The organism is Streptomyces sp. NPDC004609 (assembly GCF_042873655.1).
Lineage (GTDB): Bacteria > Actinomycetota > Actinomycetes > Streptomycetales > Streptomycetaceae > Streptomyces.
Genome location: NZ_JBIALS010000027.1, coordinates 1 through 57,671, shown reverse-complemented (window position 1 = coordinate 57,671; position 57,671 = coordinate 1). Strand labels below are relative to the sequence as shown.

Here is a 57,671-nt window from a genome sequence, read left to right as displayed (position 1 = left end):
ACAAGCGCTCTCCCGATGGACTCACGTACACCTTCGACCTCAGAAAGAATGTCAAGTTCCAGAACGGCGAGACGCTGACCAGCGCGGACGTCACCTACACCTTCGAACGGCTGAAGAGCAGCCCGGACGGGATCGCCAAGGAACTGTTCCCCACGTTCGAGAAGGCCGTCGCGTCCGGTGACTCGACCGTGGTGTTCCACCTCAGCCGCCCCGACGCCGGGTTCGTCAACAACATGGCGAACCCGCTGGTGTGGGGCTGCGCCGTGATGAACAAGAAGGCCGCGACCTCGGAGAAGATGGCGACCCGTATGGTCGGTACGGGTCCGTGGCAGCAGGACTCGTACCGCCCCAACAGCGAGCTGAAGCTCAAGCGGTTCGCCGACTACTGGGGCGAGAAGACCGCGTCGGAGCAGCTCACGGTGCTCTACGTCCCGGGCACCTCCACCCAGGTCAACGATCTCCGGGCCGGCAAGGTCGACCTCATCTTCACCGCCACGTCGAGCGCCAAGACCCTGTCCGGCTCCGACAAGCTGGAGGTCAAGAACGTCCCGACGGACTCCACGATCTTCCTCCAGGTCAACAACCTCACCAAGCCGTTCGACAATGTGAAGGTGCGTCAGGCACTCGCCCTCGCGCTCGACCGCACCGGCCTCGCCGAGCACGCCTACAGTGGCGACGGTGCCCGCCCCAGCGTCTACATCCCCGACAGCAACTCCTGGGCGCCCAAGCCCGCCGAGGTCCCGAACTCGACCCAGAACGCCGCCAAGGCCAAGCAGCTCCTCAAGGAGGCCGGCTTCCCCAACGGCATCTCCACCGAGCTGATGTACATCAGCGCCTACGACCCCGGCACCAACGACCTGGTGGCCACCCTCCAGGACCAGTTGGCGAAGGCCGGCATCAAGATCAAGCTCGACCCGCTGGAGGTCGGTGCGTGGGCCGACCGGCTCGGGGAGGCCAAGTACGCCCTCAGCTGGAACGCCCAGTCGTACTACTCGAACCCGTACCAGTACGTGGCACCGGCCGAAGGACGCCAGGGCCCCGTCCCGCCCCCGCTGAAGAAGCTCCTCGACGACGCCCTGAGCGCCGCCGACCCGGCCGCCTACGAGAAGGCACTCGTCGCCGTCCAGCAGTGGGAGGCCGAGAACGTGTATCCCACCATCACCCTGCTCGCGACCAACCTGCTGGTCGCCCACCAGAAGGAACTGACCGGGGTCGACATGCCCGCGAGCCAGAGCCGGGCGTTCCTGGCCCGGGTGAGCCGTGGCTAGCACTCCGGAATCGGGCCGCGCCACCGGTGGCGCGGCCCGTGCGGCGGGCGAACAGGACCCGCTGCTCGACATCGAGGGACTCACCGTGCGCTACGGCCGGGCCCAGCGGCCGGCCGTGAACGACGTCTCCTTCAGCCTCCGGCCCGGCGACCGTGTCGGACTGGTGGGCGAGTCCGGATCGGGGAAGTCGACGCTGGCGGCAGCCGTCCTGCGGCTGCTGCCGGCCTCGGCCTCGGTCACCGGCCGGGTCGATCTCGACGGCCGTGATCTGACGCACCTCAAGCCTTCCGAGCTGCGGGCCCTGCGCAGCACCCGGATGTCGCGCGTCCCCCAGGACCCCCTGGGAAACCTCAACCCGGTCTTCACCGTCGGGCGGCAGATGTCCGACGTGCTGTCCGCACACCGGTCGCTCGGCCGCAAGGAGCGCACGGCGACCGTGGAAGAGGCACTGCGGCGGGTCGGCATCGGTGACGCCGAGGTCAAGCGGCGCAGCTACCCGCACGAGTTGTCGGGAGGCATGCGGCAGCGCGTCATGATCGCCATGGCGCTGCTCAACCATCCCGACCTGCTGATCGCCGACGAACCCACCACGGCGCTGGACGTCACCGTGCAGGCGCAGGTCGTCGAACTGCTGCGGGAGCGCGTGGCCGAGGCCGGCATGACCCTCCTGCTGATCTCGCACGACATCGGTGTGGTCGCCGAGCTGTGCACCACGGTGATGGTGATGTACGAGGGGCAGATCGTCGAGAAGGGTGCGGCGTCCGAAGTCCTGACCCGGCCCACCCACCCCTACACCCGGTCCCTGATCGCCGCTGCGCGCGGCAGGGCCTCCGGCGTCGGGGACAGCCCGAGTGAGATGGTGACATGACCGGGAAGCAGACACCGACCGAGGCATCCGAGGACCGGCAGGATGTGGTGCTCGACGTCCGTGAGGCGTACAAGCACTTCCGGATGCGGCGCACCAGCCTGCGGGGCGAACGCGCCCAGGTGCACGCCGTGGACGGCATCAGCGTGCGGCTGCGGGCCGGACGCACGCTCGGCCTGGTCGGCGAGTCGGGATGCGGAAAGTCCACACTCGGGCGGCTGATCACCGGACTGGACACCCCGACGTCCGGTTCGGTGCTGGTCGGCACCGGCCTGCGCGATGTCACCGCCGGTGCGGACGGCAGGGTGCAGGCGGTCTTCCAGGACCCGGCGAGCGCCCTGGACCCCCGTATGACGGTACGGGCCAGTGTCGCCGAGGCCCTCGGCGGTGTCGAGAAGGCCGAGCGGGAGCAGCGCGTCGACGATGCCTTCGCCTCCGTCGGCCTGCCGCTCGAACTGGCCTCCCGCTACCCCCACCAGTTGTCCGGTGGCCAGCAGCAGCGCGTGTGCATCGCCCGTGCGCTGATCGCCCGCCCCGATCTCATCCTGCTCGACGAAGCGGTGAGTTCGCTGGACGCCTCCCTCCAGGCCCAGGTGCTGGACCTGCTGGAGAGACTGCAGCGCGAGACCGGCACCGCGTACGTGTTCATCTCGCACGACCTGCGCGCGGTGCGTCAGGTCAGCCACTCGATGGCGGTCATGTATCTCGGGCAGATCGTGGAGGAGGCACCGGCCGAGGCATTCGACCGGGGACTGCTCCATCCGTACGCCGTCGCCCTCCGTTCGACCGAACCCAGCATCTTCCAGGGAGAGGAGGGCATCGAACGTGTCGTGCTGCGAGGGGAGCCACCGAGCGCGGTCAACCCTCCCCCGGGCTGCCGGTTCGCGCCGCGCTGCCCGATCGCCGACGACAGGTGCGTCCAAGTCGCCCCCGAACTCACGGAAATGACCGCCGGTCACCGGGTGCGCTGCCACAAACCCGGCGAACTCACGCTGACCCGGTCCGCGCACACCGGCTCCGCCACGACGGGCGAAGCAGATCCCGGAGGAGTGCTGTGATCCTCTACCTGGCCAAAAAACTCACGGGTGCCGCCGGTGTCCTGCTGGCGCTCTCGGCGCTGGTGTTCTTCGCGGGCCGCGGACTCGTGCCGGGCAACGCGGCGTCGGTGATCGCCGGACCCAAGGCCTCTCCCGAGACCATCGCCGCGATCGAGCGGGACCTCGGGCTGGACCAGCCCCTCTACCGCCAGTACCTCGACTGGCTCTCGGGCACCCTGCGCGGCGACTTCGGAGTGTCCCCCATCTCCGGGCAGGACAACCTCGACGTGATCGCCCAGCAGGCACCGGTCTCCTTCGAACTGGCGCTCATGGGGCTGGTCATCGCGGTGGCGATCGGTCTCCCGGTCGGGGTCATCGCGGCGACCCGTTCGGGCAAGGGCATCGACTGGGGCATCCGCATCCCCCTGCTCATCGTGTTCGCCTTTCCCGGCTTCGTGTCGGGCTCCGCCGCCCTCTATCTGGCGGCGCAGTATCTGACCAACCTGTACTCGGCGAGCTACATCCCGTTCTCCGAGAGCGCCGTCGGCAACCTCCAGACCATGCTGCTGCCGGCGCTGGCGGTCGGTATCCCCACCGCGCCGCTGGTGGCACAGATGACCCGCTCGTCGATGATCGAGGTCCTCGCCCAGCCGCATGTCGTCACGGCACGCACCAACGGCATCGCGGAGTGGCGCATCCGCTACCTCTACGCCCTGCGCGCCGCCCTGCCGCCCGTGCTCACCCTGATCGGTTTCATCTTCGGATTCCTCGTCGGCGGCCTGTTCATCGTCGAGGAGATCTTCAGCCTGCCAGGACTGGGGCGCGGAGTGCTCGCCTCGATCTCGACCCGGGACTTCTCCCAGCTCACCGCGCAGGCCCTTGTCATCGCCGGCACGTTCATCCTCGGCAATCTGCTCGTCGACATCGCGCTGCCCTTCGTCGACCGACGCATCATCCACACCTAGGAAACGGGAGTCAGCGTGACCAGCACCGTCGCCCGCCCATCACCGCCCACCGCACCGTCTCCCGTACAAAAGCGCTCCTTCCGCTGGCCGCTGCGCGGCATCGTCGCCAACATCGCCGTGTTCCTCATCCTCGGCTACATCTTCCTGGCGACCTTCGGCACCTTCCTCGTGCCGTACGGCCCGAACGAGGTCAGCGCCGGCCCGCGGCTGTCGCCACCGTCGTCGGACTACTGGCTCGGGACGGACGCGCTGGGGCGCGACCAGCTCTCGCGCATCATCGCCGCCACCCGCCCCGCTCTGCTGTCCGCGACCTACGCCGTGCTGTTCGCCCTGGTGATCGGCACCGCCATCGGGGTGGCGGCCGGTTTCCTGGGCCGCTTCTGGGACGGCGTCCTGTCGCGCTTCGTGGATCTGCTGTTCGCGATCCCCGAGTACCTCCTCGCGATCCTGGTGATCGCGATGATGGGAAGCGGTCTGATCAACGCGTCACTGGCCATCGGCATCGTGACCATCCCGCGGTTCGCGCGCATCGCCCGCGGCTCGACGCTGGAGATCGCGCAGCGCGCCTTCGTCGACGCGGCGCGGTTGTGCGGCCGCGGCAGGCTGTGGATCGTGTTCCGCCACATCCTGCCCAACATCGCCTCCCCGCTCGTCATCATGACCGCCATCAACCTCTCCACCGCGGAGGGGGCCTACGCGGCACTGAGCTTCCTCGGGTTCGGCGTCCGCCCGCCCGACGCGGACTACGGCAGCATGATCTCGTCGTCCCAGCAGTACCTGCTCACCGATCCCTGGGTCGTGGCGTTCCCCTCGATCGCGTTCGTGGTCCTCGTCCTGGCGTTCAACCTCCTCGGCGACGTCCTGCGCGACCGGCTCGATCCCCACACCCGTACCGCGGCCGGCGCCTGAGCCCGGTTCGCACCCCGCACCCCGCACCCTCGCAGGAGAACATCACCGTGTCCGACTTCACCGCCCTGCTCGACGGCCATGTCCCCGAGATCCTCTCCCGGCACAACGTGCCGGGCACCGCGGTGGGCGTCCTGGCCGACGGCGAGACCACGCTGCTCGGCTACGGCGTCACCAACGTGGCGCACAGCCTGCCCGTGGATCCCGACACCGTCTTCCAGGTCGGCTCGATCTCCAAGACCCTGCTCGGATTCGTCATCGGGCGCCTGGCCGACGGGGGCCGGGTGGAGCTGGACGGTCCCGTGGCGCCGCTGTTCCCCGCCGGGACCGGCATCGACGAGCGGATCACCCTGCGGCATCTGATCACCCACACCTCGGGCATCGACGCCCAGAACATGATCGCCGACGCCCCGAATCTCCTCGCCGGCCACGCGGACGACTCCGTCCAGGCGTCGCTGGCCCACTTCGTGCGCCGCCCGCTGCTCTTCGCGCCGGGCACGGACTACTCGTACAGCGGTCCGGGGATCATGGTGGCCGCCGCGGTGGTGGAGCGCGTCACCGGCCGGCACTACACGGATGTCCTGCAGGACGAGGTGCTCAACCCCGCCGGGATGTCGGGCACGTTCACCACCGCCGACCAGGTCGTGACCCGCCGGGTCGCCGCACCGCACGGCCGCGACCGGGACGGCCGGCCCACCCTGCTCGTCGACCAGGGGTGGCAGCGGCACTGGCAGCTCCCGGGCTGGGACGTGCCCGGCGGCGGGGTCCTCAGCACGGCGCGCGACCTCATGCGGTACGCGGTCCACGTCACCTCGCCCGCCGCGCCCGGCGGCCTCTTCCGCGTCCAGGCCCATCGCGGGAGCGCGGGCCGTGACATCGGGCTCGCCTGGATGCTCGAAGACCGCGCGGGCCGCCCGTCGATGTCGCACGACGGGCTCACCATCGGCTACGCGTCACGCCTGGTGCTCGTCCCCTCCCGCGGCCTCGCCTACACCGTCCTGACGAACTCGCTGGAGGGAAGCGCCGTGGCCGAGGAGGTCGAGCGGCTGATTCTCACAGAGGCGTTCGGGGAAACGCCCGCACCCGCCCTGCTCCCGGTCCGCGACGAGCTGGCGGACGCCTTGCAGGGCACCTACGACTGCGGGTTCTACGGCACCATCACCCTCGTACCGGGGAAGGCGGAGGGCGAGATGAGGATCATCGCGAACCAGGCACCGGCCGAACCGGGCCAGTACGTCATCGCCCTCGACTCCCCCGACCGCCTGGTACTGGCTCCGCCGGACACCCTGGTCGCGCTGGCGGACGACGGAAGCCCCCTCGGGGACGCCGTCTCCTTCGTCCGCGAGCCCGACGGCACCGTGTCGGCCCTGCGCCATCACGATCGGATCGCGCGCCGGGTCTCCTGACCCGCGTGCGGGCGGAGGACCCCGGCGGGCCGGCCTCACCGGGGTCCTCCGTCCCACCGGTGTGAGCGGCCGCCGCCCGTGGCACGGGGCGACAGCCGTAGGTCGGTCAACTGAGGTGGGCGTACGGTTCGCTCCGGCCCCGCTCCTCGGCGGGCCGGGCGCTTCAGCAGGCGGCCCGGCGGTGCGACCACGAGGGCGATCCCGGCACCTGACGGACCGTACGCCGGGACGGTTCCCGTCGGCGGGCGGACCGGGGAGCGGCCGGACGACCACCGGCGAGGCTCAGCGGGCGCCGCCGAGCCGCAGCGAGATCTCCGCGGCGGCGGCCGACACCAGCGGTCCGAGCGCGGGAACCCGCTCGGCGGTGACGCGCGCGGCGGGCCCGGACACGCTGACCGCGCAGACCGCCGCGCCCGCGTGGTCGAACACCGGTGCCGCGACGCAGCGGATGTCCGGTTCGTTCTCGACGTCGTCCACCGCGTAGCCGCGCGAGCGGATCGCGGCCAGGTCGGCGCGCAGCGCCTCGGGGGTGGTGAGGGTCCGGGGGGTGCGCCGGGGAATGCCGTGCGCGATCGCCGCGTTCACCGCCTCGGTGCCGGCGTGTGCCAGCAGGGCCTTGCCCACGCCCGTGCAGTAGGCCGGACGACGGCTCCCGATGGGAGAGTGCATCCGCACCGATCGCGGACTGTCGACCTTGTCCACGTAGACCACCTCCGGCAGATCGGGGATCACCAGGTAGGAGGTCTCGCCCGTGTCGGAGGTCAACTGCTCCAGCACATCGTGGGCCGTGTCCCGCAGGTCCAGGTGGTCCAGGTAGACATGTCCCAGCTGCGCGGTGCGCGATCCGAGCCGGTAGCGGCCGGTGCGCGCGTCCTGCTCGACCAGCCGTACCTCGCACAACGGGGCCAGCAGACGCAACACCGTGCTCTTGTTCATGCTCAGGGCCGATGTCAGCTCCGTGAGTGTGGCGCCTCCCGCGCCGGCGCCCTCCCCGAGGTGGAGCAGGATGGCGAGCGCCCGCCTCAGCGAAGCGGAGTTGTTGCGCGCCGTGGCGGGCTTCCCCTCGACCTCGGTCACCGGTCCGCCCCCGGCCCCTTCCGGACCGACGGCGTGTCACACGACCAGGTCCGCCCGACGGACCCCGCACCGACCGCGCCCTGATCGCCCGGTCCCGACCGCTGTCCGGAACGGGCACCCGGCCGAGTTGCAGTCGGAACGTCCACCCCGTCGGCTGCGGGACCGGCCCCGGACGGGGGCGCTGCCACCCGGTAGGCCCCCCGGCCTCCATGCAGCACCACGTCGAACAAGGCTGGTACCTCCCCGTATTGCTTCACTTCGGTCATCATTCGGCTGTTCGCAGACCCTCTACCCTGCCAGCAACCAGCATCCGATTGCAACGTAGGACTTTGCATAACAATATTCCCAGACAAGGCACTGCCGGTAATTCCGCGCGATACCGAATCGACACCCCATCAGCACCGACAACGCCCGCAAACCCCATCACTCCACCCTCACCGCCCGAACCGCCCGCGCGGGCGGGAGAGCCGTCGCGCCGGGTGCCCCCGCTCGGCGCGAGGTCGACGGCCCTCCTCCGACAGGCCCATGCGGGCTGTTCCCTCTCCCCTTGCCGCCGTGTGCACGTGCCGTGGTCCGAGTGCCCCAAGGGCCATCGGCAACAGGCCGCACGCGCCGCGTCCGGAGAACTCTCGCAGCGGAGAGCATCACCCGGATGGGGCAGAAAGCTCCGCCACGGGCGACGCCGTCCGTGGGCCCCTCACCGAGCCCCGCGTCCACACCGATTGCTCTCGTGAACGGCGCCGCCCCTGCCGGTTCCGCGTGGGCAACAGTCCTTCGCACCACGTCTCCGGGCCTGAGGCGCGTGTCACTTCCCGGCGGCTTCGGGATGACCGGGCCGATCCGCTGCGGGCGCTGTTCCACTCCCGCGCGCGGGACAGCCCTTAGCCTCCTGGGACGATCAGCCCCGTCTCGTACGCCAGGACGACGGCCTGGACGCGGTCGCGCAGGTCCAGCTTCGACAGGATGCGGCCGATGTGCGTCTTCACCGTCGTCGGGCTGAGGAACAGCCGATCGGCGAGTTCGGCATTGCTCAGGCCCGTCGCGAGCAGGCGGAGCACTTCGAGTTCGCGCGGGGTCAGGCCGGACAGGTCCCGGTGCAGGGAGGCGGCCTTCACCTCGTCGCGCTCCGCGAAGCGTTCGATCAGCCGGCGGGTGATCGCCGGTGCGAGCAGTGCGTCGCCGGACTGCACCATGCGTACGGCGGCCACCAGATGCTCCGGGCTGACGTCCTTGAGCAGAAAGCCGCTGGCACCGGAGGTGATGGCGGCGTAGACGTAGTGGTCGAGGTCGTAGGTGGTCAGGATGATGACCCGGGTTCCGCCCGGGCCGCCGTCGGCGAGGATGCGTCTGGTCGCTTCGATGCCGTCCATCTGCGGCATCCGGATGTCCATGAGGACGACATCGGGCCGTGTGCGGCGGACCGCGGCGACCGCATCCGCCCCGTCGGCGGCCTCGGCCGTCACCTCGATGCCGTCGGCGGCGAGGATCATCCCGAAACCCGTACGCACCAGGGCCTGATCGTCGGCGATGACGGCCCGCAGGGGCGGCCTGTTCATACGGTCCGCCGGGGGACTCGCGCCGTGATCCGGTAACCTCCGGCAAGGGTCGGCCCGGACGTCAGTTCGCCGTGGTAGACCGCCAGCCGCTCGCGCAGTCCGATGAGGCCGCGGCCATTGCCGTCCGGGGGTACGGCGGCCCGCACACCGCCGGTGTCCGTGACCTCGATCTCCAGACAGTCCTCGGTGTAGCCGATCACGACGACGGCGCCGGCGCCGGGCGCGTGCTTCATGGTGTTGGTCAGCGCCTCCTGGACGACGCGGTACGCCGCGAGGTCCACCCCCGGCGGCAGCGGCTCCGGCGGCAGCGACAGCGCGACGCGCACCGGCGTCCCGGCGGAACGCACCCGCTCGATGAGCGCGCCGAGCCGTTCCAGTCCGGGCTGGGGTTCCAGGCCGTCGGGCCGTTCGTTGTCCGGCGCGGCCAACAGGCCCATCACATGGCGCAGTTCGGCCATGGCGGCCCGTCCTCCCGCCTCCACCACGAGCAGCGCTTCCTTCGACCGTTCGGGCGCCGTGTCCATCACCTTGCGGGCCGCGCCCGCCTGGATCACCATCACGCTCACATTGTGGGTCACGACGTCGTGCAGCTCGGCGGCGATCCGGGAGCGCTCCTCCTCGACGGCCCGGCGTGTGGCCTCGTCCTGGGCCTGCTGCAGCCGCGCGTACCGGTCCCGGCTCGCGGCCGACTGCCGCTGCCAGATCCGGACCAGGCCGGCGAGAACCCCGGCGCAAAGGAGCATGACGGCGGGGCTCAACCAGCCCGGCAGGATGGGTTCCGCTTCCCGGAACGCCAGGCCGGCCAGCACGGCGGCGACGCCCAGACCGGCCATCGCCCCTATCCGGTAGCGGCTGTGGACGACGGCGCTGCAGGCCCCGATGACACAGGTCACCACGTTCATCCAGGTGGCGTTCTCACCCGTGGCCAGCGTCGCGCCCATCACGACCGCGAACGCGGCCAGCGGATACCGGCGCCGGGCGAGGAGCGGCAGCGCCGACAGCACGACGAGCGGCCAGACCGCCGGGGCATGCTCGCTCTCCGGCACCCTGAAGCCCGGCGGTGGAATCGGGGGCGGATACGGAACGTCCGGCTTGATGCGGACCGGTCCGCTGTCGGGGTAACGCGCCGCCACGATCAGCGCGATGACGGTCAGTACGACGGCCAGCACCGTATCGGCGCGCACCGCCCTGCGCGGCAGCGGGGCGGCCCTCGCCTCGGGGCGCAGCGCCTCGCTCAGTAGTTCATGCCATCCGTGCCGGTCCTCCGTACCCACCGGCTCATTGTGCGGCCCCGCCCGTCCCGCCCGCATCCGCCTGTGCGACCAGGGGCCTGCCCGTGAGGAGTACGTCGCAGGGATGACCCCGCGGCCGGATCCGCCGCGGGAAGGGCCCCATGTCGGTGCCGCGGCCGACGCGCCCGCCGGACGGCCGCACCTACGTTCCCTGGAGCCAGCGAAGGCCCTCTCCGAGCGACAAGGACGGACACTCCCCATGACCCAGGTGATCGAACTGGAAGGCGTGGTCAAGCGGTACGACAGCGCCGGCACGCCGGCGCTCGGACAGCTCACGCTCACCGTCGACCGGGGCGAGGCGCTCGCCGTGACGGGCCCTTCCGGCAGTGGCAAGTCGACGCTGCTGAACCTCGTCGCCGGCCTGGACAAGCCGACCGAGGGGGCTGTGACCGTCGCCGGGCGGCGGATCGACCGGCTGAGCGAGCACGCGCTGGCCCGGTTCCGCCGCGAGCAGGTCGGCATGGTCTTCCAGTTCTTCAATCTGCTCGACGACCTCACCGTCGCCGACAACATCCAGCTGCCCGCCCAGCTGACCGGGGCCCCGCGGCGGAAGGCGGCGGCCCGTGCCGGTGAGCTGATGGAGGTGCTGGGCATCGCCCGGCACGCCCGCGCCTACCCGGGCCGGCTGTCCGGCGGCGAACGCCAGCGGGTCGCGGTGGCCCGCGCGCTGGTCAACCGGCCCGCGCTGCTGCTCGCCGACGAGCCGACCGGCGCGCTCGACACCGCCTCGGGCCACGACGTTCGGGAGCTGCTGGTGGATCTGCACCGCGGCGGGCAGACCGTTGTGCTGGTCACGCACGACCTGGCGCTGGCCGAGGCGTGCGCGAGCCGCACGATTCATCTGGTCGACGGTCACCTCGCCCGCGACACACGGGCGGAGGCCGTCCGTTGAGCCGCCGGGGCATGGGGGCGCTCGGCCGGGTCGTACGCTCAGGGGTGGGCCGGCGGCGGGTGCAGACGGTGATCGTCGCCATCGCCACGATGATGGCGGTGGCCTCGGCCGTGGTCGCCGGGTCGCTGATGATCGCCGCCGACGCGCCGTTCGACCACGCCTTCGCCAAGCAGCGCGGGGCGCACATCACCGCGCGGTTCGATCCGGCCAAGGCGAGTGCGGCGCAGCTCAAGGACACCGGGCGGCTGGCCGGCGTCACCGCGAGCGCGGGGCCGTTCCCGTCCACGATCATCCAGCCGGTGGATCCGCAGGGCCGGCAACTGCCGGGCCTGACCCTGGTCGGACGGTCCGGTTCGCGAGGTGACGTGGACAAGCTGGACCTGAAGTCCGGCCGGTGGCCGGCGAAGCCGGGCGAGATCGTGCTCTCCGCTTCGTTCACCGGCCCCTTCATCGAGATCGGCACCACCCTCACGTCCTCGGACGCCGCGGACGGCCAGGCCCTGACGGTCGTCGGCTTCGCCGTGTCGGCCGGCAGGACCGCCGACGCCTGGGCGACCCCCGCGCAGGTCGGCGCGCTGGCGTCGACGGACGGCCCGGTCACGAGCCAGATGCTCTACCGCTTCGACTCCGCGGGGACGAAGGGCGAGATCTCCGCCGGCCGGAAGAAGCTCGCCGCCGCCGTGCCCGCCGGGGCGCTGCTGGGGACCGAGTCCTGGCTGGAGGCCAAGCGTGCCGCCGACCAGGGCGCGGCGCCGACCGTCCCGTTCCTCATCGCGTTCGGTGTGCTCGGCATCGTGATGTCGGTGATCATCGTCGGGAGTGTGATCAGCGGCGCGGTCGGCACCGGCCTGCGCAGGATCGGCGTCCTCAAGGCCATCGGCTTCACCCCGCGCGAGATCGTACGGGCATATGTCGCCCAGGCGCTCATCCCGGCCGGCGCCGGCATCGCGCTGGGGGTCGTCCTGGGCAACCTCCTGGCGATGCCGCTGCTGCAGGACACCGAGTCGGTGTACGGCACGGCCGCGCTCTCGGTGGCCTGGTGGGTGAACCTGGTGGTGCCGGCCGCCGCGCTGTTCGTCGTCGGGATCACGGCACTGGTGCCCGCGCTGCGTGCCGGGAGGCTGCGTACGGTCGAGGCCATCGCGGTCGGCCGGGCGCCGCGCACGGGGCGCGGCCGGTGGGCGCACCGGGCGGCGGGGCGGCTGCCGCTGCCGCGGGCGGTGACCTATGGCCTCGCCAGTCCCTTCGCCCACCCGGTCCGTACGCTCGCGATGCTGCTCGCGGTGGCCTTCGGCACGGTCGCGGCGACCTTCGCGCTGGGGCTGACCGCGTCCCTGAACGCGGTCGGCGACGCTCAGGACCCCGAGGACCGCGCCGCCGTCACCGCCGTCACCGCCAGACCCGACACGGGGAGCGGACCGGCCCCCCACGCCGGACCGCGCCCCCAGGGCAACGGCACCACGCCCCCGTCCGCCGACCCGGCCAAGGTGCGCGCCGCCGTCGAGTCGCAGCCGGGCACCGCTTCGTACTACGGCAAGACCCAGGGGGATGCCACCGTGACCGGGATCTCCGGCACCGCGCGGCTCAGCCTTTACCAGGGCGATTCGCGTTCCGGCGGTTTTGCGATGATCTCCGGGCACTGGATCACCGGCGCCGGCCAGGTCGTGGTGCCGTGGGGCTTCCTGGAGAAGACCGGCACCAGGGTCGGTGACACGGTGCGGGTGACCTTCCAGAAGCACACGGCGACCCTGCGGATCGTCGGCGCGGCCTTCGACACGTCGGACGACAGGCCGGAGATCCACGCGGACCTCGCCGACTTCCCCTCGGCGAAGCCCAGCGTCTTCCTCATCGACCTGAGGCCGGGGGTCTCCCCCGCCGATTACGCCAGGAAGCTGGAGGCCGTGGTGCAGCCGCTCGGCGGCACCGCCATCGCCCACTCCTCGTCGGAGGGGGAGAACACGATCCTGATCCTGGAGGCGATGGCGGTACTGCTCACCCTCATGCTGGTCTCCGTGGCAGGTCTCGGTGTGCTGAACTCCGTCGTCCTGGACACCCGGGAACGTGTCCACGACCTGGGCGTCTGCAAGGCGCTCGGCATGTCACCGCGGCAGACCGTGAGCCTGGTGCTCGCCTCGGTGGCGGGGATCGGTGTGTTCGGCGGACTGATCGGCGTGCCGGCCGGGTTCGCGCTGCACGGCGTGGTGCTGCCGGTGATGGGGCATGCGGCGGGCACCGAGCTGCCGCCGTCGGTCATCGAGGTGTACGACGCTCCGCAGCTCGTGCTGCTGGGCCTGGCCGGGATCGCGATCGCCGTGCTGGGCGCGCTGCTCCCGGCGGGCTGGGCGGCCAGGGTCCGTACGGCCACGGCGCTGCGCACGGAGTGAGGACCGGCTGAACCGCCGGGTCACGTCCGCCGGAGCCGCGGGCGTCGGGCTGCCGTGCGGCCGCAGGCGGGCGATGCGTCCGTCCGGGGCAGGTGTCGAGGCGGACGTGACCCGGGCGGGGGGCCGCACACGCCGAGAAGTGGTGCGCACCCGGCGGACGCGGCGTGGACCGAGGCTCAGGGGATGTCGAGGGTGAGCCGGGCGCGTTCGCCCGCGGGACGTGCGAGAACGGGGTCGCGGTCCTCGGTGCGGGAGCCGCTCTCCGTGCTCGTGTCCCGGATGGCCCGGGAGACGCAGGCGCACACCTTCCGGGACTCCTTCTTCTCTTCGTCGCAGAAGAACACGTCGCGGTGGTCCACCCGCCCCCGGAGGCCGAGCACCTTCACCTGGCACAGGCCGCATTCGCCTTTGCGGCAGTCGGACATCATCTCGACACCCGCGCCCTCCAGGGCTTCGAGCATCGACTGGCCGGCTTCCACCGTGGTCTCGATGCCGAGCCGGGGTATGGAGACCACGAACTCCTCGGGTTCGAACCAGCCGCTGTTGCCGAAGGTCTCGTACCGCAGGTCGGTGGGAGGCAGCGCCCTGTCCTGCCAGCGGCGGCGGACGACGTCCATGAGTCTGATGGGACCGCACATGTACAGTTCCGCCGGACCCGCGGCGGCGACCTCGTCGACCAGTGCCGCCGCGTCGAGGCTCGTGCCCTCGTCGTCCACGTGGACCCGGAGCCTGTCCCCGTGGAGCTGCTCCAGCTCGGCGAGGTAGGCCATGTGTTCCCGGGTCCTGCCGACGTACACCAGGAGGTAGTCGGAAGTGAGCCGGCGGAGCACACGGGCCATCTCCGCGATCGCCGTGATGCCGACGCCGCCGGCCAGCAGGACGTACTTCTCCGCCCCTACGCGGAGGGGGAAGTTCTGTGTCGGCCGGCTCATCTCGACCGGGTCGCCGGGCCGCAGGGCGTGCATGAACACCGAGCCGCCCCGGGACCGGGGGGCGAGTTGCACGCTGAGGGTGAGAAAGCGCCCGTCGGCGCTGGAGGACACCACGGAGTACGAGCGGGTGTCCGCGCGGGCGCCGATGCCGACGACGACCTTCACATGGGACCCGGGCGCGGCCGGCCGCGGATCCCCGGTCTCCAGCACGATGCGCCGGATGCGGGTCGCCACGGACTCCGTCTCGACAACGCGTCCGGTCTGCCATCCGGCTCGGTCTTCAGCCGCCATTGTTCTTCCTCGCGTTTCGGTGAAGGGTCAGGAGCGGGCGGCGACGAGTTGTTCGGCCGTGAGCATGCGCTCGATGAGCCGGCGCACCCACATGCCGCCGGCGTCGATGTTGAGGCTGTAGAACTCGTGGTCCGGATGGGCGTCGATGGCTTCCTGCTGGGCCACGAGCATGCGCTCGTCCTCCGCGAAGACCCTCGACACGCCGTCCCTGGTCTGCGTGGTGATGAGCCGGCTGTCCAGGCGGTAGTTGCGCATGAAGGCCCAGAAGTAGTGGGAGGTCCGGTCCGTTTCCGGGGTGATGGTGTTCATCACGTAGCCGTTGACGCCCTGGCTTCGGTCACCCTCCGGTGCTCCGGTGCCCGCCTTCGCCACACCGACGTCGATACGGATGGTCGAGGGGGCCTCGAAGCGGATGATCTGCCAGCGGTCGACCCGGCCCTCGAATCCGGGGAACCTGTCGCGCAGGTTCTTCAGCCAGAACGGCGGGGCGTCGATGTCGAGCATCCACCGGGTGACCGTGACCGTGCGCTCGTCATGGGTGACGTCGAAGTCGGACTCGCTCAGCTCCTCCTGGCCGATGCTGGTCGAGTGGACGAACTCCTCATGTGTCAGGTCCATGAGGTTGTCGAGGATCAGCTGATAGTTGGCCTTCGCGTGGATGGTGAGACCGTCCCCGGCCCAGTCGGGTGAACTCATCTGGTGCAGGTCGGGCACGGTGTCCGGGTCCGCCAGCGTGGGGTCGCCGGGCCAGACCCAGATGAACCGGTGACGTTCCACGACCGGGAAGGACGGCACCATGGCGCTCGGGTTGATGGTCCTCTGAGCCGGCATGTAGGTGCAGCGCCCGGCGGAGTTGAACCGCAGTCCGTGGTAGGGGCACTGGACCTCGTCGGAACCCACCCGCTTGCCCATGGACAGCGGTGCCAGACGGTGCCAGCACGCGTCCGCGAGCGCGACCGGCCGGCCTTCCGCGGTGCGGTACAGGGCCAGGGGGCGATGCGCGACCGTCCTGGAGAAGATCTCGCTGCTCACGACCTCGTGATCCCACGCGGCCACGTACCAGGCGTTGAGCGGGTGTCCCAGGGTCTTGTTCGTCGTCGGCGTCTTCGTCTCCGGGTAACGCATCGGTCCTCCAAAGCGAGGGTTGGGCCGGTTCGCCCCGACCCAAGAGATACCTATGGAGATAGGTATCGGGGGGATGGCCTACACTATGCCTATGGCCATAGGTATTGGCAAGACCGCTGTCGGCACGGGGACCGCGACAGGTCACCACCGGGCCCGAAGGTAGGCGGCCGATGAGTCTGAGGTATGCGCTGCTCGCCCTGCTCACGGCGCGCCCGCTGACCGCCTACGACATCGCGAAGCAGTTCAGCAGTTCGGTCGGGTTCGTCTGGCACGCGCCGGACTCGCAGATCTACCCCGAGCTCCGGCGCATGGAGAAGGAGGGGTTGGTCGATGCGGAGGAGCTGCCGTCGGGTGGGCGTCGGACCAAGCGCGAGTACCGGATCACGCCCGAAGGGGTGCGGCGGTTCCGCGAGTGGGTCAACACTCCGCTGGGATACCAGCGGGAGCGGGACGTCCATCACCTCAAGGCCGCGTACCTGGAATGGTCGAGCCCCGAGGCGGCCCGGGAGCAGCTGAGGCTGCATATCGCGTTCCACACCGAACAGCTCGATCAGTGGCTGGAGTTGCGCGAGCGGCTGCTGGATCGTACCAATCCGACGCTCGCCGCACGGCTGGCCGCGTCGCCTCCGGAGCAGCACGACCGCATCGTCGCCTTCAAGGTCTTCGCCTACGACGGCCTGGTCGAGCGCGCCCGGACGGAGATCGCGTGGGCCCGCCGGGGGCTCGACCTCATCGATGAACAGTTCCCGGACGACCGATAGCCGGCCGGGGCCCGGGGGCAGGAGCTGCTGCGCGGGCCCGGACGGCGTGCGCCGGGAGGGGTGGGCGGAGTTCACATCCGGCGTCGGCGGGAGGCGGATCGAGTCGTCCTCCCGGTCGGGCCGCCGGTGAGGTGACCGCTGGTCGAGCCACTGGCTGAGGCGCCGGTCGGGATCGCGCACCGCGGGCCCGGTTCCTGGAGGATGCACGGGTGGCTCGGGGCCGTTCGGCGCGATGGGGCGGCTCGGAGCGGGACGGCCGCGAGAGCGCCACCGCGTCCGATCCGGCCCCACGGCATCAGCTGACGACCGCGGCCGGGCCCGGGACGGGGGCCCGGCGGAGGAACACCAGAGCCAGGGTGGCGAGAAGGACGACGCCGCCGACGGCGAAGTACAGCTGCGCGGGCGTCCATCCGGAGTCGAGCAGCATGCCGGCCGCCGTGGGAGCGAGGATGGCACCCGCCCGTCCGATGCCGATCGCCCACCCGACGCCGGTGGTGCGCAGCCGCGGCCCGTACAGGGAGGGGGCGAGGGTGTACAGCCCCGCGATGCATCCGTTGACGAGACCGCCGATCACGATGCCGAGGGCGTAGGCGACGCTCTGGACCGAGGTCGAGACGATGAACAGGGCCATGAACAGGGCGGAGAGCGTCGTGAACACGATGAGGAGCGTCCGTGTCGGCCTGCGGGTGGCCGCCATGCCGAAGACCACGGCGCCGACGGTGCCGCCGAGGGTGAGCATCATGCCCGCGGTCGCGCTCTGATCCGTCGTCAGTCCCGCGGTCTCCAGCAGCGCCGGCGTCCAGGAGTTGACGAAGTAGAAGCCGAACATCGTGGTGAAGAACGCGATCCACAGCAGGATCGTCGGGCGGGCGCCCGCTCCGGAGAACAGGTCCGCGATACGCCCGGCCCGGTCGGTCCCCGCGCGGGCGGACGTCTCCAGGGAGGTGACCTGTTCCTGGCCGATGCGGCGGGCGATCCGGTTGACGGCGGCCAGGTCGGTGGCGCGTCTTCGTGTGGCGAGGAACTCGATCGATTCCGGCAGCAGCAGCACGAGCAGCAGCACGAGCAGCAGCAGTGCCGCGCCGGTGAGGACCGCTCCGACGACGAACACCGCCCGCCAGCCGTGTTCGGTGCGCAGATACACCGCGGCGAGACCCCCGAGGGTGGCGCCGATGCCGTACCCGGCGGTGTAGAGGCTGATGGCGAGTCCGCGCCAGCGGGCGGAGGAGTACTCGCTGGCGATGACGGTGGTGCAGGCCAGGATGCCGCCGATACCGAGACCGGTGAGGACCCGCCAGGCGCCGAGCTGCCCTGCGGATCCCGCCGTGGCCGACAGGGCCATACCGACGGTGGCGAGTGCGACGGAGAGGAGGATGAGCGGCCGGCGGCCGACCCGGTCGGCGATGGGGGCCAGGGTGAGGGCGCCGACGGCCATGCCGATCAGTCCGGCGCTGAGCAGCACGCCGATGGCCGAGCCGCTCAGCCCGAAGTCGGCGCTGATGCTCTTGGCCGTGAAGGCCAGGGCCATGACGTCGAAGCCGTCGAGGATGTTGAGCACGATGCACAGCGCGACGATCAGCCATTGATAGGGGCTCATCGGCGCGGCGTCGATGCGGGCGCGGAGGTCCACTTCTGTTCCTTCCTGAGGGTGTGGTCCCGAAGGGCGGGCGGCGGGGATGGCGGCGGCGAGGACACCTGTGGAAGGTGTGTGGGGGTGTCGGCGGTACGGGCCGGTCTGCCGGGGGAGGTGTACTGGGGGAACCGGCGGCGGGGTGGTGTTCAGTGCCCTCGGTCGGTCCCCTGGTGGAGGTGCGGCGCCTCGCACCTGCTGGGGCACGGGTGGTTGCTTTCCTCGCGGCACCGGCAGTGCCGGTGGACGCGGACTCGGGCCGGCCGGGCGCACGCGTACGGGAGGCGGGGCCCGGGCACGTACGCGACGGGACGGTGCTCAGACCTCCACCGAGTCCAGCGGGATCGTCGGGTAGAGCCGCGGTTCCTGCTCGGGAGTCAGCGCGGTGGGGCCGTAGATCCAGTCGGTGAAGGTGTAGTCGTAGGTGTCGCGGGAGCGCAGCAGCGCGTTGCGCCGGAGCCGGTTGATCCCGTCGTGGTGCCACAGCTCGCCCCACCGGCGTGCGGTGGTGACCACCCGGCGGCAGTGCTCGGGACGGGCGGCCTCGTAGGCCGCGAGCGCCGCGTCCCAGTCGACGCCGGACGACTCCCGCGACCGCCGGCCGTGTTGGGCGCCGACGTGCTCGGCGAGGACCCAGCCGTCCTCGATGGCCATGACGGCGCCCTGGGCCATGTACTGGAGCGGTGGATGGGCGGCGTCCCCGAGGAGCGCGATCCGGCCGCTGACCCACTTCGCGATCGGGTCACGGTCGAACATCCGCCACCAGCGGTCGCGCCACATCAGCGGCAGCCCCTGCCGGATCGGTCCACAGGTGCCCTCGAAGGCCCGGTCGAGCTCGTCGGGTGTCCCCCAGTTCTCCTCGCCCGCCAGCGCCTTCGGCGACTCGAAGACGGCGACCTGGTTGAACATCTCACCGCCGCGCAGCGGGTACTGCACGAAGTGGCACCGCGGTCCGACGTACACCACGACGTCCTTCTGGTGCACACCGTTGCCCCGCACCTGCTCGTAGGGCACGGCGGCGCGGTAGGCGACGTAGGCGGAGTTGACCGGCTCGTCGTCGACGAGGAGCCTGCGCGCGACCGAGTGGAGACCGTCGGCGGCGATGACGACCTCGGCCTCGTCGGTCCGGCCGTCCGCGAAGGTGACGCGCGCACCGCCGGCGGTGTTCCCGTACGCCACGCAGCGCGCGTCGTTCACCAGCTCTACGCCCGCCCGCTCACAGGCGCGCAGGATGATGCCGTGCAGGTCGCTGCGGTGGATCACCATGTACGGGAAGCCGTAGCGGCGTTCCAGGTCCCCGAGGTCGAGGCGGGTGAGCTCGCTGCCGTCCACGGCGTCCTTCATGACCATGTGTCCGGGCGTGACGCCCAGCGAGACGGCCTCGTCGAGGAGCCCGTAGTCGTCGAGGATGCGGGTGCAGTTCGGTGCGATCTGGAGGCCCGCGCCGACTTCGCCGAACGTCGGCGCCTGCTCGTACAGGCGCACTCCGAGCCCCTTGCGGCTGAGGGCGAGCGCCGCGGAGAGGCCGCCGATCCCGCCGCCGATCACGAGGACGTCGGGGCGGGTGGTGTCTGTGGTTCTCATGTCCTTCTCCTCGGTGGTCACAGCCACGGCGTCAGGGGTTCGGCGGGGAGGCCGTCGGCGGTCGTGACTCCGGTGCAGGGGCGGCCCGCGAGGTGGGCCGTGATCTCCGCCGGGCTGCCGTGTGTGGCGGGAACGCCGTCGCTGCCGCGCTGGGCGAGGATGTCCTCGCGGAGTTCCGCGAGGAACGCCTCGGGCAGATCGGCGAACCGCACCCCGGTGCCCAGGTCGACCGCGTGGACCATGACCTCCCTGCTGCGCATCCACGGGGTCTCGCTCGCGGGCACGGTCCGTCCCTGGACGGTGACCACCTCGGCCCGCCACTGCTCCTCGGTGAGTGAGGCCATCGCGTCGGCCAGCTTCCGCGCGGATTCCCCGAACCACGCGGTGAGCTGTTCACCGGCCAGGGCGGCACCGGCCTCGATGGCCGCCGTGCGCTGCCCCGGGGAGGCGTACATCGGTGTCGGCACACCGGTGCGTGCCCAGCGCACGAGGTTCCCGACGGCCTCGGCGTTGCCGGCCAGGTGGGCCACGACGTGTCGGCGGGTCCAGCCGGGCAGAAGTGAGGGGGCCGCGTACGAGGTCTCGTCGAGCCCTTCGAGGGCCTTGCGGCAGAGTTCGGTTCCCTGCGCCACCCAGGCGAGCGTGGTGTTCAGCGCGCGCATCGGACCCCCTCGGGGAGGACGCGGTTCTCCAGTCGGCCCAGGCCCTCGATCTCCGTGACGACGGTGTCGCCGTCCTGGAGGTAGACGGCGGGCTTGCGCGCGTGGCCGACGCCGCCGGGGGTGCCGGTGGCGATGATGTCACCCGGGTTGAGCCGCACCACGGTGGAGATGTAGCGGACCAGGTCGACGGGGTCGAAGAGCAGGTCACCGGTGGTGTCCCGCTGCATCACCCGGCCGTTCACCTCGCACCGGATGTCCAGTGCGGGGCGCGGACCGCCGAGCTCGTCGGCGGTGACGAGGTACGGGCCCACGGGCGTGGTGGAGTCCCAGTTCTTGCCCTGGAGCCACTCGCGGGTGCGGAACTGCCAGTCCCGGCAGGTGATGTCGTTGAGGACGGTGAAGCCGGCGATGGCGTCCACGGCCGCTGCCTCGCCGGCGCGCCGTACCCGCCGGCCGACGACGACCGCGAGTTCGGCTTCCCAGTCGAACGACGCGGTCTCGGCCGGGCGCCGGATGGCGTCGTGGGCACCGATCAGGGTGTCGGCGAACTTGCTGAAGAGGGTGGGGTGCTCCGGCAGGTCCCGGCCCATCTCCTTGATGTGATTGCGGTAGTTCAGGCCGACGCAGACCACCTTGCCGGGGCGCGGCACGAGGGTGGCGAACACCGCGCCGGCGGCGGAGTGCCGCGGGCCGTCGGCGGTCGACGCGCCCGCGAGCCCGGCGGCCGACGCGAGGACCGCGCCCACGTCCGGCAGGCCGACCTCGACCAGGAAGTCCCCCTCGGCCCGGACCGCGGCGGTGCGGTCCCCGAGGCGGATGGTTGCCAGCTTCACGCGTTCTCCTCGACGTGGGTGCGGAACAGGTTGAGCTTGCTGAGGACGGGCGCGTCGCTGAACTGGAACAGGTCGAGCGCACCGGAGTCGGAGTCGGACCCGGAGGCCTCGGACCGGATCGACAGGGGTGCCCAGGAGGGGACGGCGAACAGGTCGCCGCGCTGGACCGACCAGGAGAAGTCGCCCACGGTCACCCGGCCCGTTCCGTCGAACACCTGGTAGACCGACGACCCGGTCTCACGGCGCGGAGCGGTCTCGTATCCGCTGCGGAGGCGGTGGAACTGGGCCCGGATGGTCGGCAGCACGTCCTGGGCGGTGGTGGGGTTGGTGAAGCGCACCAGGGCGTGACCGGGCTCGACGGTGCCGGGGTGGCCCGCGCGCTCCAGCTCCAGCTGGCCGGTCAGGGCGGCGTCGGTGTCCTCCCACCGGTAGCGCAGCAGGGGGGTGCCCTCCCTGGGCCCGAGGAGGGAGACCGGCGCCAGCCCCGGGTGGCCCCAGAGCCGCTCCGAGCGGGAGCGGCCGGGCGTCGAGCGCTCCTGCTCGGACAGCCGGTCACGGCCGTAGTCGAAGAACTGCGCTTCGATGCCGTACTGGAAGGGGATGTCGAGCCCGTCGATCCAGGCCATCGGGGCGTCGGCCGCGTTGTGGTGAGCGTGCCAGTTCATGCCCGCCTGCGGCAGGAAGTCACCACGGCGCATGGGCACCGGCTCGCGCTCCACGACGGTCCACACGCCCTCCCCCTCGACGACGAACCGGAAGGCGTTCTGGGTGTGGCGGTGCTCGGGCGCGTCCTCGCCCGGCATCAGGTACTGGATGGCGGCCCACAGCGTCGGGGTGGCGTACGGCCGGCCCGCCAGGCCGGGGTTGGCCAGCGCGATCGCGCGCCGCTCGCCGCCGCGGCCGACCGCGACGAGGCCGCCGGACCGGTCCGCCAGGTCGAGCAGCGTCTTCCACTCCCACCGGTGCGGCTGGGCCTTCGACCGGGGATGCGGGGGCATCAGGTCGCCGATCCGGGTCCACAGCGGTACCAGCAGGGCCTTCTCGAAGCCGCGGTAGAGGTCGTCGAGTTCGGGGGTCACCGGAGGCTGATCGGGCCGGTCCTCGGCCGTCAGCGTGACGGGCGAGACGACGTTCGTGTCGTGGTCGGTCATAGCGGCACAGTGCTGCGCCTGCCATCATTCGGAACAGAATATTCTGCCTGGCAGAACGACGTGCGGGAGGGTGATCGGTGGCCAAGTCGATGAAGAATCCGCCGGCGTACGGCGTGACGAGCGTTGACCACGCGCTGCAACTGGCGGTGATCCTGCAGGTCGAGGGGCCGCTCACGGTCTCCGGGGCCGCCCGGAGGCTGGGCGTGGCGCGCTCCACGGCCCACCGTCTGCTCTCCACGCTGGTGTACCGGGACTTCGCGGTCCAGGACGAGACGCGCGTCTACCGCGTGGGCCCCGTCCTGGAGATCGCCGCCACGGCGCAGTCGAACGTCGGGACCATCCGGACGGCCTCCCTCGGCCCGCTGAGGACCCTGGTCGACGCCCTCGACGAGACGGCGAACCTCTGCATCCGCACCGGCCGGACCGTGCGGTTCCTTGCCTCGGTGGAGTGCTCGCGGGCGCTGAAGGTCGGCAGCCGGGAGGGCATGGTCTTCCCCGCGCACCTCGTCAGCGGCGGTCTCGTCATGCTGGCGGCGCTCGGCGACGACGCGCTGACCGCGCTCTACGCGTCCTCCCCCACCGACCGGTCCGAGGAGTGGCCGGACCTCACGGAGCTGCGCTCCGAACTCCGCGCGGTCCGGCACAGCGGCGTGGCCCTCAATCTGGAGCGTTCCGAGCGGGGTCTCGTCGCCATGGGACGCGGGGTGACCGACGGCGACGGGCACACGGTCGCGGCGGTTTCGGTCGCCATGCCCAGCGTGCGCTACTCGCCGCGCCGGGTGCGGGAGATCGTCGCGGCCCTGACCACCGCGGCGGACACGATCGCCGCCGCGCTCGGCGACGGGGTTCAGGAACCGCGGCCGAGGTGATCCGTCGCGCGGGGGCTCCGCGCGACGGTACGGAAGGATCGCCCGTTTCGATTCCCTCCGGCACGACCCGTTCGGCTGCTTTCACGACGGCCGTCGTACGGGTCGAGTCCGGTCTCCGCACCGGCCGCGCGACGGATGGGGCCTCGAACCGATGCGGTCGTGGCGTGACGGCGGAGTCGTCCCTGTCCACGCGGCCCTCGGGAAATCACCCCCGAGTGCCGGCCGGGCGCGCGGATTCCCCTCCGCGAGCCAGTCCATGACAGCACGTGAGCGAGGGCTGCGGCCAAGGTCCCCTCGGGGCGGGGGCGGAAGGGACGACGCCGGCCGGGAGCCCGGCAGGATGTCAGGGGGATGCGCTCATCACAGGAGTTTCGACAGCTCCACCCCGAGCTTGTAGAGGGCGAGGACGATGGGCGCCAGGGAGAAGACGGGTTTGAGTTTTCCCCGTAGCGGATACCACCGCGGCGTCTCGTGGAGAAGCGTGCCCTGGCCCGAGAGGTAGTTCAGCCTGGCATAGCGTTCCGCCGGTCCGGACGGCCCACCGGATTCGTTGAGACGAACGATTTCCGCCGCCACTTCCGCCCTTCTCCGTTCGACGATCGACCGGTGGCTTTTGATCATCACCGTGAGCAGCGCCACGAGGATGCCGGCATTGGCCCATATCCCGATCAAGGCCACCAGGCCGACGACCGGGTTCTTCCAGTCGCCCGACTCACCGCGCAGGAGATACGCGGCGGCGGTGAGGGAGACGGTGAAGTTCAGGAATCCCAGATAGACCATGGTGATGATCCGGCCGACCGGCTTCCAGCCGAAATCGTCGTCGCGGTCCCGCCCGACGTACTGGAACGCCCATGCCTTGCGGGACGCCCAGGAGAATGCCAGGAGCCGCTGGTAGACATAGCCCTGTTTGGTGGCGAAATAGAGCCCGATGGAGCCGATGAGGATCCAGACGGCGGCCAGGAGCGGGCGCTCGGTGTAGTTCGCCCACCACGACGCTCTCACCGATTGCACGGAAGGGTCCGCGGCGGAGACGGCCGCCAGGTCGGCGAAGGCGCGGCCGCCGCGGTACGCCCAGAGGTAGAGGCCGACGCTTCCGGCGATGCTCGCGGCGGCGAGGGCCGTTTTCATCGCGCGGCCGAGCCGGATTCCCTCATCCAGCTTGGTGAGGCGTTCGGCGAGGTCACCCGTCCTGAAATCCGATTCCCTCACCAGGCCGGACGCGACGGTCTCATCCTTCAGCCGCGACAGCCTGGCGATCAGGACGAGGTAGATGGCCATCGCGAGCGTGGATGTGAAGCCCAGGGCCACGCTCGGCAGGTCGGCCGTGAGAGGAAGCGCTCGGCAGTCGGTGACGTCGTCGCGCGCTGCGGGAAAAGCCAGATGAAGAAGAGTGAGTGGACCGCATCCAGGGGCTGTTGCCATTTTCTCGATTTCGCAGGCGACCCGGACGAGAGCCATGATCACCAGTGGGACTCCGCATAAGAAGAGGATCTGCCCTGCCTTTCCGGAGGGAGTCACCTTTCCCGGATATTCGTCGAGAACTCTCTTGACGGGTGCCGCGCAACGGGATATTCGGGTTTTCAGTTTCTGCCACGCCTGGACCACTCGCTGCATGCCCGTTCCTCGGTTGTGCCGATGCGCACCTGCGAATGCGCGGTGTGTCCGCCTTGTTCGGAATCGACAGGGTACCGATCCCCCGCGTACGGCGGAAGCGGCGGAACACCGGTCCACCATGAACGGAATTCAGGCTTCCGAAAAATACCGGCGGAAGGCGCCGTTCAGCTTTTACGGCCCGGAAAGGGCCGCCCGGGGCGGCCTCTCGGCCACGGCCGGACAGCCCGCGATGCGGTGGGGCACGACCCCGCACAGCCGGAGGAGCACGGGCCGGTCCCTGGCGGGTCCGGGCGCCTCTCGTCGTCGGCCGACGGCGCGGGCGCCCCTGCGGAAGCCGCCCGACGCCGAGGCCCGGGCGGGCGATCCGGGGGCTCACCCGGTACGGGCACCGCTGTGCTCCGCCTTATCGTCGCGGAGGCTCAGAGGTCGTTTTATCCCGGTGTTTTATCCCGCTATCAGCTATTTGATCTATGCTGTCGGGTCGCGCCAGGAGATGGTGGCTTCGCCGGTGAGGCGGCGGGCCATGAGGTCGGTCATGGCGAGGTGGTTCATGGCTTCGGAGCGGGCGGGCGGGGTCTCGTAGCCGCGGGCCGGGCGGCGGTGGAGCATGCGGTCGCCGGACGTTGCCGGGGAGCCCCGGCCCCGGTGGGTCCGGGCCGCCGGGCGGCAGCGCGCCGGAGCACCGCCCAGGGCCGTCGGCCCCACCGCGTCGCTCGCCGGCCGGTCCGGCGCAATGGCACGTTCGGTCAGCGGTTGGCAGGCATGTCCTGCGGCTTTGCGTCAGATCCGGCGGGCGGCCGTGGGGGCGTCGTGGTCGCGGCGCCGTTGCTCAAGGGCGGTCGTGACGGGGCGTTCCCTCCTCGACCGGCCCCCGAAGGAGCGGGGCGCGCGCCGGATGCGGGCTCCCGGCGCGCCCGCGGCCGGGGTTCGGTTCCGGCCGCTCCCCCGCACGTCGTCTACCGCTGTGCCGATGTCCGGCCTACGCTGCGGGCCGACCGGAAACACAGGCCCCACGGGCGCCGTGTGGCCATACCGGAAGAGGAGTTTCCATGGCTGCGCGCTTGCGCCGTACCACCGTCGCGGTTGCACTGCTGGCCACCATCGGCTCCGCCCTCATCGGCAGCACCGCGCCCGCCCCGGCCGTGCCCCCCGTCGACGGCGGCGTCCCGCTGCCCATCGACTCGGTCGTCGACATGGTCGTCGACGGCGAACACCGGCACGTCTTCATCAGCGACCCGCAGAACGACAAGATCGTGGTCACCGATTACACGGGCCGGGTCGTCGGAACCATCCCCGGCCTCCGCCAGGTGTGGGGCCTGGAACTCTCCGAGGACTCCGAAACGGTCTACGCCGCCGTCAAGCACGAAAGTGCCATCGTCGCGATCGACACCGAGACCTTCGAGGAGACCGCACGACTCCCCACCGGTGCGGACACCTTCCCCCAGTACCTGACGCGGTCCGGCGACACCCTCTGGTTCGGCTACCGCCTCAACTGGAGGCCCGACATCGGATGGCGGTCCGGTGTCGGCTCGATCGACCTCTCCGACGAGGCCGACCCCGCTCTCCGGCTGAACCTGACGGGCCCGGAGGGGGGCTACGCCCCCCTCGTCGACGCCAAGGCCGGCACCCTGGTCACCGCGAGCACCGGCAAGAGTTCCACCCGTGTCGGGGTGTACCGCACGAAGGGCGGAACGCTGCGCCCCCAGGCGTCCCGGACGATCGACGCCGGGCCCACACACGACACCGCTCTCAGCCCCGACGGCGACCACGTCGTGTTCGCGAGCAGATTCCCGTTCCGTCACCAGGTGTTCCGGACCTCGGACCTCGCCCAGGAGAACTCCTACCCGACCGGCTACCGGCCCGTCGCGGTCGACATCGCCCCGGACGGCACCGTGGCCGCAGGCGCGGACACCCGGGGCGTCATGAACCCGAAACCGGAGCCGGACTTGTTCATCTTCCGGCCCGGGTCCACCACCCCGATCCGGACGTACGACTTCGGAAAGGCCGACACCTTCGGCTACAAGCAGCTGTTCTCGCCCGCCCTGGCCTGGACCCCCGACCGGCGCCGCCTGTTCACCGTCACGGGCGACGGGATCGACAAAGGTCTCGCGCTCCAGATCCTGACCGACCCCACCCGGCCCGAGCGGGCGGATCGCGCCGGGAGCGCCCCAGCCCCACACCGGCGGTGACACCCGTGACGCACTGAGCCCGAGCGGGCGGTCACGGCAGGCACTGGACGCCCGGGTCGACCGCGCACTTCGGTCGCCGGAGTCTGTCGGCAGCAGCAGCGTGTATCCGGGCCCGCAGGGCCTCCCGTTCGACACCGCGGGCCATCCGGCGAGGGCGGGCTCGGCCACGTACGTCGTGATCAGCCCACCCGGAGGACCGCGGCAGCGGAACCCCGGCTCCCGCGCGGGCGGGCCCCGCCCCCGTCCGCCTCCCGGCGGGGATCCCAGCGCCTCCGCGGGGAAGCGCGACACGGGGCCGGGAGCATCTGGGGTCCTGGGCGCCCCTGTTCCGCCTCGGTGCGTACGACAGCCCGTGCCCGCTCCTACCGGGGTATGACGGGCTGTCCGTGCGGGCCCGTGTCCGTGCTCTCGGCGAACGGGGTGGCGGCGCAGCGACCGGAGGTATCCCGGAGTTCGGGCCCGCGGCCCGCGGCCGGGCCGACGCGGCGCCACCACTCCACCCGCTATGCCGTGCGGGGCGGGCTCCCGGTCAGCGGGACTCCACGAGCAGATGCACGACACCGGCCGGGTTCTTGATCCAGTGGGTTCTGGATTCGGTGTTCTCCAGGGGCTCCACCTCGTCGCACGGGTGGATGCCGGTACCGGCCAGCTTGCCCGTCGCCGCGTCCAGGTCGTCGGTGTGGATCTGCAGCCACAGGTCGGACCGGCTGTAGTTGTCGACGCAGTCGAGCCACAACGTGTTGGGACCGAACCGCACCGAGTGAGTTCTCGACACGGTCGGCGCGTTGGACGCGTCGTCTTCTTCGACCTCGAAGCCCAGGGTGTCCCGGTAGAAGGCCACGGTGGACTCGTACTGCGCCTTGGGGATCTTCATGGCGATGTTCAGGCCGGCGGTGAATTCAGGCTCGTTCACTGGTGTGCTACTCCTTCGTATCGGTGGTGTCGAGTACGTGCTCCAGCGCGGTCAGCCGGTCGTCCCACTGGTGGGCGAGCGTGGCCAGCCACACCTGGGCCGCGCGGATGGGGGCGGGTTCCAATCGGTAGGGATGGCGGCGGCCGACCGGTTCGCCGGAGCTGATCAGGCCCGCTTCGGCGAGCTGGACCAGGTGTTTGGCCACCGCCTGACGGCTGATGGGCAACCGTCGCGCCAGTTCGGTCACGGTGGCGGGACCGGCGCGGGCGAGTTCGTCCAGCAGCGCCCGCCGTGTCGGATCCGTGAGCGCCGCGAACACCGCGACGGCCTGCCCCTCGGAATCAGGCCGCCGCATCGAGGTAGGCCCCCAGGTCGGCGAGCTCCGCGTCCCACCCCTGGCTGTTGGCCCGGTGGGCGGTCCGGGCCACGTCGGCGGCAGCCCGGGAGAACCCGCTCTCCACGAGGCGCAGCCTGGTGCCGTCCGGCACCTGCTCCAGGGTGAACTCCACAAGGGTCTGTGCCGCGCTGTTCGGCAGGGAGCCGATTCCCCACCGGAACGCAAAGCGGTGGGGCGGGTCGACGACCGCGACCGTGGCGACGGATTCGTCATCGAGGTCCTCCCAGCGGAAGTACGCCCGCCCGCCGGGCCGCAGATCGATCTCGGCCACCGAACCGAACCACTGCGAAAGCCCTTCGGCCGTGGTCAGCGCGGTCCACACCCGCTCGATGGGGTGCCGCAGCACCACCTCTCGTTCGATCGCATCCGAAACCATCCCATCCTCCTTCGCAACCTTTACGTTGCCATCTACATAGCAATGTAAAGGTTGCGATAGCTGTCCTGCAACCCCCTCGGGCCCGGCGTGATCAGGATCGGGCCGTGGAGGGACCGATCCGTCGAGCGCGTTCGCGGCCGATCTCCGTGCCCCTGACCGCCGTGAAGAGCCACGGCCCGGACTCCGCCGCCTTCATGCCCGGGGCCGGGGCTTCCGGGTCCGTCGGACCCCGTCCGCACGGGTTCGCGGTTCCTGATACGGGAACAAACACACACCACCGCCCGGCCGGTCCGGGCCGCTCTGCGATGCTCACTCCATGTCGAGCCCAGAGCGCCGCCCCGGCCCCGTCAGCCCGGACGCCCCCACCGTGATAGCAAGTCCTCTGCTCACCCAGTGGTGGCTGGACCTCACCTTCGTCCACTGGCCCGTGGACCCGGCCCTCGTGGCCGGGCTGCTGCCGCCCGGGACCGTTCCCGACACGCTCCACGGGACGACGTACGTGGGCCTGGTGGCCTTCCGGATGCACCGGGTCGGCTGGTTCCGACTGCCTGGGGTCCCCTATCTCGGCGCCTTCCCGGAGACCAACGTGCGCCTGTACTCGGTCGATGCCCACGGCCGGCGCGGCGTGGTGTTCCGCTCGATGGACGCGTCCCGGCTCCTGCCGGTGCTCATGGGGCGGGCCGGCTTCCGCCTGCCGTACGTCTGGTCCCGCATGTCCGTCCGCTCCGATGACGACACCCTCGTCTACACCAGCTCCCGGCGCTGGCCCGGGCCTCGCGGCGCGGGCAGCCGGATCACCGTACGCAAGGGTGAACGCGTGGAGGAGCCAACGGAACTGGAGCACTTCCTGACCGCCCGGTGGGGCATGCACAACGCCTTCCCCGGCGGTGTCGCCTATCTGCCGAACGACCACCCGCGCTGGCCGCTGTACCGGGCGGAGCTCGTCGAATGCCGGGAGGGACTGGTGGCGGCGGCAGGACTGCCCGAACCGCAAGGGGAGCCGGTCAGTGTGCTGTATTCACCGGGAGTCCCCGTCCGCCTCGGCGCGCCCGCGCGCCCACGCGGCATACCGGCCCCGTGAACGCCCGGTCCACGACGGACGGCGCCGAGCGCCGACCGGCCCCGGGTACCGGCGCCGGGGCATGAGGGCGGCCCCCAGGGAGTGTCGGCAGCCAGTTCGGCTCCGGCCGGCCAGCCGGGCGCTGTGTCGCGAACACCAGGGTGAGGGAGCCGTCCTCGTTGTACTCCAGCGGAGACCGGCCGTTCAGGACGTGCCGGTCGAGCGGGTTCGGGATGACCCGGAACTCCCGCGAGTCCACGGCGGTGACCGACCAGTAGTGCCCCGACCGAGCGTACTGCGGGCGCATGTCCCAGCCCAGACGGACGACGGCCCGAGTTCCGCGCCCCGGATCACCACCGGCGCCCGATGTCACACATGACCCCCCGCCGTCCGTCGACTCCTCAAGAGCGCCCGGGAGGGAGCACGGCCGTGTCCCGCTCAGGCGCCCTCGCGTGCCGCCACGCACGTGTGGCACCACTCGACGGGCCCTGGGCCGCCGCTCCTGCGGCGGGCGAGGGCGGAACCTGAGGAGAGACATGCTCCACTCACTGGCCCGGGCCGTACTGCGGCGGCGCAGGCGCCTTCTCCACGTCGCCCTGCTGCTGTTCGTGATCGCCGCCGCGGTGGGGGCCACCGCGTTCCCGAAACTCTCCGCCGGCGGCTACGACGACCCGGCCACCGAGTCGGCACGGGCGGCGGCGTTCCTGGAAGAGCGGTTCGACGCGGGTCAGCCCAACCTGGTGCTGCTCGTCGAGGACGACCGGGGCATCGACGACCAGGCGGTCGCCACCGCCGCCGCCGAGGTGACCGAGCGCCTGGCCGCGGAACCCGACGTCAGCGAGACGTACTCGTACTGGTCGACGGGCCGCCCCGAAGCCCTGCGGGCCGCCGATTCCCGCAGCGCCCTGATCCTGGCCTGGATCAAGGGGAACGACGACCACGTCCAGCAATGGATGGCCGACCACGCCGACGACTATCAGGGCACCGTCGAGGGGCTGGACATCCGGCAGGGCGGCACCGCGAAGGCGAGCGCCGAGATCACCGAACTGACGCTGAAGGACCTCGTCAAGGCCGAGGCCATCGCGATGCCGGTGCTCCTCGTCGTGCTGATCTTCGTCTTCCGGGGGGTGGTGGCCGCCGCGATGCCCCTGGTGATCGGCACGCTGACGATGGCGTGCGCCTTCTTCGTCCTGCGCGTGCTGACCCTGTTCACCGATGTGTCCGTGTTCGCGATGAACATCACCACCGGGCTGGGTCTGGGACTGGCGGTCGACTACAGCCTGTTCATCATCAGCCGGTACCGGGAGGAGCTGGCACGCGGCGCCGACACCGACACGGCCCTGGTCACCAGCATGCGCACGGCCGGCCGTACCGTGGCGTTCTCCGCGGTGACGGTCGCGCTCGCGCTCGGCGGCCTGCTGGTGTTCCCGTTCTCCTTCCTGCGCTCCTTCGCCTACGCGGGCATTCCCGTGGCGCTGATCGCCGCGCTGGCCTCGGTGACCGTACTGCCGGCGCTGCTGAAAGTCCTCGGCCCGCGCATCAACAGCCTGCAGATCCGCCGGCGGACCCGGCCGCAGAAGGAGGAGAACTTCTGGCACCGCACGGCCACCGTGGTGATGCGCTTCCCGCTGCCCATCGGTCTGGCCGCCGTCGCCCTTCTGCTGCTGCTCGGTGCGCCGTTCCTCAATCTCAAGCTGAGCCTGGCCGACGAACGCGTCCTGCCGTCGTCCGCCAGTTCCTTCCAGGTCGGCGAGATGCTGCGGGACGGATACTCCTCCCAGGAGAACTACTCCGAGATGGTGGTCCTGCGCGATGTCGGCGACCCCGCGCGGGCCGCGGGCCGGATCGGCGCGTACGCGGAGCGGCTGTCCCGGATGGACGGCGTGGCCCGGGTCGACACCTACACGGGCGTCTACGCGCGCGGCGAACGCGTCACCCCCGCGTCTGCTGCCTCCGCCGCCTTCGCCGCGGAACGCTCCGCCTATCTGAAGGTGGTCCCCGAGGAGCCGGAGACGAACGACGCGGGCCGTGCGCTGGTACGGGAGATCCGTACCGCCGACGCGCCCTTCCCCGTCCAGGTCGCCGGGCCGGGCGCGGTGCTGGAGGACTCGCTGCACTCGCTGACGTCGAAGATGCCGTGGGCCCTGGCCGTCATCGGCGGCAGCACCCTGGTCCTGCTGTTCCTGCTGACCGGGAGCGTACTGCTGCCCGTCAAGGCGCTCCTGCTGAACCTGCTCAGCCTGAGCGCCACCTTCGGAGTGCTGGTGTGGGGCTTCCAGGAGGGCCGTCTGGACGGTGTCATCGGCAGCTTCACAGTGACCGGCGCGATCACCTGGAGCGTGCCGATGCTGTTGTTCTGCGTCGCGTTCGGGCTCTCGATGGACTACGAGGTCTTCCTGCTCTCCCGTATCAAGGAGGAGTACGAGCGGACGGGTGACCCCGTCGGATCGGTGGCCCGGGGGCTGGGCCGGACCGGCAGTCTGGTCTCGGCGGCGGCGCTGCTGATCGCCATCGTCTTCGCCGGCTTCATGACGTCGGGCATCACCTATCTGAAGGCCATCGGTCTGGGACTGGCCCTCGCCGTGGTCATGGACGCCACGGTGGTGCGCGGGCTGCTGGTGCCGGCGTTCATGCGCCTGGCGGGCGGGGCCAACTGGTGGGCGCCGGGGCCGCTGCGGCGGTTGCACGACAGGATCGGGCTGCGGGAGTCGGATCCGCCCGCGCCGGAACCCGGGAACCGGGCCGACGCGGAAGCGGTGGGCCCGGCAGGCCGCGCCTGAGCCCAGGGGCGCCCCACCCCGGCGCGCCGGGGTGAGGCGGGCGGACACGCGACGACCGGTCGCGCGAGCGGGATGGCCTCCCGGCCCTCGGCGACGTCACGGCGGATCCTGCCGGCGGCGACGCGGTACGGGCCCGGGCGCTCCCGACATCAAGGCGGCCACCGCCGGGCTCGACGGCACCGTCGGCGCGGTCACCGGCCCCACGGTGCCGATGCCGTCCGGGGCCGACCGGGCACCCGTACGGCGTCCACCACGGCGGACGCGCTCCCCCGACCGCACCTTCCGCGATCCCGCGGGCGACCGCACCCGCAGCGACGGACTCCGCCGAGACGTCCGGGAATCACCCCGTGACCTGCGCGGACGGCGCCGTGAAGGAGCCCTCGCGCAACACCGGTGACGGTGGCCGCCCGGCGGCTGCCGGCGCCGGCCCCGATGGCACACCGGCCCCGGGCCGCGTGCGCCGCCCCACGCCGTAGCACCGGTTCCGGGCGCCCCGCGCCGCACCCTGGCCCGGCCCGAGGTGAACGAGACGCCGACCGGGAGCCGACGCGCCACGGACACCGGTCGGCCCGACGCCCGGCCGGATGTGCCACCCTGGCCGGACCGCCGATCGGGTGAACGACGGGCCGATGCGGCGACCCTGCCGACAATGGAGGACCGGACATCCGGCTCGACCGGGCAGATCGAGCCGGGCTACGCCGGCGGAGGCCGCGAGGGTGGCCCCGCGCAACAGATGGAGACACGATGAGCAAGGCCACGAGGACGGACACGCGGTCGCCCGCGCAGCACGTTGCCGACCGCCACGGTCTGATCCGCGTGCACGGCGCGCGCGAGAACAACCTCAAGGACGTCAGCATCGAGATCCCCAAGCGCCGGCTGACGGTGTTCACCGGTGTCTCCGGCTCGGGCAAGAGCTCGCTGGTGTTCGACACGATCGCCGCGGAGTCGCAGCGGCTGATCAACGAGACCTACAGCGCCTTCGTGCAGGGCTTCATGCCGACGCTGGCGCGGCCCGAGGTCGACGTCCTCGACGGGCTGACGACCGCGATCATCGTCGACCAGCAGCGGATGGGTACCGACCCCCGCTCCACCGTCGGCACCGCCACCGACGCCAATGCGATGCTGCGCATCCTCTTCAGCCGGCTCGGGCAGCCGCACATCGGCTCGCCCGGCGCGTTCGCCTTCAACGTCGCCTCGGTCCGGGCGAGCGGCGCGATCACGGTCGAACGCGGAGCCAAGAAGACTGTGAAGCAGACCTTCTCCCGCACCGGCGGCATGTGCCCGAACTGTGAGGGCCGAGGCACGGTCTCCGACATCGACCTCACCCAGCTCTACGACGACTCCAAGTCGATCGCCGAGGGAGCGTTCACCATCCCGGGCTGGAAGTCGGACAGCTGGTGGACCGTCCGGCTCTACGCCGAGTCGGGGTTCCTCGACCCGGACAAGCCGATCCGCAAGTACACCAAGAAGGAGATGCAGGACTTCCTCCACCGGGAGCCGACCAAGGTGAAGGTCGAGGGCGTGAACCTCACCTACGAAGGGCTGATCCCCAAGATCCAGAAGTCGTTCCTGTCCAAGGACAAGGAGGCGATGCAGCCGCACATCCGGGCGTTCGTGGAGCGGGCGGTCACCTTCACCGTCTGCCCCGACTGCGACGGCACCCGGCTCAGCGAGGCTGCCCGGTCGTCGAAGATCAAGGGGATCAGCATCGCCGACGCCTGCGCGATGCAGATCAGCGATCTGGCCGCGTGGGTGCGGGAGCTGGACGAGCCGTCGGTGGCGCCGCTGCTCAGCTCGCTGCGGCACACGCTCGACTCGTTCGTGGGGATCGGGCTGGGCTATCTCTCGCTCGAACGGCCGTCGGGCACGCTGTCCGGCGGCGAGGCGCAGCGCGTCAAGATGATCCGCCACCTCGGGTCCTCGCTCACGGACGTCACCTACGTGTTCGACGAGCCGACCACGGGCCTGCACCCCCATGACATCCAGCGGATGAACGACCTGCTGCTGCGACTGCGGGACAAGGGCAACACCGTGCTCGTCGTGGAGCACAAGCCGGAGACGATCGTGATCGCCGACCATGTCGTCGACCTCGGCCCCGGCGCCGGTACGGCGGGCGGTGCCGTCTGCTTCGAGGGCACCGTCGAGGGGCTGCGGGGCGCCGGCACCATCACCGGCCGCCATTTCGACGACCGGGCCGCCCTCAAGGAGACGGTGCGCAAGCCGACCGGCACGCTGGAGATCCGGGGCGCGACGACGCACAATCTGCGCGATGTCGATGTCGACATCCCACTCGGGGTCCTGACCGTCGTCACGGGCGTCGCCGGCTCCGGCAAGAGCTCGCTCGTGCACGGGTCGATCCCCGCCGGCGAGGGAGTGGTGACGGTCGACCAGGGCGCGATCCGCGGCTCGCGACGGAGCAATCCGGCCACGTACACCGGACTCCTCGACCCGATCCGCAAGGCGTTCGCGAAGGCCAACGGCGTGAAGCCGGCGCTGTTCAGCGCCAACTCCGAGGGCGCCTGCCCCACCTGCAACGGCGCGGGCGTCATCTACACCGATCTGGCGATGATGGCCGGGGTCGCCACCCCCTGCGAGGAGTGCGAGGGGAAGCGGTTCCAGGCGTCGGTCCTCGACCACCACCTCGGTGGCCGCGACATCAGCGAGGTGCTCGCGATGTCGGTGACCGAGGCCGAGGAGTTCTTCGGCGACGGCGAGGCGCGCACACCGGCAGCGCATCGCATTCTCGGCCGGCTCGCCGACGTCGGGCTCGGCTACCTCTGCCTCGGCCAGCCTCTGACCACGCTCTCCGGCGGCGAGCGGCAGCGGCTCAAACTGGCCACCCACATGGCCACGGACGGCGGCGTCTACATCCTCGACGAGCCGACCACCGGCCTTCACCTCGCCGACGTGGAACACCTTCTCGGCCTGCTCGACCGGCTCGTCGACTCCGGAAAGTCGGTCATCGTGATCGAGCATCACCAGGCGGTCATGGCACACGCCGACTGGATCGTCGACCTCGGCCCCGGTGCCGGACACGACGGCGGCCGGATCGTCTTCGAGGGCACACCCGCGGACCTCGCCGCCGCCCGCTCCACCCTCACCGGCGAGCACCTCGCGGACTACGTCGGCACCTGAGGCGAGGCCTCGCACGGGCACCGGCCCGACACCGCCCCGGCCACCACGGGCCGGGGCGGGGCGGCCGGCACATCCGCAACGCCCTAAAGCATGGCCTGGCGCGCCACGCGGTAGCGGAGGTAGACGACTCGTGAGCTGAAGGTGCGGGTCTCGACGAGTTCGAGATCCACCTGGCGCTCGCGCTGGGGAAAGAACGGAATGCCACCGCCGACCAGCACCGGGTAGACCATGGCCCGGTACTCGTCGATCAGACCCGACTCCGCCGCCTCGGCGGCGAGAGTCGCGCCGCCGATCGCGATGTCGCCCTCCCCCGGCTCGGCCCGCAACCGCTCGATCTCCTCCGCCAGACCGCCGGTGGCCAGGCGGGCACTGCCCTGCACCGCCGACAGCGTGGTGGAGAACACCACCTTGGGGAGCGGCTTCCAGAGCGCGGTCCACTCGCGCTGTGAGTCGTCGAGCGAGGAATCCTGGTCGGCGGTCTCCCAGTACAGCATCGTCTCGTACAGCCGCCGTCCCAACAGATGGACGCCGACCTCTCGAATCTCGTCGATCCAGAAGCGAAAGACATCCTCGTCGGGCGCCGTCCAGTCGAAGCCGCCGTCCGGCCCGACGATGTAGCCGTCAAGTGAGACGCTCATCGAATAGGTCACGCTGCGCATCAGAAGTCCTCCTCGGTGACGGGTTCGACAGTACGACCGCCGACCGCCGCAGGACTCATCGCGGCTCGCGGGAGCCCCTCAAATCTCCCCGCCCCACGCGAGGAACATAACGAAGGACGGCGCTCTTTCACCACACGGCTTGGTCCACGGGCACCGACGCCCGCACGTGTTTGAGAGGAACACGCCCTGCACCACGGGGGGGCGCCCGGAAGGGGGTCTCGTAGCCGAGGTGGGCGTTGTGGGCGGAGACGAGGATCCTGTCCCCGGTCTGGGCTTCCCGGTCGGCCCGGGTGTCGGTCCACCACTGCCGGTGTCCCGGCATGGGACGCTCGGCGGGCGCGGACAAGGCCCGCGCGGCACGCCGAACTCTGACAGCGGGAGGCCCCGTGGACGTCAGCACGTTTTACGCGCTCTTCTCGGCGACGTGTTTCACCCTGGTCGGTCTCTGGTGGAACGTGGTCCAGGGCCACGGGGAGTGGATGCGGGTGCCCAAGCTGCGCCGGATCGTGGGCGGTATCTATCTCTCGTTTCTGCTGCCCGCGCTGATAGGGCTCTTCGCCCAGGTGGGTGGTACCGAGACCCCGGAGATCTGGCGGGCGAGTTTTGTGGTGATCGCCGTGGTGGGGTGTGTGTCGACGCTGCGGCTGCTGGCGTACAGCGCCCGCGACCGCGCCTCCGTGCATCTGGCGCTGCCTCAGCTGGGCGCTGCGGTCGTCTATCTGCTGATCGCGGTGGTGGGGACCGCGCCCCACATCGCGGACGTGGCCGAGCTGCGGCCGATCCAGGCGGAGGCGATTCTGCTGTCCCTGCTGGTTCTCCTCGGCCATGGTCTGGTGTGGCGGTTCATGGCCGGTGAGGGGCGGCCCGAGACGGCGGCTTAGCTCCTCCTCCTCGGTGGTGAAAGCCCCTCGGGGACAGCCGGTGGCGCCGGAGGGGTGTTGTGCCGACGGCCCTCCCGTCGGCCCCGGACGAGGGTGCACGTGACGTAGAGCGGACCGGCACCAGCGCGCACGGCGGAAAGGGCCCCTCGGGCGGCCGGGGTCCGCGGAACGGTAGCCCTCGGGCTCTTCACCGGGGCGGGTGCGCCGAATTCCACCTGCGTACGCCGCACCAGGACGGGGGGCCCGCGGGCGACCCGGTCCGGGAAGAGCGCGCAGCCGTCGCCCCGGTGATGTCGATGGCGGTCGGGTCGATTCCCGTCGATTCCCTGAGTCGCGCCCGGGGAATCGCGCGGCGCGTCACTCGCCCGGTGCGCCGGAATCCGGGGCGCGAGACCGCGATTCCCCGCCGTGATCCGGATTCCTGGCCAGGCCGGAGATGAGTTGCACGATCACGGATCTGATGGCCTCGGGCGATTCGTAGCCCTTCGCGAGGTGTTGGGACGCCTCGTCCAGGGCGCCCACGAGAACGAGCGCCAGCGGCCGTGTGGCCTGGGGGTGGATACGGCCCGCCGCCATCGCGCCGGCGAGCCGTTCCTCCATCAGGCCGATGGTGTGCCGCGACTCGATCTCGCGCCAGCGTTCCCAGCCGAGGACGGCCGGGGCGTCGAGCAGCGCGATGCGCTGGACCTCGGGCTCCGCCGAGGCGTCCAGCCAGGCCAGACACCCCACAACAAGACCGTCGATGGGGTCGGGCAGTCCCGCCGCGAGAACCGCGGAGCCGATCCTTTGAACCAGGTCGCGCTCGACGTCCTCCAGCACGGCCTCGAAGAGTGAGCGCTTGTCGGCGAACTGGTGGTACATCGCGCCCCGGCTGACACCGGCCGCCTTGACGATCGCCACCGTGCTGACCTCGGCGTAGCCGACTCGTCCGAACAAGGTGCGGCCGGCTTCGAGCAGAGCTCGGCGTGTCGCTGCGGAACGCGCAGCTTGGGTTCGGCGGTCGGCGCTCATCAATCCAGTGGTCGCTCGAAAGGGCAGGCGGGGGCCAGTATAGGCCCCGGTACCCGGCCGTGCCTCACCCGGGCATCGGGGTCGCGTACATGGCGTCGATGACCTTCTGGTGGTTTGCGCAGACCACCGCTCGTCTCACCTTGAAGCTCACGGTGAGCTCACCGGCATCGACCGCGAGATCCCTCGGCAGGACGGCGAATCGCTTGATCTGCTCGACCCGGCCGACCTGCGCGTTCACCCTGTCGACCTCCTGCTGCACGATCGCGCGCATGTCCGGCGACTCCACTGCTTCTTCGGGTGACATGCCGTTCGCCGCGGCGAAGTGGTGCAGTTCCTCCGGGTCGAGCGTGATCAGCACGACGAGATAGGGCCGGCGGTCGCCGACGAGTACGGCCTGAGAGATCCAGCGGCTCTCCTTGAGCGCGTTCTCCGCCCGTGCCGGCGCCACGTTCTTACCGCCCGCCGTGATGATGATGTCCTTCTGGCGGCCGGTGATGAAGACGTATCCGTCGTCGTCCGTCGAGGCCAGATCGCCGGTGTGGAACCAGCCGCCGTCGAGGGCCCGGCCGGTCGACACGTCGTCCTTGTAGTAGCCCTGGAACACATTCCCGCCCCGGAGCAGCAGCTCACCGCTTTCGGCGATTTTCGTCTCGACGCCGGGAAGCGGCCTCCCGACCGAGCGGAACCGAAAGTCCCGCAGCGAGTTGACCGTTGCCACGGTGGCCGTCTCGGTCAGGCCGTAGGCTTCCAGCACCGGCACACCACAGGCGTGGAAGAATTCGAGGATTTCCTGGGCGATGGGGGCGGCGCCCGAGGTGCACTGGCGGATTTCGCCGCCGAACAGTTCTCGGACTCTGGAGTAGAGCGTCTCCTCGCAGCGCCGGAACACCTCCTGCAGCTCTTCGGGGACCTCCGCCCCGGCGGCGGTCAGTTCCCGCACCCGCAATCCGGTCTCGACGGCCGTCCGCAGCTGCCCGGGGTCTTCCACCAGAGCCGTCGCGCGTGCGTAGACCTTCTCGAAGATCCTCGGAACCGAGGGGAAGTAGGTGGGGCGCACCTCCATGAGATTGGGAAGGATCTTCTCAGGATCCCTCTCCCAGAAGGCGATCGAAGCCCCCAGATCGATCGACAGAAACTGGACCACGGCCGCAAACGCGTGGGCCAGGGGGAGAAACAGGTAGACGCGCTCCCCGGGCACGATGGTTTCCGTCGCGGCGATCATGTCGACCACCTCGCGGTAGTTGCCGTGGGAGAGTACGCAGCCCTTGGGCACCCCCGTCGTCCCGGACGTGTACATGATGATGCACGGTTGCCCCGGTTCGATCGCGGCGATGGCGGCGTCGAGCACCGCAGGATCGACCGCCCGGCCCCGGCGGCGGATCTCCTCCAGCGACAGCGCCTCGGAGGCACCGGGCGGCGGGTCGAAGACGACGACATGGCGCAACCCGGGCAGCCGCGCCCGGATGGCCTCGATCTTGTCCAGCTGCTGCGCGTCCTCGACGAAGACGACCTCGGCGCCCGAGTGCTCCAGCACGTAATGGCACTCTTCAGCCGAGTTGGTCTGATACACCGACACCGACACACCGCCGGCGGCCAGGATCCCGAAGTGCGCGTACGTCCACTCGGGCCTCGAATTGGCCAGGACGGCAGCCTTCACACCCGGACGCAGGCCCAGCGACAGCAGCCCCCGGCCGACCTCCGCCACAGCCTCCCAGAGCCGCTGATAGCTCACGGGCTTCCATACACCGCTCTCCTTGAAGCGGAGCGCCGTACTCGGGCCGTACACTTCCGCGGCGCGCGGGACCAGGTCCGCCATCGTGCGCGAGCCTGTCCCCGCCGCCACACGCGTCTGCGCGGGACCGCTGCCACTCATGGTGCCACCTACTTTCACGACAGGGCCCTTGGCGAGCCGCTTGAACGACGAGTAGACGGCGAAGATACATACAGTCTGAATGTTTGTATAGGCGAAGCCTCCAGGAGCCCCGGTCCCGCGCGGGCGATTCCTCGCATTCGGTCACCCCCAGCCGCTCACAGCGGTGCCACCCGATGAGCGGATCCCCTTCAGCGAACCCTTGACGAATGAGCTGGTGGGGAAGTTACATACAGGCTGACTGTTTTTCGATGTTGGGAGACGGGCATGACCGCCAGTACTCGTGAATTCTTCGACCGCTACCACGCCTGCTGGGAGGCGCGGGACCCCGATCGGATCGTCGCCCTGCACACCGAGGATTCGCTGTTCCACCTGCACCTGGGCCAGCCGCCCGTACAGGGGCGGGAGGCGATCCACAAGGCGGCGGCGGAGATGTTCTCCCTGGTTCCGGACCTCACGTTCACGCTGGTCTCGCTGCGAACCGGAGCGGACTTCTGGGTCACCCGGTTCACGCTCACGGGAACGGCGGCCACGGGCGCCCGAGTGGACGTCGACCTGGCGGACTTCGTCCTCGTCGAGGGCGGGGCGGTCAAGGAGAAACACTCCTACGTCGACGGAGTCGCGATGCAGGCGGTGCTGTCGACCGGCGAGGTCGCGCGGTGACCCGCGCCCCTGCGGCCGGCACCACGCGCGAAGAATCCGCGACCCTCGCACCGGTCGCACTCGACCCACGGCTCGTCGCCGATCTGGTCACCCTGGTGGCCGCGACCGGCGACGAGCGGACCACCGTCCGCAGCCCGCTCACCGGCGACGCGATCACCGATGTGCCCCACGCGACCTCCCAGGATGTCGAGCACGCGTTCGCGCGGGCGCGTACGGCCCGGCAGCGGTGGTCGCGTGTACCGATGCGGGCCCGCTCACGCGTGCTGCTCCGCTTCCACGACCTGGTGGTGGCGCAACAGAGCACGATCATGGACGTCATCGTGGCCGAGACGGGGAAGGCTCGTCGTCACGCGTTCGACGAAGTCATCCACCTCGGCCTCACCGCGCGCTACTACGCGCGATCCGCCGCGCAGCATCTGCGCGGCCACGGCGCGAGGGGCGCGATGCCGGGTCTGACCCGTGTACGCGTCCACCACACGCCGAAGGGCGTCGTCGGGGTCATCTCACCGTGGAACTATCCGTTCACGCTGGCGTCGTGCGACGGCCTGGCAGCGATCATGGCCGGGAACGCGGTGGTTCTGAAGCCCGACGAGCGCACCATGCTCTCGGCTCTGATCGGGAAGCGGCTGCTGGTCGAAGCGGGCATGCCCGAGGACCTCTGGCAGATCGTGGCCGGGCCGGGGCCCTCCGTCGGCCACGACGTGATCGCGGGCGCCGACTACGTGTGCTTCACCGGCTCGGTCGCCACCGGTCGCGTCGTGGCCCGGCAGTGCGCCGACCTGCTGGTCGGCTGCTCGCTGGAGCTCGGGGGGAAGAACGCCTTCGTGGTCCTGGGGGACGCCGATCCGGACAAGGCGGCCGAGGGAGCCGTCCGCGCTGCCTTCGCCAACGCGGGACAGCTGTGCGTCTCCAGCGAACGCTTCTACGTCGACCGCGCCGTCCACGACGCCTTCATGGACCGCTTCGTCGCCCGTACCCGGGCGATGGTGTTCACCGGGGACGCGTCCTGGGAGAACGCCATGGGATCGCTCATCTCCCAGGAGCAGTTGGACAAGGTGACCGCCCATGTGGAGGACGCGGTCGCCAAGGGCGCGACGGTACTCGCCGGAGGCGGTCCCCGGCCCGAGTACGGTCCGTACTTCTTCGAACCGACGATTCTGGCCGATGTCACCCCGGCCATGGACTGCCATCTGCAGGAGACGTTCGGCCCCGTCGTCTCCGTCTACCCGTTCGACGACGAGAACTCCGTGCTGGAGAAGGTCAACGACGGCGGTATGGGCCTCAACGCCTCCGTCTACGGCGGCCGTCGTACGCGGGCGTTCGCGCGGGGCATCGTGGCCGGAAGCGTCAACATCAACGACGGGTACTCCGCCTCGTTCGCCAGCATCGACGCCCCCATGGGCGGGATGCGGCAGTCCGGTCTGGGGCGGCGCCAGGGCAAGGAGGGAATCCTGCGCTTCACGGAACCGCAGTCGGTGGCCGGTCAGCACCTGGCCCGCTTCGGCCCCGCGGACGGTATGGCCATGGAGAGCTACGCCAGGCTCATGACCCTGTCGCTGCGGCTCATGCGGCGGTTCCCGCGCCGCTGAGGGGACGACGCCGGTGCGGGCGGCGAGACGCGCGCCGACGGAGGACGTCACGAGGCGCCGTATCAACCGACGCGCACTCGTTCCGCGCCACCGGCGACCCACCACACCGCGGCCACGGCGGTCCCCGACAGACGGCCGCCCGCCGCCGCACCGCCGTCGCGCCCGATACGGGCCCCGGGCGGCGATCCAACCCGTTCAAGGAGAGAAACGTGCGGATAGCCACCACGTTGTCGTACGCCGGAGACGTGCAGGCCACCGTCGCCCGGGCGGTCGCCCTCGAAGACGCCGGACTCGACATCGCGTTCGTCCCCGAGGTGTACGGCTTCGACGCCCCGACCATCCTGGGCTTCCTGGCCGCCCGCACCCGGCGCCTGCACATCGCGACCGGCATCCTGCCGATCTACTCGCGCACGCCCGCGCTCATCGCGCAGACCGCGGCGGGACTCGACGCGGTGTCCGGCGGCCGGGCGATCCTCGGACTCGGCGCGTCCGGACCGCAGGTCGTCGAGGGCTGGCACGGCGTCCCGTACGACAAGCCCCTCGCCCGCACCCGCGAGATCGTCGAGCTGTGCCGCCGCGTCTGGCGCCGCGAAGTCGTCACCAACACCGGGCTCTACCCGCTGCCGCTGCCCGCGGGCGAGGGCACCGGCCTCGGCAGACCGCTGAAACTCCTCGCCCACCCGGTACGCGAACGCATCCCCGTCCACCTCGCCGCGCTCGGCGAGCACAACGTCCGTCTCACCGCCGAGATCGCGGAGGGGTGGCTGCCGTTGTTCTTCCTGCCGGACCGTGCCCACCGGGTCTGGGGCACGTCGCTGGCCGAGGGAAAGGCCCGCCGCGACCCCGTACTCGGTGAACTGCAGACCGTCGCGGGCGGCCTCCTGGCCATCGGCGACGACGTCACCGGACTCCGCGATCTGGCCCGCCCCTCGACCGCGCTGTACGTCGGTGGCATGGGGGCCAAGGGCCGCAACTTCTACAACGACGTCGTCCGCAGATACGGCTTCGAAGCCGAGGCCGAGCGCGTGCAGGACCTCTACCTCGCCGGGCACAAGAAGGAGGCCATGGCCGCACTGCCCGACGAACTCATCGATCTCACCAACCTCATCGGCCCCGAAGGGTGGGTACGCGACCGGATCGCCGCCTACCGGGAAGCCGGCGTCACCGTGCTCAACGTCGACCCCGTAGGACCCGAGCCGCTGGCCGACGTACGCACGCTCAAGCACCTGGTGTCGTAACCCTCCTGTTGTGCCCGGGACGGGTTCCACCGGCCTGCGCGGCGGCCCCGCGGGCACGCACCCCGAACGCACGCGCTCCTGCACCCGGTCGGCGGCGGCCGGGAGGGCTCGGGCGCCCATGACACGATCACGAACTCACTTATGAACACGGTCCTGTTGACGCTAGGTTGTGCGAGAGCGACGGGACGTACGGCAGGAGGATGTTCTCAATGAGGGATGGCGAACCGGCACCGCAGGCATCGGACAGGATCGATACCTCAGTACCCCACTCGGCACGCATCTGGAACTACTGGGTGGGGGGCAAGGACAACTACGAAGTCGACCAGGCCGCCGGAGACCAGGTCAAGCAGGTGTTCCCGGGGATCGTCGACGACGCCCGGCACACCCGGGCGTTTCTGTCGCGCGCCGTCCGCTTTCTGGCGGCCGATGCGGGCATCCGGCAGTTCCTCGACATCGGCACGGGCCTGCCGACCGCCGACAACACCCACGAAGTCGCGCAGCGGGTCGCGCCCGAGGCGCGGATCGTCTACGTCGACAACGATCCCCTGGTTCTCACGCATGCCCAGGCCCTCCTGACGAGCACCTCCGCGGGTGCCTGCGACTACATCGACGCGGATGTGCGAAACCCCGCCCTGATCCTGGCGGAAGCCGCCCGGACACTGAACTTCGACCGCCCCGTCGGACTGATGATGCTGGGGATCCTCGGCAACGTCCCCGACTACGACGAGGCACGGGCGGCCCTGACGCACCTGCTCGGCGCGCTGCCCTCCGGCAGCTACCTGGTGGTCAACGACGGCACCACCACCAACGAGGCGCGGAACGAGGCCGTCCGTCAGTACAACGAGAACAGCGGCGGCGACCACCCCTACACCAACCGCACCCCGGAACAGATCGCCGCCTACTTCGACGGCCTGGAACTCGTCGACCCCGGCGTCGTCCCCACGTCCCAGTGGCGGCCCGTCCCCGGCGCGGACCAGGCGGCCGAGGTGGCGGTGCTCTGCGGCGTCGGACGCAAGAACTGACGCCGCTTCACCCGTGAGAGACCGGCACCGGGCCGGTCCGCCGCCGATGCGTCGTACGGTGGCGGCAGCGGAAGCCAGGCCCGGTGCCGATGGCGCCCGGGACGTCCTTCCGGACTCCTTGCCGGTCCCATCCGACCCAGACGGCGACTCCCCCGGCCTGCCGCCCCTCCCCCGGCCGTGAACACCGTCGGGGCCGGGAACAGCCGGTCGGCCTCCGCACGGGCGTGCCGCCCGGCCGATCCGGCCGACCGGAGCCAGGACACGACGAGCCTGCGCCGACGCCGCTTCCGGATCGTCTCCGTCCCCTGTTCCCCGTGGATCCGCCGTCCGACCGTGCAGGAATCGGCAAGTCCTCTGCACGCATCGTCAAGGCCCGTCCGGACGCGGTACGCCATCATGGTGACGCCTGGTCCGGCCGCGGGCAGCCGTCGGCCCCCGACCCGGGGAACGGGTCGGGACGTGCGGCTCCGCCGCCCTGCCGAAGGGGGCCCGTGCGCCGTCCGTGCTGTTCCGGCGCTTCCCCGGATCCCGTTCCGGGGCCGGAGCGCCTGAACACCTGCACGGAAGGCGGGCCGTGCACCGACCGTAAGGATTCCTGTGCTGTTACCACGATCGGTGCCCGTACGGGCGCTGACGCTCGCGCTCGTGGCGGGAGCCCTGGCGCCCTTGGGCCCCGCGCCCGCCGCTTCCGCGACTGCGGTTCCCGCCGCCGGTGCCGTCGCGCACTCCTCCGGACTCGCGGCTCCCGCACGGCGCTTGACCTGGGCGGGCTGCGGACCGGACGCTCCTGCGGCGCTGGAGTGCGCGACGCTGAAGGTGCCCCTGGACTACCGCAGTCCCGGCGGCCGGACGATCGACATCGCGGTCTCCCGCATGGCCACGAGCGTCCCCGGCAAACGCCGTGGGGTGCTGCTCCTCAACCCGGGCGGGCCGGCCACCCCGGGGATCGGCCTGCCGGCCGACATGGCCAAGGAGATGCCGAAGGCCGTGCTGGAACGGTACGACCTCATCGGGTTCGACCCCCGCGGCGCCGGTCGCAGCACCCCCGGAGGCTGCGGGCTGACGCTGGACGAGGCATTCAGGGACAAGAGCCCCTACCGGCCGGAGACCTTCGGGGAAGACGTCGCCTGGGCCCGCCGGGTGGCCGGCAAGTGCCGGACCTCGCCGACGGCGTACAGGCTCCCGCACATCACCACCCGTAACACCGCACGGGACATGGACGCCATCAGAACGGCGCTCGGCGAGCAGAAGATCTCGTATCTGGGCATCTCCTACGGCTCCTACCTCGGGGCCGTGTACACGCAGATGTTCCCCCGTCGCGCCGACCGATTCGTCCTCGACAGCGCGGTGGACCCGAAACTGGCCTGGCGCGGCCTCATGCGGGAATCCGCGCGGCAGGCGGAGCGCGCCTTCACGGCGTGGACCCGGTGGACGGCGGAGCACGCGGCCGTCTACGGCCTCGGAGACACTCCGCGAGAGGTCCGGCGCGCCTTCTGGGAACTGGTGGAGAAGGCCGGCCGCGAGCCCGTCGAGCTGGACGGTGTCCTGTACCGGGGCGACGACATCCGCAGGGAGATCGCCGGGCAGGCGCACGATCCGCGGGCGGCCTCCTCGCTCGTCAGGGCTCTGCGGCAGGCGTCGTCGAAAGCCTCCGTATCACGGTCAGGGCACACAGGACCGGCCGCGCACCCGGCCACCGGAGTTCCGCTCCGTGGTTCCCCGTTCCCCGCCACCGGGCTCCCGGACCGCGGGACCGGCGCTTCCTGGGCGGGCACCCCGGGGTGGGACGCGGGGGCAGCGGTCGTATGGTCGCTGTTCTGCGGCGACGCCACGACGAGCTGGCCGAGGGACCCGGAGCAGTACCGCCGTGACGCGATCCGCGACCGGGCGCGCCACCCCCTCTACGGCGACTTCGCCGTCGGCATCGAACCGTGCGCGTTCTGGGACAGCGGACGCGAGCCCGCCACGGTGGTGGACAACCGGGTCGGCGCGCTGATCCTGCAGCACGAGTGGGACCCCGCGACCACCGCGGCCTCCGGCTGGGGCCTGCACCGGGCGATGAAGGGCTCCCGCATGGTCTTCGTCGCGGGCGGCCGGGGACACGGCGTCTACAGCATGGACCGTGATCCGTGCGCCATCGCACAGGCCAACGCCTATCTGACGACCGGGAGGCTCCCCGGGAAGAACGTCGTCTGTCACGCACCCGACCCCGAGCCCTTCACCGAACCCCTGGCTCCGGGGCCGTGATGTCCTCTGTCCCCGCGGGTCCCGCGCGGCTCCGCCCGGGACCCATCACCGGGTGAATCGCCGGGATCTCCCGTCGGGGCCACGGGTGGTAGCCGTACCAGACCTCCGGACGGCCGGCACTCCGCCGGACCTCGGACCGCCGGTGACGGACGCGGTCCCCGTCGGCGTCCCGTGGCGCTCACCGGCGAAGGCCTGCACGGTACGGGGGCGGCGTCCCGGCGGACGCCGCCCCCGTGCGCGGGCCTCAGCCGGTGCGGCTCATCATGTGCTTGACACGGACATACGAGTCCAGCGCGTACGTGGACAGATCCTTGCCGTACCCGGACTGCTTGAATCCACCGTGCGGCATCTCGGTGGCGTACACCCCGTGGCAGTTGATCCACACCGTACCCGCGTCGATGCGGCGGGCCAGCCGGGGACCGGCCGCCGGGTCCCGGCTCCAGACCGATGCCGCCAGGCCGTAGGGCACATCGTTCGCCAGCCGGACCGCGTCGTCCTCGTCGGCGAAGGACTGGACGGTCAGGACCGGGCCGAAGACCTCCTCCTGCACGATCGCGTCGTCCTGGCGCACTCCGGTCACCACGGTCGGTGCGAAGTAGAAGCCGGGTCCGGGCAGGGCCGCGCCTCCGGTGGCGATGTGCGCGTGCTCGGGGAGACCTGTCAGGTAGGCGCTCACCCGGGACAGATGGGCGTGGCTGTTCAGCGGGGGGACCTCGGTCCCGGCGGCCCGTTCGGCCAGCAGCGCGACCAGTTCGTCGTGCGCCCCGGCGGCCACGAGAACCCGGCAGGCGGCGGTGCAGTCCTGGCCCGCGTTGTAGAAGGCGGCTTCCACGATGCCGTCCGCCGCCTCGGCCAGGTCGGCGTCCGCGAGGACGATCGCGGGTGCGTCGCCGCCCAGTTCCAGATGGAGCCGCTTGATCCCGGCGGTGGCCGTGATCTCCGCGCCCGCGCGGCTGCTCCCGGTGAGGGAGACGAGAGCGGGGAGCGGGTGGGAGGCGAGAGCGCGGCCGGTGTCCCGGTCGCCGCACACGACGGTGACGACGCCCGGGGGCAGCACCTCGGCGCAGATCTCGCCCAGGACGAGGGCGCTCATGGGGGTGGTCTCGGCGGGCTTGAGGACGACGGTGTTCCCGGCCGCGAGCGCGGGGGCGAGCTTGTCGACCGCGCAGGTCAGGGGGTGGTTCCACGGTGCGATCAGGGCGCAGACCCCCACCGGCTCACGTACGACCGCCGAGGTGTGGCCGGACACGTACTCCCCGCCCAGCGGACCGTGCGCGGTCCGCGCGGCCCCGGCCATGAAGCGCAGTTCGTCCACGGCGGCGGGGACCTCCTCCTCCAGCACTTCGGAGAGGTCCTTGCCGGTGTTGCGGCTTTCGACGGCGGCCAGTTCCCCCGCCCGCGAGGCGATGGCGTCGGCCAGGGCGAGCAGGTGCGCGTGGCGTTCGGCCGGTGTGACGGCCCGCCAGGTCTCGAAGGACGCGGCGGCCGTCCGTACGGCCGCGTCGACCTCCTCGGCGGAGGCGATCGGAACGCGGTCGTACACCTCGCCGGTGCGCGGGTCCGTGATGTCGGTGTGGGTCACAGGGTCTCCTCGATGAAGGCGGCCACACGCTCGCCGACGACCGTGGTCGGCAGCGCGGGGGTGCCGCGGGGCACCTGGGGGAAGACGGAGGCGTCGGCGATGTGGAGGCCCTCCAGGCCGTGCACCTTGCCGGTGTGGTCGACGACCGCGTACGGGTCGTCGGCCGAGCCCATCCGGCAGCTGCCGGCCGGATGCCAGTAGTGCCGGTGGTTCGCCCTGATCCAGTCGTCGGCGTCGCCGTCCGGGGTGAGCAGCGGGGTGCCCAGGTAAGGGGACAGGTCCAGCTCCCGTACCCAGTCCAGGCCGTGGCGGAGGGCCGCGACGTCGTCCGGGTGGGCGAGATAGGCGTGGTCGACGTCGGCGAGTGCGTCCGGCGCGGCCGACATCAGTCGCACCGTGCCCCGCGAACGGGGGTTGAGCAGTCCGACCGGCACGACGCAGCGCCAGCCGTGTTCCAGCGTGGCGTCACGCTCGGTCCACGGGTAGACGTGCAGGTCGTACGGTGCGTCCCCGGCGTAGGGCGAGCGGATCTTGGCCAGGGCTTGCTCGTCGGGGAGCAGCCGATCGCGGGAGAACTCGGCCAGATCGGCGGCGAGTTCGGCGGTTCCGGCGAACTCCAGCTGTACGGAGGGATGGTCGTGGAGGTTCTCCCCCACGCCGGGCAGTCGGTGCCGTACGGCGACGCCGATCTCGGTGAGGTGGCCCGCCGGGCCGATTCCGGAGCGCAGCAGCACTTCGGGGCTTCCGTAGGCTCCCGCGCTGAGCACGATGAGGTCGGCTCCGATACGGTGCCGCCGGCCGTCGGCGGTGAGCACGTCCACCGCGATCGCCCGGCCGCCTTCGAGCACCACCCTGTCGGCCTTCACTCCGCCCGCCACCGTCAGGTTGCCCGGTTCGCGTACCGGATCGAGATAGGCGAAGGCCGTGTTGACGCGCACTCCGTCAGGGGTGATGTTGACCGGTGCGCAGCCGATGCCGAGTTCGCCGTCGAGCTGGTCGAAGTCGTGGCGTACGGGCAGACCGAGCCGTGTGCCGGCGGCGAGGAACGTCCGCTGGAAGGGCTGTACCTCGTCTTCGCGGTAGGTCCTCAGCCGCAGTGCGGCACTCGCTCTGTCGAAGAGCGGTCGCAGGGAGGCTGCGTCCCAGCCGGGCGAGCCGGAGGCGGCCCAGGCGTCGTAGTCGCCGCCCCAACCACTGCTCTGTGTACAACCGTTGTGGGTGGAGCAGCCCCCGATCACCCGGCAGCGGTCGAAGGTGTGGCGGTCACCGCGGTACCCCCAGTCGTGGGAGGTGGGCAGGGTGGTGGCGTCCAGGAGGTCGGCCGGCCACGAGGAGCGGTCGGGCCCGTAGTCGGGTCCCGCTTCCAGGACGAGCACCCGATGGCGTCGGGCGAGCCGTCCGGCGACGGCGCATCCCGCCGTACCGCCTCCCAGGACGACGATCTCGGCGTGGTCAGGAAGCATGTGCGGTGACTCCTCGGTCGGACGGTACGGATGTGGTGCCCCCGGCGCGGCGAAGGCGCGGGCCGCAGGCCCGGACAGGCGGCTCACGGCGGGGACGAGCGTGTTGGGCGCGGACGTGACCGGGACCGGCGTGTACGGCACCGGCGCGTTCGGGACGACCGGGGCGAGCACCGCCGGGCCGGGGCGCACAGGGGCGCGGCGGCACGGCCGGGCCTGGAGGATCCAGCGCGTGAAGGCCCCGCGGCCCGCGGCGGAGTGCGGTTGGGGCGACCGCCATCATGCGGCCTCCTTCATGTGGTGGATACAGCCATGCGGTGGACGCGGCCATGATGGATCGATGCGTTCAAAATCGTCAAGCATTCATGTTCAATATGATCGCGCTAGGCTGTCGCGGTGACGACGACCTTCGACAGGGGCCTGGCTCTCCTCGGCGCGATCCTGGACGCGGAACTGGGCTCGGCCGGCTACCCCGGCAACGCTCAGCTCGCCGCTCGGATCGGCCTCGACCAGGCCACGGTCTCCCGCATGCTCAAGGACCTCGCGGCACTGGGTCTCATCGAGCGGGCCGAGCGGGTTCCCGGCTGGCGCGTCGGGCCCGGTTACTTCGCGCTCGCGGCGGCGGCCGGCGACAGTCGCCTACTGGTGCGCGCGCGACCGCTCCTGCGGGGGCTGGTGGCACGCTGGCACGAACCCGCCTGGCTCTCGGTGCGTTCGGAGGGCACGGCGCTCACGGTCGAGGCCCAGCTCAGCCACTGGTCGTCCTATGTGGCGGCGGCCCCCGGAGCGCGGACGCCGATCTGGTGCACCGGGCCGGGCCGGGCGCTGCTGCTCGACCATACCGAGCAGCAGCTCGCCGAACTGCTCGAAGGGGTGGAGTTCATCGGCGGCGGCCCGAGGGCCGCCCGCGGGATTCCCGCACTGGCGGCTTACAACAGCGCCGACCGGCTCGCCGGAGTGGTCGTCGCCGACCGCGAGTTCGAGCATGACGTGGTGGACTTCTCGGCACCCGTCCGCGACCCGTCCGGGGCGATCGTGGCCGCGCTCAGCCTTGCCGTTCCACGGTTCCGCCTGGCCGACCGCACAGCCGGGATCGCGGCGTCGGTGGCAGAGGCGGCCGGGGCGCTGGAGGTCGGGGCCCTGTAGGCCGGGGCTCTGAAGGTCGGGGCCCTGGAGGTCGCGGCGCCGGAGGTCAGGGCCGCCGGCCGAGAAGGCCGGAGAGCCGATCGGCCAGGTCCTTGATGACCCGACCGTGCCGGTCGGCCAGCGGGGCGAGCCGCTCCGACGGCCCCTCGGTGTGCAGAGCGCAGACGATCTCACCGGAGAAGTCCCGGACCGGCGCGGCCACGGCGAACACCCCCGGCTCCGACTCCCCGTCCACGACCGCGAATCCGCGCGCCCTGGACGCCAGCAGCCGGGCCTCGAACTCGGCCACGCCGGTCGGGGCGGCGGGCCCGTAGGCGATGAACTCGGTGTCGGCGAAGACGATGTCCAGCTCCTCCCGGCTGCAGTCCCACAGCAGCGCCTGGCCCGCGTCGTCGCAGTACAGCGGGTACGAGCGGCCCACCCAGGAGAGCCCTGACGGCACATCCTCCAGGACGGCCACCGCGCCGTCCCCCCGCACCTCGGCGAGGAACGCGCTCGCCCCGGTCGCCTCCGCCGCCTCACGCAGAATCGGCGGGCCCTCGGTCAGCAGCCGGGCCCTGACCGCGCGGGCCGCCCGGCTGTAGAGCTGCCAGCTCAGTTCGTAGGCGAGCGTGCCCGGATCCCGGCTGAGCAGACCCGCCGCCCCCAGGCTGTGCAGTGTCCGGGACACCTGCACCCGGTTGCGTCCGAGACGGTCGGCGATCCCCGTCGAGGTCACCGGATTCCCGGCATCCGCCACCGCGAGCAGCACGTCGAGCCCGCGGCTGAGACTCCGCACGGTTCCAGTGGTCACCCGGCGATGGTATCGGCCGGGCGGTACCTGCCGGCGAGGCGTACGCGGAGGCACCGCCGGGCGGAGAGGGAGCGGAATCGCGGGGGCGGAGCGGCGGCGGGGAGAGCGCCCGCCCCCGGCCGTCGGGCCAAGGGCCGCCTGCACGGCCTCGTCCCGACAGGCGCGGCCCCCACCCCCACGTCGCGGACACTCCCGGCACCGGGCGGTCCGTGTCGGGCGGTCGGGCGGCTCGCCGTCCTCACCCGCCGGTGACGCGCCCGGCCGCCCCGCGCCGGCCCCTGAGCGCGGGACGTACCGTCAGCCAAGGTCCAGCGAGGCGCACAGAACGTCGAAGGCGTCCTGGACCCGAGCCCGGTCCCCCGAGGTCACGAGGTCCAGCAGGAGACCCCGGAGCGACCAGGCGAGCAGATACGCCTCGCTGGCCGCCCTCTTCTCGTCCAGCCCTTCGCGCAGGCCCTGTTCACCCAGGATGCGGGTCCAGTCGGCGAGGGAGTCGAGGAACTCCCGGTAGGACTCGGGCTCTTGGGCGGCCAGGCCGAGCACGTAGAAGAAGTTCCCGGTCCGGCCCCGAGAGGCCGGTGAGGAGTACAGCTCCCACAGCGACCGCAGCAGCTGCGCGCGGGTGGTGTGGGGCGCCTCGGCGAAGTACACCCGCTGCTCCTCGGCGCGGAGCCGCTGAAGCACTTCGGCGAGCAGCCGTTCGCGGGACCCGAAGTGGTAGATGAGCATCCGGTGGCTGGTCCCGATCGCCCCGGCGAGGCTCCGGAGCGACATATCCCCCATACCGCGCTCCCCCACATGAGCGACGGCCTTGGTGAGCAACTCATTGCGGGAGTCTTGACGGCTCATGTACCGATGGTACACGCTCCGCTCTGTACCAGTGGAACATGAAAGGGGCGCTCTCTTGCCCGAATCTCAGATCTTCGTGCACAGCGCCGATCTCTCCCCGGACGGACGCCTGGTGGCCTGGGCCGCGCAGTGGGCGGAAGGTCCCGCCGACCGGGTGGAGTTGCGGCTCAGCACCGTCGGCGAGCCCGGATTCCGGGCGGTGGAGCACGGTTCACGCGACACGGATCCCGCCTGGTCGCCCGACGGACGGCGGCTCGCGTTCGTGTCCAACCGCGCCGGAACGCCCCAACTCCATCTGCTGGACCCCGACTCCGGCGAGATCGTCAGGGTCACCGAGACAGGCGTGGTCCAGGGGCCGGTGTGGAGTCCGGACGGCCGACGGCTCGCCTGGACCGCACCGCCGCAGCGCCCTCCCCGCGACCCGGCCGCGCCCTTCCGCATCACCCGCGCCGTCCCCTGGGCGGACGGCATCGGTCTCGTCGACGACGCCCTCACCGACATCTTCACGGTCGACGTGGAGACCGGAGAGGTCCAGCGGCTCACCGACGACGACCTGCTCAACCGGGACCCTGCCTGGGGCCCCGGCGGCATCACCTATGTGGCGAGCTTCCCGCCCGGCTCACCGGCTCCCTCGGACCAGGTGCGCACCGTGACCGTGGACGGCCGGATCATCGACCGCGGCCCCGTGGTACCGGATGTGGCCGTGGCCCGACCGCTGGCGGACGGCCGCGTCCTCCACGGTTCGATGGCCCTCCTGGATCCGGCGTCGACCGGCGACCTGTGGATCACCGGCCCCGACAGGACACGCTCGCTGACCGAGGGCCTCGGCCTCGACCTGCACGGGTGCTTCCACCCCGACCTGCCGAGCACCCTGGGCGACGCGGCCGTGGTGCTCGCGGACTCGACCCACGCGGTGGCCCGCGTACAGCGTGGCGGCACCCTGGAGATCCACCGGTTCGCCCTCGACGGCCCGCCCCGGTCCACCCCCCTGGTCACCGGGGACCGCACCGCCCATCCGATAGCCCTGCGCTCCGGACGCCTGCTCCACACCAGCGCCACCGCCGCAGGCGTGCCGGATCTGGCTGTGACGGACGTCGACACCGGCGTGGAGACACGTGTCACCTTCCTGGCCGCCGAGCCGGTGCACACGGTGGAACAGCTCGCCTTCAACTCCGCCGACGGCACCGCGATCGAAGGCTGGTTCCTGAGGCCCGCCGGGGCCACCGCACCGTACCCGACCGTGCTGATGATCCACGGCGGCCCGAAGGCCGCCTACGGCCAGGTGTACAACACCGACGCGCACCGCCTCGCGGACCACGGCTACGGCGTCCTGATGATCAACCCGCGCGGCTCACGGGGGTACGGCCCCGAGTTCTCCGCCGCCACCGTGGGCGCCTGGGGCGAGAGCGACTTCCCCGACTTCATGGCGGCGGTGGACCACGCCATCGCCGAGGGCCTCGCCGACCCGGACCGCCTCGGCGTCTGCGGCCTGTCCTACGGCGGCTACATGACCTGCTGGATCATCGGCCACACCGACCGCTTCAGGGCGGCCGTCGCGGAGAACCCGGCCACCAACCTGCACAGCCTGTACGGGACATCGGACCTGGGCGTACCCCTGGTCACCGCCACGATGGGGACCTCGGCGGCACGCATGATCGAATGCTCGCCCCTGACCCACGCCCACCGCAGCACCACGCCCACGCTGCTCGTCGTCGCCGATCAGGATCACCGCTGCCCGCCCGAGCAGGCCCGCCAGTACTACACCGCGCTGACCACGGCCGGATGCCCGGCCGAGATGCTCGTCCTCCCTGGCCTCGGTCACGAGGCGTCGATCACCGGGCCTCCTCCCGTCCGCGAAGCCCAGAACGAGGCACTCGTGGAGTGGATGGACCGCCACCTCATGGAGCGGCCGTGCTGACGCTCGCCGGGGCGACCCTCATCGACGGAACCGGGCGCGACCCGGTCGCGGGCGCGCACGTCGTCATCGACGGGACCCGTATCCAGGACCGCGCGCCGTCCGGACGGACCCTGGACCTGACCGGCCTGACCCTCCTGCCGGGGCTCATCGACGCCCATGTGCATCTCCTCGGCGCGGGACACTCCCTCGGTGGGGTCGCCGAGGGCCGGGTCTCGGCCGCCGAGGTCGCCGCCGGTATGTTCCACGCCGCCGAAAGGGCGCTCCACTCGGGATTCACCACCCTGCGCGACTGCGGCGGCGCCGACGGGGGCCTGGTGCGCGCCATCGCGTCCGGTCTGATACCGGGGCCGCGCGTGCTGGTGGCGGGGCCGATTCTGGCCCAGACCGGCGGCCACGGCCACTTCGGCTCGACGTTCGGCGGCGGCGGCGACTGGGCCGTACCGGGCCTCGGACAGCTCAGCCTGATCTGCGACGGCCCGGACGAGGTCAGGCGGGCGGCGAGAACGGCCTTCCGCCGCGGCGCGGACTTCCTCAAGATGTGCGTCACCGGCGGCGTCGTCTCCCATTCGGACGCCCTGACCGATACGCAGTTCACCTCTCGGGAGATCCGGGCCGCCGTACGGGAGGCGGACGCCCGCGGCACGTACGTCACCGTGCACGCCCACAACAGCGAGGGCGTCCGCATGGCGGTGCTGGCGGGGGCGCGCTGTGTGGAGCACGGGAGCCACCTCGACGAGGAGACCTGCTCTCTGATGGCCCGCCACGGCACCGCGCTGGTACCGACGCTGACCGCCGCGCGGCGGCTGTCGGACGACGCCGCGGAGGTCGGCGTGACCCCGGACATCGCCTCCCGGGCCTCCGGGGTGGAGGCCGCGATGGCGCAGGCCCTGCGCATGGCGGCGGCGGCCGGGGTGCCGATCGGTTCCGGATCCGACCTGTTCGGCGGCGGCTCCTGGCGCCACGGCCGGGAACTGGCCCTCAAAGCGGACCTCATCGGGCCCATGGCAGCCATCACGTCCGCCACCTCCGTCAATGCCCGCATCCTCGGTCTGGACAGCCATCTGGGCACCGTCCAGCCGGGCATGACGGCGGACCTCATCGCCGTCGATGGCGATCCCCTGACCGATCCCGGCCTCTTCGAGGACCCCGCACGCGTGGTGCTGATCGTCAAGGACGGCCGGATCGTCAAGGACACCCAGCGCCTCCTCACCCCTTGACCGCCGCGGACCAGCCGCGGCCCGAGAGAGAGCCGTACACCACCATGACGCTGACCACCGAACAACTCGCCCCGCCCAGACCGGGCCGCGGAGCCCTGCCGAGTTACGCACTGGCCATGTTCACCCTCTCCGCGTGCTTCGGCGCCCCGGGCGGGGTGCTGATCGCCGTTCAGGTCGCCGAGCTGGCACCGGACGACAAAGTTCAGGTCTTCGGCCTGATCAGCGCCGTCTCCGCGCTGGCCGGCGCCCTCGTCTCGCCGATCGGCGGGGCGCTCTCCGACCGAACCCGCTCACGGTTCGGCAAGCGGGCCCCCTGGATCGTGGCGACGGCGCTGATCGGTCTGCTCGGCATGGCGGGATCCGGAGCGGCCCGCTCGGTGCCGGTGCTGCTGATCGTCTGGAGCCTGACCAATGTCGTGCTCGGGGTGCTCCAGGCCGTACTCACCCCCTACATCGCGGACCGTGTCCCGCTCGGGAAGCGGGGCAGGGCCTCCGCCTACCAGGGTGTCGCCTGGCTGACGGGCAACACCGTCGGCATGGCACTCGCCAGCCAGTTCACCCTCTCCGTGCTCACCGGCTATCTGCTGTTCGGCGCCGTCGCCGCCGCTGCCGCGCTGCTGTTCGTGTTCGTCGCGCCGGAGCGGTCCACGCTGGACGTGGAGCGTGTCCCCCTCACCCTGCGCGACCTCCGCAAGCTGCACTGGGTCAGTCCTCGCCGGCATCCGGACTTCGCCTGGGTCTTCGCCGCGCGGGCCCTGTTCCACCTCGGGTACGGCGGCCCCCTGTACTTCCTTTTCTATCTCGTGGAGGACTACATCGGGTACCAGGGCGACGTCGCCGAGGCGGTCGCGATCCTCGCCCTCCTCATCGCCGCTCCCACACTGCTGGCCGGGCCCCTGACGGGATTGCTCACGGACCGCTCCGGCCGGCGCAAGCCCTATGTGATCGCCTCGACCGCGCTGATGTGCGCCGGCACCGCCGTGCCGCTGATCTGGCCCACCTGGCCGGCGATGGTCGTCTTCGTCATGATGCTGGGCTTCGGCCTCGGCGGGTACTTCTCCTCCGACGGCGTGCTGATGACCCTGGTGCTCCCCCGCGCGGAGGACACCGGCAAGGACATGGGCCTCTTCCTCCTCTCCGGCTACGTCGCGCTGGCCATTTCCCCCTTCTACGCCTCCCTGGTGGTGACGCACTTGGGCGGATACCCCGCCCTGCTCATGACCTCGATGACGATCCTCGCCCTCGCGGCCGTGGCGATCCTGCCGGTGCGCGGCGTCCGTTAGGGTCCCCCGTCGCGGTCCGCCGCGGGCGGCGCCGGAGCCATGCGGACAACGCCGTGCGGACAGTACTGAGCAGAAACGTTCCCGCAGCCCCGTCCGCGTCCTCCGACCGCGCCCTCGTGGCCCGGCGGTCCACCCCGGTCGAGCAGCCGGCTCAATGGCGTGGGCCCGTTGCGGAGTTCCGGGACGGACGCCGCGGGGGGGGGGGGGGGGGGGGGGGGGGGGGGGGGGGGGGGGGGGGGGGGGGGGGGGCGGCGGGCGCGCGGGGGCGGGGCGGGGGGGGGCGGGCGCGGCGC

The 57,671-nt window shown here is 71.3% G+C and carries 46 protein-coding genes and 1 pseudogene (1 of these 47 running past the window's edge); 24 read left to right on the top strand and 23 right to left on the bottom strand.

The features are described from left to right. The 6 genes in view from ACFYT4_RS24855 to ACFYT4_RS24830 are tightly spaced (at most 47 nt apart) and all read left to right on the top strand, a layout consistent with a single transcriptional unit that may run on beyond the window. Positions 1-1,268: the 3' portion of an ABC transporter substrate-binding protein gene (locus ACFYT4_RS24855; protein ID WP_389273048.1), read on the top strand. 265 nt of this gene lie to the left of the window's left edge; the window shows 1,268 of its 1,533 coding nt (coding positions 266-1,533); its start codon lies off the left edge, out of view; it ends in the stop codon at positions 1,266-1,268. Further along, complete coding sequence (locus tag ACFYT4_RS24850) at positions 1,261-2,136, top strand: ABC transporter ATP-binding protein (protein ID WP_389273045.1); 876 nt, start codon at positions 1,261-1,263, stop codon at positions 2,134-2,136. Before ACFYT4_RS24855 ends, ACFYT4_RS24850 begins: the two co-directional genes overlap by 8 nt. Continuing rightward, entirely contained in the window at positions 2,133-3,191 is a 1,059-nt protein-coding gene (locus ACFYT4_RS24845; RefSeq protein WP_389273042.1) for an oligopeptide/dipeptide ABC transporter ATP-binding protein, read from the top strand. Before ACFYT4_RS24850 ends, ACFYT4_RS24845 begins: the two co-directional genes overlap by 4 nt. Continuing rightward, the gene (locus ACFYT4_RS24840; RefSeq protein WP_389273039.1) at positions 3,188-4,135 is read left to right on the top strand and encodes an ABC transporter permease; all 948 of its coding nucleotides are present in this window, start codon (positions 3,188-3,190) and stop codon (positions 4,133-4,135) included. Before ACFYT4_RS24845 ends, ACFYT4_RS24840 begins: the two co-directional genes overlap by 4 nt. Positions 4,136-4,150: 15 nt before the next feature. After that, positions 4,151-5,044: an ABC transporter permease gene (locus ACFYT4_RS24835; RefSeq protein ID WP_389273036.1), complete on the top strand. Its 894-nt coding sequence runs from the start codon at positions 4,151-4,153 to the stop codon at positions 5,042-5,044. A 47-nt stretch (positions 5,045-5,091) separates the two neighbouring features. Next, entirely contained in the window at positions 5,092-6,447 is a 1,356-nt protein-coding gene (locus ACFYT4_RS24830; RefSeq protein ID WP_389273033.1) for a serine hydrolase domain-containing protein, read from the top strand. Between the two features lie 282 nt (positions 6,448-6,729). Here ACFYT4_RS24830 and ACFYT4_RS24825 read toward each other — a convergent pair whose 3' ends face one another. From ACFYT4_RS24825 to ACFYT4_RS24815, 3 genes are all read right to left on the bottom strand, one after another. Further along, the gene (locus ACFYT4_RS24825; RefSeq protein ID WP_389273030.1) at positions 6,730-7,524 is read right to left on the bottom strand and encodes an IclR family transcriptional regulator; all 795 of its coding nucleotides are present in this window, start codon (positions 7,522-7,524) and stop codon (positions 6,730-6,732) included. A gap of 881 nt (positions 7,525-8,405) precedes the next feature. Further along, on the bottom strand, positions 8,406-9,080 hold the full coding sequence (locus ACFYT4_RS24820) for a response regulator (protein WP_389273027.1): 675 nt from the start codon (positions 9,078-9,080) through the stop codon (positions 8,406-8,408). Then, a complete protein-coding gene (locus ACFYT4_RS24815) occupies positions 9,077-10,354 on the bottom strand; it encodes a sensor histidine kinase (RefSeq protein ID WP_389273024.1) in 1,278 nt (425 codons plus the stop codon). Before ACFYT4_RS24815 ends, ACFYT4_RS24820 begins: the two co-directional genes overlap by 4 nt. A 217-nt stretch (positions 10,355-10,571) precedes the next feature. On the opposite strand from ACFYT4_RS24815, the gene ACFYT4_RS24810 reads away from it, so the two are divergent. Together ACFYT4_RS24810 and ACFYT4_RS24805 are read left to right on the top strand one after the other, a co-directional pair. Beyond that, on the top strand, positions 10,572-11,264 hold the full coding sequence (locus ACFYT4_RS24810) for an ABC transporter ATP-binding protein (protein WP_389273021.1): 693 nt from the start codon (positions 10,572-10,574) through the stop codon (positions 11,262-11,264). An 11-nt stretch (positions 11,265-11,275) separates the two neighbouring features. Continuing rightward, positions 11,276-13,648, top strand: a complete 2,373-nt coding sequence (locus ACFYT4_RS24805) for an ABC transporter permease (RefSeq protein ID WP_389273186.1) — start codon at positions 11,276-11,278, stop codon at positions 13,646-13,648. 176 nt (positions 13,649-13,824) lie between these two features. On the opposite strand, the gene ACFYT4_RS24800 is transcribed toward ACFYT4_RS24805, so the two are convergent. Together ACFYT4_RS24800 and ACFYT4_RS24795 are read right to left on the bottom strand one after the other, a co-directional pair. Beyond that, positions 13,825-14,871, bottom strand: a complete 1,047-nt coding sequence (locus tag ACFYT4_RS24800; RefSeq protein WP_389273018.1) for a PDR/VanB family oxidoreductase — start codon at positions 14,869-14,871, stop codon at positions 13,825-13,827. Between the two features lie 27 nt (positions 14,872-14,898). After that, a complete protein-coding gene (locus ACFYT4_RS24795) occupies positions 14,899-15,996 on the bottom strand; it encodes a Rieske 2Fe-2S domain-containing protein (RefSeq protein WP_389273015.1) in 1,098 nt (365 codons plus the stop codon). Positions 15,997-16,166: 170 nt separating this feature from the next. Between ACFYT4_RS24795 and ACFYT4_RS24790 the strand changes: the two genes are divergently transcribed. Continuing rightward, complete coding sequence (locus ACFYT4_RS24790; protein ID WP_389273012.1) at positions 16,167-16,757, top strand: PadR family transcriptional regulator; 591 nt, start codon at positions 16,167-16,169, stop codon at positions 16,755-16,757. A 295-nt stretch (positions 16,758-17,052) separates the two neighbouring features. Here the strand turns inward: ACFYT4_RS24790 and ACFYT4_RS24785 are convergent, their stop codons facing one another. The 5 genes from ACFYT4_RS24785 to ACFYT4_RS24765 form a co-directional block, all read right to left on the bottom strand. After that, positions 17,053-18,387, bottom strand: coding sequence for an MFS transporter (locus tag ACFYT4_RS24785; RefSeq protein WP_389273009.1), 1,335 nt, complete (start codon positions 18,385-18,387; stop codon positions 17,053-17,055). Positions 18,388-18,705: 318 nt separating this feature from the next. Continuing rightward, entirely contained in the window at positions 18,706-19,971 is a 1,266-nt protein-coding gene (locus ACFYT4_RS24780) for an FAD-dependent monooxygenase (protein WP_389273006.1), read from the bottom strand. 17 nt (positions 19,972-19,988) lie between these two features. Next, complete coding sequence (locus ACFYT4_RS24775) at positions 19,989-20,633, bottom strand: maleylpyruvate isomerase family mycothiol-dependent enzyme (RefSeq protein ID WP_389273003.1); 645 nt, start codon at positions 20,631-20,633, stop codon at positions 19,989-19,991. Continuing rightward, the gene (locus ACFYT4_RS24770; protein ID WP_389273000.1) at positions 20,621-21,466 is read right to left on the bottom strand and encodes a fumarylacetoacetate hydrolase family protein; all 846 of its coding nucleotides are present in this window, start codon (positions 21,464-21,466) and stop codon (positions 20,621-20,623) included. The genes ACFYT4_RS24775 and ACFYT4_RS24770 overlap by 13 nt, the downstream gene beginning before the upstream one ends. Further along, positions 21,463-22,617: a cupin domain-containing protein gene (locus ACFYT4_RS24765; RefSeq protein WP_389272997.1), complete on the bottom strand. Its 1,155-nt coding sequence runs from the start codon at positions 22,615-22,617 to the stop codon at positions 21,463-21,465. The genes ACFYT4_RS24770 and ACFYT4_RS24765 overlap by 4 nt, the downstream gene beginning before the upstream one ends. A 77-nt stretch (positions 22,618-22,694) precedes the next feature. Between ACFYT4_RS24765 and ACFYT4_RS24760 the strand changes: the two genes are divergently transcribed. Beyond that, positions 22,695-23,486, top strand: coding sequence for an IclR family transcriptional regulator (locus tag ACFYT4_RS24760; RefSeq protein WP_389272994.1), 792 nt, complete (start codon positions 22,695-22,697; stop codon positions 23,484-23,486). Positions 23,487-23,846: 360 nt separating this feature from the next. On the opposite strand, the gene ACFYT4_RS24755 is transcribed toward ACFYT4_RS24760, so the two are convergent. Beyond that, positions 23,847-25,100, bottom strand: a complete 1,254-nt coding sequence (locus tag ACFYT4_RS24755) for a hypothetical protein (RefSeq protein ID WP_389272991.1) — start codon at positions 25,098-25,100, stop codon at positions 23,847-23,849. 468 nt (positions 25,101-25,568) lie between these two features. Further along, positions 25,569-25,724, bottom strand: a pseudogene (locus ACFYT4_RS24750) (IS5/IS1182 family transposase); the annotation flags it as partial. A gap of 425 nt (positions 25,725-26,149) precedes the next feature. Between ACFYT4_RS24750 and ACFYT4_RS24745 the strand changes: the two are divergent. Then, positions 26,150-27,289, top strand: a complete 1,140-nt coding sequence (locus tag ACFYT4_RS24745) for a YncE family protein (RefSeq protein ID WP_389272988.1) — start codon at positions 26,150-26,152, stop codon at positions 27,287-27,289. A gap of 529 nt (positions 27,290-27,818) precedes the next feature. Here ACFYT4_RS24745 and ACFYT4_RS24740 read toward each other — a convergent pair. The 3 genes from ACFYT4_RS24740 to ACFYT4_RS24730 are packed head-to-tail and all read right to left on the bottom strand — an operon-like array spanning position 27,819 to position 28,975. Then, on the bottom strand, positions 27,819-28,202 hold the full coding sequence (locus ACFYT4_RS24740) for a VOC family protein (protein ID WP_389272986.1): 384 nt from the start codon (positions 28,200-28,202) through the stop codon (positions 27,819-27,821). A 7-nt stretch (positions 28,203-28,209) separates the two neighbouring features. Next, positions 28,210-28,557, bottom strand: coding sequence for an ArsR/SmtB family transcription factor (locus tag ACFYT4_RS24735; RefSeq protein WP_389272983.1), 348 nt, complete (start codon positions 28,555-28,557; stop codon positions 28,210-28,212). Continuing rightward, positions 28,544-28,975: an SRPBCC domain-containing protein gene (locus ACFYT4_RS24730; RefSeq protein ID WP_389272981.1), complete on the bottom strand. Its 432-nt coding sequence runs from the start codon at positions 28,973-28,975 to the stop codon at positions 28,544-28,546. The genes ACFYT4_RS24735 and ACFYT4_RS24730 overlap by 14 nt, the downstream gene beginning before the upstream one ends. A 316-nt stretch (positions 28,976-29,291) precedes the next feature. Here ACFYT4_RS24730 and ACFYT4_RS24725 point away from each other — a divergent pair, with 316 nt between their 5' ends. Continuing rightward, the gene (locus ACFYT4_RS24725; RefSeq protein ID WP_389272978.1) at positions 29,292-30,056 is read left to right on the top strand and encodes a YqjF family protein; all 765 of its coding nucleotides are present in this window, start codon (positions 29,292-29,294) and stop codon (positions 30,054-30,056) included. Here ACFYT4_RS24725 and ACFYT4_RS24720 read toward each other — a convergent pair. Further along, a complete protein-coding gene (locus tag ACFYT4_RS24720; protein WP_389272975.1) occupies positions 29,980-30,342 on the bottom strand; it encodes a DUF1214 domain-containing protein in 363 nt (120 codons plus the stop codon). The two genes, ACFYT4_RS24725 and ACFYT4_RS24720, sit on opposite strands and share 77 nt — an antisense overlap. Positions 30,343-30,571: 229 nt before the next feature. Between ACFYT4_RS24720 and ACFYT4_RS24715 the strand changes: the two genes are divergently transcribed. Both ACFYT4_RS24715 and ACFYT4_RS24710 read left to right on the top strand, forming a co-directional pair. Then, positions 30,572-32,815: an MMPL family transporter gene (locus ACFYT4_RS24715; protein ID WP_389272973.1), complete on the top strand. Its 2,244-nt coding sequence runs from the start codon at positions 30,572-30,574 to the stop codon at positions 32,813-32,815. Positions 32,816-33,559: 744 nt separating this feature from the next. Continuing rightward, complete coding sequence (locus ACFYT4_RS24710; RefSeq protein WP_389272970.1) at positions 33,560-35,950, top strand: ATP-binding cassette domain-containing protein; 2,391 nt, start codon at positions 33,560-33,562, stop codon at positions 35,948-35,950. A gap of 83 nt (positions 35,951-36,033) precedes the next feature. On the opposite strand, the gene ACFYT4_RS24705 is transcribed toward ACFYT4_RS24710, so the two are convergent. Beyond that, positions 36,034-36,609: a dihydrofolate reductase family protein gene (locus ACFYT4_RS24705; protein ID WP_389272967.1), complete on the bottom strand. Its 576-nt coding sequence runs from the start codon at positions 36,607-36,609 to the stop codon at positions 36,034-36,036. Between the two features lie 386 nt (positions 36,610-36,995). Between ACFYT4_RS24705 and ACFYT4_RS24700 the strand changes: the two genes are divergently transcribed. After that, positions 36,996-37,490 carry a hypothetical protein gene (locus tag ACFYT4_RS24700; protein ID WP_389272964.1) on the top strand — a complete coding sequence of 165 codons (495 nt, stop codon included), beginning with the start codon at positions 36,996-36,998 and terminating at the stop codon, positions 37,488-37,490. A 357-nt stretch (positions 37,491-37,847) separates the two neighbouring features. Here the strand turns inward: ACFYT4_RS24700 and ACFYT4_RS24695 are convergent, their stop codons facing one another. Both ACFYT4_RS24695 and ACFYT4_RS24690 read right to left on the bottom strand, forming a co-directional pair. After that, positions 37,848-38,501 (bottom strand): TetR/AcrR family transcriptional regulator, encoded by a 654-nt coding sequence (locus ACFYT4_RS24695; protein WP_389272962.1) that lies wholly within the window; start codon positions 38,499-38,501, stop codon positions 37,848-37,850. Positions 38,502-38,565: 64 nt separating this feature from the next. Beyond that, positions 38,566-40,374, bottom strand: coding sequence for an AMP-dependent synthetase/ligase (locus ACFYT4_RS24690; protein ID WP_389272960.1), 1,809 nt, complete (start codon positions 40,372-40,374; stop codon positions 38,566-38,568). Positions 40,375-40,638: 264 nt separating this feature from the next. On the opposite strand from ACFYT4_RS24690, the gene ACFYT4_RS24685 reads away from it, so the two are divergent. The 5 genes from ACFYT4_RS24685 (at position 40,639) to ACFYT4_RS24665 (ending at position 47,130) form a co-directional block, all read left to right on the top strand. After that, entirely contained in the window at positions 40,639-41,034 is a 396-nt protein-coding gene (locus tag ACFYT4_RS24685) for a nuclear transport factor 2 family protein (protein ID WP_389272957.1), read from the top strand. Beyond that, positions 41,031-42,623 (top strand): succinic semialdehyde dehydrogenase, encoded by a 1,593-nt coding sequence (locus ACFYT4_RS24680; protein ID WP_389272954.1) that lies wholly within the window; start codon positions 41,031-41,033, stop codon positions 42,621-42,623. The genes ACFYT4_RS24685 and ACFYT4_RS24680 overlap by 4 nt, the downstream gene beginning before the upstream one ends. Positions 42,624-42,832: 209 nt before the next feature. Continuing rightward, the gene (locus ACFYT4_RS24675) at positions 42,833-43,861 is read left to right on the top strand and encodes an LLM class F420-dependent oxidoreductase (protein WP_389272951.1); all 1,029 of its coding nucleotides are present in this window, start codon (positions 42,833-42,835) and stop codon (positions 43,859-43,861) included. A 209-nt stretch (positions 43,862-44,070) separates the two neighbouring features. Next, positions 44,071-44,883 carry an SAM-dependent methyltransferase gene (locus tag ACFYT4_RS24670; RefSeq protein WP_389272948.1) on the top strand — a complete coding sequence of 271 codons (813 nt, stop codon included), beginning with the start codon at positions 44,071-44,073 and terminating at the stop codon, positions 44,881-44,883. Positions 44,884-45,480: 597 nt separating this feature from the next. Next, positions 45,481-47,130, top strand: coding sequence for an alpha/beta fold hydrolase (locus ACFYT4_RS24665; protein ID WP_389272945.1), 1,650 nt, complete (start codon positions 45,481-45,483; stop codon positions 47,128-47,130). 244 nt (positions 47,131-47,374) lie between these two features. Here the strand turns inward: ACFYT4_RS24665 and ACFYT4_RS24660 are convergent, their stop codons facing one another. Both ACFYT4_RS24660 and ACFYT4_RS24655 read right to left on the bottom strand, forming a co-directional pair. Continuing rightward, positions 47,375-48,712 (bottom strand): aldehyde dehydrogenase family protein, encoded by a 1,338-nt coding sequence (locus tag ACFYT4_RS24660; protein WP_389272943.1) that lies wholly within the window; start codon positions 48,710-48,712, stop codon positions 47,375-47,377. Continuing rightward, a complete protein-coding gene (locus tag ACFYT4_RS24655) occupies positions 48,709-50,175 on the bottom strand; it encodes a GMC family oxidoreductase (RefSeq protein WP_389272940.1) in 1,467 nt (488 codons plus the stop codon). Before ACFYT4_RS24655 ends, ACFYT4_RS24660 begins: the two co-directional genes overlap by 4 nt. A gap of 393 nt (positions 50,176-50,568) precedes the next feature. Between ACFYT4_RS24655 and ACFYT4_RS24650 the strand changes: the two genes are divergently transcribed. Further along, entirely contained in the window at positions 50,569-51,318 is a 750-nt protein-coding gene (locus ACFYT4_RS24650; RefSeq protein ID WP_389272937.1) for an IclR family transcriptional regulator, read from the top strand. Between the two features lie 46 nt (positions 51,319-51,364). Here ACFYT4_RS24650 and ACFYT4_RS24645 read toward each other — a convergent pair whose 3' ends face one another. Together ACFYT4_RS24645 and ACFYT4_RS24640 are read right to left on the bottom strand one after the other, a co-directional pair. Continuing rightward, on the bottom strand, positions 51,365-52,111 hold the full coding sequence (locus ACFYT4_RS24645; RefSeq protein ID WP_389272934.1) for an IclR family transcriptional regulator: 747 nt from the start codon (positions 52,109-52,111) through the stop codon (positions 51,365-51,367). Between the two features lie 297 nt (positions 52,112-52,408). Beyond that, entirely contained in the window at positions 52,409-52,960 is a 552-nt protein-coding gene (locus ACFYT4_RS24640; RefSeq protein ID WP_389272931.1) for a TetR/AcrR family transcriptional regulator, read from the bottom strand. Between the two features lie 55 nt (positions 52,961-53,015). Between ACFYT4_RS24640 and ACFYT4_RS24635 the strand changes: the two genes are divergently transcribed. The 3 genes from ACFYT4_RS24635 to ACFYT4_RS24625 are packed head-to-tail and all read left to right on the top strand — an operon-like array spanning position 53,016 to position 57,378. After that, positions 53,016-54,878, top strand: a complete 1,863-nt coding sequence (locus tag ACFYT4_RS24635) for a S9 family peptidase (protein WP_389272928.1) — start codon at positions 53,016-53,018, stop codon at positions 54,876-54,878. Continuing rightward, positions 54,872-56,095: an amidohydrolase family protein gene (locus tag ACFYT4_RS24630; protein WP_389272925.1), complete on the top strand. Its 1,224-nt coding sequence runs from the start codon at positions 54,872-54,874 to the stop codon at positions 56,093-56,095. The genes ACFYT4_RS24635 and ACFYT4_RS24630 overlap by 7 nt, the downstream gene beginning before the upstream one ends. Continuing rightward, complete coding sequence (locus ACFYT4_RS24625; protein WP_389272922.1) at positions 56,092-57,378, top strand: MFS transporter; 1,287 nt, start codon at positions 56,092-56,094, stop codon at positions 57,376-57,378. Before ACFYT4_RS24630 ends, ACFYT4_RS24625 begins: the two co-directional genes overlap by 4 nt. The last annotated feature ends 293 nt before the right edge of the window (positions 57,379-57,671 follow it).

What these genes read in the sequence shown, in the direction of transcription:
- ACFYT4_RS24845 (WP_389273042.1), top strand. Translation starts at nt 2,133, where the DNA reads ATGACCGGGAAGCAGACACCGACCGAGGCATCCGAGGACCGGCAGGAT.
- ACFYT4_RS24820 (WP_389273027.1), bottom strand. Translation starts at nt 9,080, where the DNA reads ATGAACAGGCCGCCCCTGCGGGCCGTCATCGCCGACGATCAGGCCCTG.
- ACFYT4_RS24810 (WP_389273021.1), top strand. Translation starts at nt 10,572, where the DNA reads ATGACCCAGGTGATCGAACTGGAAGGCGTGGTCAAGCGGTACGACAGC.
- ACFYT4_RS24805 (WP_389273186.1), top strand. Translation starts at nt 11,276, where the DNA reads ATGGGGGCGCTCGGCCGGGTCGTACGCTCAGGGGTGGGCCGGCGGCGG.
- ACFYT4_RS24800 (WP_389273018.1), bottom strand. Translation starts at nt 14,871, where the DNA reads ATGGCGGCTGAAGACCGAGCCGGATGGCAGACCGGACGCGTTGTCGAG.
- ACFYT4_RS24795 (WP_389273015.1), bottom strand. Translation starts at nt 15,996, where the DNA reads ATGCGTTACCCGGAGACGAAGACGCCGACGACGAACAAGACCCTGGGA.
- ACFYT4_RS24790 (WP_389273012.1), top strand. Translation starts at nt 16,167, where the DNA reads ATGAGTCTGAGGTATGCGCTGCTCGCCCTGCTCACGGCGCGCCCGCTG.
- ACFYT4_RS24780 (WP_389273006.1), bottom strand. Translation starts at nt 19,971, where the DNA reads ATGAGAACCACAGACACCACCCGCCCCGACGTCCTCGTGATCGGCGGC.
- ACFYT4_RS24775 (WP_389273003.1), bottom strand. Translation starts at nt 20,633, where the DNA reads ATGCGCGCGCTGAACACCACGCTCGCCTGGGTGGCGCAGGGAACCGAA.
- ACFYT4_RS24765 (WP_389272997.1), bottom strand. Translation starts at nt 22,617, where the DNA reads ATGACCGACCACGACACGAACGTCGTCTCGCCCGTCACGCTGACGGCC.
- ACFYT4_RS24755 (WP_389272991.1), bottom strand. Translation starts at nt 25,100, where the DNA reads ATGCAGCGAGTGGTCCAGGCGTGGCAGAAACTGAAAACCCGAATATCC.
- ACFYT4_RS24745 (WP_389272988.1), top strand. Translation starts at nt 26,150, where the DNA reads ATGGCTGCGCGCTTGCGCCGTACCACCGTCGCGGTTGCACTGCTGGCC.
- ACFYT4_RS24735 (WP_389272983.1), bottom strand. Translation starts at nt 28,557, where the DNA reads ATGCGGCGGCCTGATTCCGAGGGGCAGGCCGTCGCGGTGTTCGCGGCG.
- ACFYT4_RS24730 (WP_389272981.1), bottom strand. Translation starts at nt 28,975, where the DNA reads ATGGTTTCGGATGCGATCGAACGAGAGGTGGTGCTGCGGCACCCCATC.
- ACFYT4_RS24725 (WP_389272978.1), top strand. Translation starts at nt 29,292, where the DNA reads ATGTCGAGCCCAGAGCGCCGCCCCGGCCCCGTCAGCCCGGACGCCCCC.
- ACFYT4_RS24720 (WP_389272975.1), bottom strand. Translation starts at nt 30,342, where the DNA reads ATGCGCCCGCAGTACGCTCGGTCGGGGCACTACTGGTCGGTCACCGCC.
- ACFYT4_RS24715 (WP_389272973.1), top strand. Translation starts at nt 30,572, where the DNA reads ATGCTCCACTCACTGGCCCGGGCCGTACTGCGGCGGCGCAGGCGCCTT.
- ACFYT4_RS24710 (WP_389272970.1), top strand. Translation starts at nt 33,560, where the DNA reads ATGAGCAAGGCCACGAGGACGGACACGCGGTCGCCCGCGCAGCACGTT.
- ACFYT4_RS24705 (WP_389272967.1), bottom strand. Translation starts at nt 36,609, where the DNA reads ATGCGCAGCGTGACCTATTCGATGAGCGTCTCACTTGACGGCTACATC.
- ACFYT4_RS24695 (WP_389272962.1), bottom strand. Translation starts at nt 38,501, where the DNA reads ATGAGCGCCGACCGCCGAACCCAAGCTGCGCGTTCCGCAGCGACACGC.
- ACFYT4_RS24690 (WP_389272960.1), bottom strand. Translation starts at nt 40,374, where the DNA reads ATGAGTGGCAGCGGTCCCGCGCAGACGCGTGTGGCGGCGGGGACAGGC.
- ACFYT4_RS24685 (WP_389272957.1), top strand. Translation starts at nt 40,639, where the DNA reads ATGACCGCCAGTACTCGTGAATTCTTCGACCGCTACCACGCCTGCTGG.
- ACFYT4_RS24670 (WP_389272948.1), top strand. Translation starts at nt 44,071, where the DNA reads ATGAGGGATGGCGAACCGGCACCGCAGGCATCGGACAGGATCGATACC.
- ACFYT4_RS24655 (WP_389272940.1), bottom strand. Translation starts at nt 50,175, where the DNA reads ATGCTTCCTGACCACGCCGAGATCGTCGTCCTGGGAGGCGGTACGGCG.
- ACFYT4_RS24640 (WP_389272931.1), bottom strand. Translation starts at nt 52,960, where the DNA reads ATGAGCCGTCAAGACTCCCGCAATGAGTTGCTCACCAAGGCCGTCGCT.